General features: G+C 40.5%; 54 protein-coding genes, 1 tRNA gene and 2 pseudogenes (1 of these 57 running past the window's edge). 38 read left to right on the top strand and 19 right to left on the bottom strand.

Annotated elements, in window-relative coordinates; all coding sequences use genetic code 11:
- The 4 genes from XEN7305_RS19080 to XEN7305_RS19065 form a co-directional block, all read left to right on the top strand.
- A protein-coding gene (locus XEN7305_RS19080) for an efflux RND transporter permease subunit (protein WP_006511137.1) crosses the window boundary here: on the top strand, positions 1-3,092 show its 3' portion. The gene continues 112 nt to the left of window position 1, outside the view; the window shows 3,092 of its 3,204 coding nt (coding positions 113-3,204); the start codon falls outside the window, past its left edge; its stop codon occupies positions 3,090-3,092.
- A gap of 50 nt (positions 3,093-3,142) precedes the next feature.
- Entirely contained in the window at positions 3,143-3,478 is a 336-nt protein-coding gene (locus tag XEN7305_RS27840; RefSeq protein ID WP_006511136.1) for a DUF2281 domain-containing protein, read from the top strand.
- Positions 3,479-3,481: 3 nt separating this feature from the next.
- Entirely contained in the window at positions 3,482-3,868 is a 387-nt protein-coding gene (locus XEN7305_RS19070) for a type II toxin-antitoxin system VapC family toxin (protein WP_006511135.1), read from the top strand.
- 202 nt (positions 3,869-4,070) lie between these two features.
- The gene (locus XEN7305_RS19065) at positions 4,071-4,313 is read left to right on the top strand and encodes a DUF433 domain-containing protein (RefSeq protein ID WP_006511134.1); all 243 of its coding nucleotides are present in this window, start codon (positions 4,071-4,073) and stop codon (positions 4,311-4,313) included.
- Positions 4,314-4,409: 96 nt separating this feature from the next.
- On the opposite strand, the gene XEN7305_RS19060 is transcribed toward XEN7305_RS19065, so the two are convergent.
- The 4 genes from XEN7305_RS19060 to XEN7305_RS19050 form a co-directional block, all read right to left on the bottom strand.
- The gene (locus XEN7305_RS19060) at positions 4,410-6,419 is read right to left on the bottom strand and encodes a ribonuclease catalytic domain-containing protein (RefSeq protein WP_006511133.1); all 2,010 of its coding nucleotides are present in this window, start codon (positions 6,417-6,419) and stop codon (positions 4,410-4,412) included.
- A 110-nt stretch (positions 6,420-6,529) separates the two neighbouring features.
- Positions 6,530-6,745, bottom strand: a complete 216-nt coding sequence (gene rpsR, locus XEN7305_RS19055; RefSeq protein ID WP_006511132.1) for a 30S ribosomal protein S18 — start codon at positions 6,743-6,745, stop codon at positions 6,530-6,532.
- Between the two features lie 78 nt (positions 6,746-6,823).
- Complete coding sequence (gene rpmG, locus XEN7305_RS27835; protein WP_006511131.1) at positions 6,824-7,018, bottom strand: 50S ribosomal protein L33; 195 nt, start codon at positions 7,016-7,018, stop codon at positions 6,824-6,826.
- Positions 7,019-7,072: 54 nt separating this feature from the next.
- The gene (locus tag XEN7305_RS19050) at positions 7,073-7,609 is read right to left on the bottom strand and encodes an RDD family protein (protein WP_006511130.1); all 537 of its coding nucleotides are present in this window, start codon (positions 7,607-7,609) and stop codon (positions 7,073-7,075) included.
- Positions 7,610-7,800: 191 nt separating this feature from the next.
- Between XEN7305_RS19050 and XEN7305_RS19045 the strand changes: the two genes are divergently transcribed.
- The gene (locus XEN7305_RS19045; protein WP_006511129.1) at positions 7,801-8,844 is read left to right on the top strand and encodes an AAA family ATPase; all 1,044 of its coding nucleotides are present in this window, start codon (positions 7,801-7,803) and stop codon (positions 8,842-8,844) included.
- A gap of 41 nt (positions 8,845-8,885) precedes the next feature.
- Here the strand turns inward: XEN7305_RS19045 and XEN7305_RS19040 are convergent, their stop codons facing one another.
- The 6 genes from XEN7305_RS19040 to XEN7305_RS26910 all read right to left on the bottom strand — a co-directional run bounded on the left by XEN7305_RS19040 (position 8,886) and on the right by XEN7305_RS26910 (position 15,385).
- Positions 8,886-9,560, bottom strand: coding sequence for a HEAT repeat domain-containing protein (locus XEN7305_RS19040; protein WP_006511128.1), 675 nt, complete (start codon positions 9,558-9,560; stop codon positions 8,886-8,888).
- A gap of 45 nt (positions 9,561-9,605) precedes the next feature.
- Positions 9,606-10,541, bottom strand: coding sequence for a HEAT repeat domain-containing protein (locus XEN7305_RS26915; RefSeq protein ID WP_006511127.1), 936 nt, complete (start codon positions 10,539-10,541; stop codon positions 9,606-9,608).
- 264 nt (positions 10,542-10,805) lie between these two features.
- Entirely contained in the window at positions 10,806-12,311 is a 1,506-nt protein-coding gene (locus tag XEN7305_RS19030; RefSeq protein ID WP_006511126.1) for a serine/threonine-protein kinase, read from the bottom strand.
- Between the two features lie 65 nt (positions 12,312-12,376).
- Positions 12,377-13,615 carry a GNAT family N-acetyltransferase gene (locus XEN7305_RS19025; protein ID WP_040898663.1) on the bottom strand — a complete coding sequence of 413 codons (1,239 nt, stop codon included), beginning with the start codon at positions 13,613-13,615 and terminating at the stop codon, positions 12,377-12,379.
- Between the two features lie 28 nt (positions 13,616-13,643).
- On the bottom strand, positions 13,644-13,928 hold the full coding sequence (locus XEN7305_RS19020; protein WP_006511124.1) for a hypothetical protein: 285 nt from the start codon (positions 13,926-13,928) through the stop codon (positions 13,644-13,646).
- A 125-nt stretch (positions 13,929-14,053) separates the two neighbouring features.
- Entirely contained in the window at positions 14,054-15,385 is a 1,332-nt protein-coding gene (locus XEN7305_RS26910; protein ID WP_006511123.1) for a tetratricopeptide repeat protein, read from the bottom strand.
- A gap of 249 nt (positions 15,386-15,634) precedes the next feature.
- Between XEN7305_RS26910 and XEN7305_RS19010 the strand changes: the two genes are divergently transcribed.
- Both XEN7305_RS19010 and XEN7305_RS19005 read left to right on the top strand, forming a co-directional pair.
- Positions 15,635-16,549 carry a ParA family protein gene (locus tag XEN7305_RS19010; protein ID WP_006511122.1) on the top strand — a complete coding sequence of 305 codons (915 nt, stop codon included), beginning with the start codon at positions 15,635-15,637 and terminating at the stop codon, positions 16,547-16,549.
- A 91-nt stretch (positions 16,550-16,640) separates the two neighbouring features.
- A complete protein-coding gene (locus tag XEN7305_RS19005; protein WP_006511121.1) occupies positions 16,641-18,950 on the top strand; it encodes a putative PEP-binding protein in 2,310 nt (769 codons plus the stop codon).
- Positions 18,951-18,980: 30 nt separating this feature from the next.
- On the opposite strand, the gene XEN7305_RS19000 is transcribed toward XEN7305_RS19005, so the two are convergent.
- Positions 18,981-20,270 carry a dihydrolipoamide acetyltransferase family protein gene (locus tag XEN7305_RS19000; RefSeq protein ID WP_006511120.1) on the bottom strand — a complete coding sequence of 430 codons (1,290 nt, stop codon included), beginning with the start codon at positions 20,268-20,270 and terminating at the stop codon, positions 18,981-18,983.
- A 298-nt stretch (positions 20,271-20,568) separates the two neighbouring features.
- Between XEN7305_RS19000 and XEN7305_RS18995 the strand changes: the two genes are divergently transcribed.
- The 4 genes from XEN7305_RS18995 (at position 20,569) to XEN7305_RS18980 (ending at position 26,294) form a co-directional block, all read left to right on the top strand.
- Entirely contained in the window at positions 20,569-21,717 is a 1,149-nt protein-coding gene (locus XEN7305_RS18995) for a hypothetical protein (protein ID WP_144053322.1), read from the top strand.
- Between the two features lie 70 nt (positions 21,718-21,787).
- Positions 21,788-22,267, top strand: a complete 480-nt coding sequence (gene ispF, locus XEN7305_RS18990; RefSeq protein WP_006511118.1) for a 2-C-methyl-D-erythritol 2,4-cyclodiphosphate synthase — start codon at positions 21,788-21,790, stop codon at positions 22,265-22,267.
- Between the two features lie 239 nt (positions 22,268-22,506).
- Entirely contained in the window at positions 22,507-23,262 is a 756-nt protein-coding gene (locus XEN7305_RS18985) for a peptidylprolyl isomerase (RefSeq protein ID WP_006511117.1), read from the top strand.
- Positions 23,263-23,276: 14 nt separating this feature from the next.
- Positions 23,277-26,294: a peptidase domain-containing ABC transporter gene (locus XEN7305_RS18980; protein WP_006511116.1), complete on the top strand. Its 3,018-nt coding sequence runs from the start codon at positions 23,277-23,279 to the stop codon at positions 26,292-26,294.
- A gap of 162 nt (positions 26,295-26,456) precedes the next feature.
- On the opposite strand, the gene XEN7305_RS18975 is transcribed toward XEN7305_RS18980, so the two are convergent.
- Positions 26,457-28,076 carry a patatin-like phospholipase family protein gene (locus XEN7305_RS18975; protein ID WP_006511115.1) on the bottom strand — a complete coding sequence of 540 codons (1,620 nt, stop codon included), beginning with the start codon at positions 28,074-28,076 and terminating at the stop codon, positions 26,457-26,459.
- Positions 28,077-28,132: 56 nt separating this feature from the next.
- A complete protein-coding gene (dapF, locus tag XEN7305_RS18970; protein WP_006511114.1) occupies positions 28,133-28,975 on the bottom strand; it encodes a diaminopimelate epimerase in 843 nt (280 codons plus the stop codon).
- 39 nt (positions 28,976-29,014) lie between these two features.
- Here dapF and XEN7305_RS18965 point away from each other — a divergent pair, with 39 nt between their 5' ends.
- From XEN7305_RS18965 to XEN7305_RS18955, 3 genes are all read left to right on the top strand, one after another.
- The gene (locus XEN7305_RS18965; RefSeq protein WP_006511113.1) at positions 29,015-29,227 is read left to right on the top strand and encodes a hypothetical protein; all 213 of its coding nucleotides are present in this window, start codon (positions 29,015-29,017) and stop codon (positions 29,225-29,227) included.
- A 99-nt stretch (positions 29,228-29,326) separates the two neighbouring features.
- A tRNA-Cys gene (locus tag XEN7305_RS18960) sits at positions 29,327-29,398 on the top strand.
- 243 nt (positions 29,399-29,641) lie between these two features.
- The gene (locus XEN7305_RS18955; protein WP_006511112.1) at positions 29,642-30,751 is read left to right on the top strand and encodes a metallophosphoesterase; all 1,110 of its coding nucleotides are present in this window, start codon (positions 29,642-29,644) and stop codon (positions 30,749-30,751) included.
- On the opposite strand, the gene XEN7305_RS18950 is transcribed toward XEN7305_RS18955, so the two are convergent.
- The gene (locus tag XEN7305_RS18950) at positions 30,748-31,089 is read right to left on the bottom strand and encodes a helix-turn-helix domain-containing protein (protein WP_006511111.1); all 342 of its coding nucleotides are present in this window, start codon (positions 31,087-31,089) and stop codon (positions 30,748-30,750) included. The genes XEN7305_RS18955 and XEN7305_RS18950 overlap by 4 nt on opposite strands.
- 122 nt (positions 31,090-31,211) lie before the next feature.
- On the opposite strand from XEN7305_RS18950, the pseudogene XEN7305_RS18945 reads away from it, so the two are divergent.
- From XEN7305_RS18945 to XEN7305_RS18935, 3 genes and pseudogenes are all read left to right on the top strand, one after another.
- Positions 31,212-32,056, top strand: a pseudogene (locus tag XEN7305_RS18945) (enoyl-CoA hydratase/isomerase family protein).
- 15 nt (positions 32,057-32,071) lie between these two features.
- On the top strand, positions 32,072-33,037 hold the full coding sequence (locus XEN7305_RS18940; RefSeq protein ID WP_006511109.1) for an LLM class oxidoreductase: 966 nt from the start codon (positions 32,072-32,074) through the stop codon (positions 33,035-33,037).
- A gap of 17 nt (positions 33,038-33,054) precedes the next feature.
- On the top strand, positions 33,055-33,843 hold the full coding sequence (locus XEN7305_RS18935; protein WP_006511108.1) for an SDR family NAD(P)-dependent oxidoreductase: 789 nt from the start codon (positions 33,055-33,057) through the stop codon (positions 33,841-33,843).
- 8 nt (positions 33,844-33,851) lie between these two features.
- Here the strand turns inward: XEN7305_RS18935 and XEN7305_RS18930 are convergent, their stop codons facing one another.
- Together XEN7305_RS18930 and XEN7305_RS18925 are read right to left on the bottom strand one after the other, a co-directional pair.
- The gene (locus tag XEN7305_RS18930) at positions 33,852-34,190 is read right to left on the bottom strand and encodes a type II toxin-antitoxin system PemK/MazF family toxin (protein WP_006511107.1); all 339 of its coding nucleotides are present in this window, start codon (positions 34,188-34,190) and stop codon (positions 33,852-33,854) included.
- Entirely contained in the window at positions 34,187-34,444 is a 258-nt protein-coding gene (locus tag XEN7305_RS18925) for an AbrB/MazE/SpoVT family DNA-binding domain-containing protein (protein WP_006511106.1), read from the bottom strand. The genes XEN7305_RS18930 and XEN7305_RS18925 overlap by 4 nt, the downstream gene beginning before the upstream one ends.
- 112 nt (positions 34,445-34,556) lie before the next feature.
- Here XEN7305_RS18925 and XEN7305_RS18920 point away from each other — a divergent pair, with 112 nt between their 5' ends.
- From XEN7305_RS18920 to XEN7305_RS18900, 5 genes are all read left to right on the top strand, one after another.
- Positions 34,557-35,576 (top strand): zinc-binding alcohol dehydrogenase family protein, encoded by a 1,020-nt coding sequence (locus XEN7305_RS18920; protein WP_006511105.1) that lies wholly within the window; start codon positions 34,557-34,559, stop codon positions 35,574-35,576.
- A 29-nt stretch (positions 35,577-35,605) separates the two neighbouring features.
- On the top strand, positions 35,606-35,896 hold the full coding sequence (locus XEN7305_RS18915; protein ID WP_006511104.1) for a putative quinol monooxygenase: 291 nt from the start codon (positions 35,606-35,608) through the stop codon (positions 35,894-35,896).
- A gap of 128 nt (positions 35,897-36,024) precedes the next feature.
- Positions 36,025-37,077, top strand: a complete 1,053-nt coding sequence (locus XEN7305_RS29590; RefSeq protein WP_202951302.1) for a hypothetical protein — start codon at positions 36,025-36,027, stop codon at positions 37,075-37,077.
- Between the two features lie 37 nt (positions 37,078-37,114).
- Positions 37,115-38,380, top strand: a complete 1,266-nt coding sequence (locus XEN7305_RS18905) for an AGE family epimerase/isomerase (RefSeq protein ID WP_006511102.1) — start codon at positions 37,115-37,117, stop codon at positions 38,378-38,380.
- Between the two features lie 84 nt (positions 38,381-38,464).
- Complete coding sequence (locus XEN7305_RS18900) at positions 38,465-39,418, top strand: bifunctional riboflavin kinase/FAD synthetase (protein ID WP_006511101.1); 954 nt, start codon at positions 38,465-38,467, stop codon at positions 39,416-39,418.
- 138 nt (positions 39,419-39,556) lie between these two features.
- Here XEN7305_RS18900 and XEN7305_RS18895 read toward each other — a convergent pair whose 3' ends face one another.
- A complete protein-coding gene (locus tag XEN7305_RS18895) occupies positions 39,557-39,778 on the bottom strand; it encodes a hypothetical protein (protein WP_006511099.1) in 222 nt (73 codons plus the stop codon).
- Between the two features lie 653 nt (positions 39,779-40,431).
- Between XEN7305_RS18895 and XEN7305_RS29140 the strand changes: the two genes are divergently transcribed.
- From XEN7305_RS29140 to XEN7305_RS18860, 8 genes are all read left to right on the top strand, one after another.
- Positions 40,432-40,605, top strand: coding sequence for a hypothetical protein (locus XEN7305_RS29140; RefSeq protein ID WP_006511098.1), 174 nt, complete (start codon positions 40,432-40,434; stop codon positions 40,603-40,605).
- Positions 40,606-40,643: 38 nt separating this feature from the next.
- Complete coding sequence (locus XEN7305_RS18890) at positions 40,644-40,895, top strand: hypothetical protein (RefSeq protein ID WP_006511097.1); 252 nt, start codon at positions 40,644-40,646, stop codon at positions 40,893-40,895.
- Positions 40,896-40,994: 99 nt separating this feature from the next.
- On the top strand, positions 40,995-41,741 hold the full coding sequence (locus XEN7305_RS18885) for a winged helix-turn-helix domain-containing protein (protein WP_006511096.1): 747 nt from the start codon (positions 40,995-40,997) through the stop codon (positions 41,739-41,741).
- Positions 41,742-41,958: 217 nt separating this feature from the next.
- The gene (locus XEN7305_RS18880) at positions 41,959-42,918 is read left to right on the top strand and encodes a PstS family phosphate ABC transporter substrate-binding protein (protein ID WP_006511095.1); all 960 of its coding nucleotides are present in this window, start codon (positions 41,959-41,961) and stop codon (positions 42,916-42,918) included.
- Positions 42,919-43,056: 138 nt separating this feature from the next.
- Positions 43,057-43,986: a phosphate ABC transporter permease subunit PstC gene (pstC, locus tag XEN7305_RS18875; protein ID WP_006511094.1), complete on the top strand. Its 930-nt coding sequence runs from the start codon at positions 43,057-43,059 to the stop codon at positions 43,984-43,986.
- Between the two features lie 17 nt (positions 43,987-44,003).
- Positions 44,004-44,927 (top strand): phosphate ABC transporter permease PstA, encoded by a 924-nt coding sequence (pstA, locus tag XEN7305_RS18870; RefSeq protein ID WP_040898637.1) that lies wholly within the window; start codon positions 44,004-44,006, stop codon positions 44,925-44,927.
- A gap of 10 nt (positions 44,928-44,937) precedes the next feature.
- On the top strand, positions 44,938-45,726 hold the full coding sequence (gene pstB / locus XEN7305_RS18865) for a phosphate ABC transporter ATP-binding protein PstB (RefSeq protein ID WP_006511092.1): 789 nt from the start codon (positions 44,938-44,940) through the stop codon (positions 45,724-45,726).
- A gap of 64 nt (positions 45,727-45,790) precedes the next feature.
- Positions 45,791-47,623 carry a cyclic nucleotide-binding domain-containing protein gene (locus XEN7305_RS18860; RefSeq protein WP_006511091.1) on the top strand — a complete coding sequence of 611 codons (1,833 nt, stop codon included), beginning with the start codon at positions 45,791-45,793 and terminating at the stop codon, positions 47,621-47,623.
- 51 nt (positions 47,624-47,674) lie between these two features.
- Here the strand turns inward: XEN7305_RS18860 and XEN7305_RS18855 are convergent, their stop codons facing one another.
- Positions 47,675-48,004 (bottom strand): hypothetical protein, encoded by a 330-nt coding sequence (locus XEN7305_RS18855; protein WP_006511090.1) that lies wholly within the window; start codon positions 48,002-48,004, stop codon positions 47,675-47,677.
- Between the two features lie 345 nt (positions 48,005-48,349).
- On the opposite strand from XEN7305_RS18855, the gene XEN7305_RS18850 reads away from it, so the two are divergent.
- The 3 genes from XEN7305_RS18850 (at position 48,350) to XEN7305_RS18840 (ending at position 51,729) form a co-directional block, all read left to right on the top strand.
- Positions 48,350-49,936, top strand: coding sequence for an iron uptake porin (locus XEN7305_RS18850; protein ID WP_006511089.1), 1,587 nt, complete (start codon positions 48,350-48,352; stop codon positions 49,934-49,936).
- Positions 49,937-50,107: 171 nt separating this feature from the next.
- The gene (locus tag XEN7305_RS18845; protein WP_006511088.1) at positions 50,108-51,034 is read left to right on the top strand and encodes an amino acid ABC transporter substrate-binding protein; all 927 of its coding nucleotides are present in this window, start codon (positions 50,108-50,110) and stop codon (positions 51,032-51,034) included.
- Positions 51,035-51,153: 119 nt separating this feature from the next.
- Positions 51,154-51,729, top strand: coding sequence for a DUF4126 domain-containing protein (locus XEN7305_RS18840; protein WP_006511087.1), 576 nt, complete (start codon positions 51,154-51,156; stop codon positions 51,727-51,729).
- A 169-nt stretch (positions 51,730-51,898) separates the two neighbouring features.
- On the opposite strand, the gene XEN7305_RS18835 is transcribed toward XEN7305_RS18840, so the two are convergent.
- On the bottom strand, positions 51,899-53,602 hold the full coding sequence (locus XEN7305_RS18835; protein WP_006511086.1) for an NFACT family protein: 1,704 nt from the start codon (positions 53,600-53,602) through the stop codon (positions 51,899-51,901).
- Between the two features lie 192 nt (positions 53,603-53,794).
- On the opposite strand from XEN7305_RS18835, the gene remA reads away from it, so the two are divergent.
- The 5 genes and pseudogenes from remA to ruvB form a co-directional block, all read left to right on the top strand.
- Complete coding sequence (gene remA, locus XEN7305_RS18830) at positions 53,795-54,052, top strand: extracellular matrix/biofilm regulator RemA (RefSeq protein WP_006511085.1); 258 nt, start codon at positions 53,795-53,797, stop codon at positions 54,050-54,052.
- 16 nt (positions 54,053-54,068) lie between these two features.
- The gene (gene gmk, locus XEN7305_RS18825) at positions 54,069-54,623 is read left to right on the top strand and encodes a guanylate kinase (RefSeq protein WP_006511084.1); all 555 of its coding nucleotides are present in this window, start codon (positions 54,069-54,071) and stop codon (positions 54,621-54,623) included.
- A gap of 106 nt (positions 54,624-54,729) precedes the next feature.
- Complete coding sequence (locus XEN7305_RS18820) at positions 54,730-55,587, top strand: branched-chain amino acid ABC transporter permease (RefSeq protein WP_006511083.1); 858 nt, start codon at positions 54,730-54,732, stop codon at positions 55,585-55,587.
- Between the two features lie 78 nt (positions 55,588-55,665).
- Positions 55,666-56,280, top strand: a complete 615-nt coding sequence (locus XEN7305_RS18815; RefSeq protein WP_006511082.1) for a Uma2 family endonuclease — start codon at positions 55,666-55,668, stop codon at positions 56,278-56,280.
- 240 nt (positions 56,281-56,520) lie between these two features.
- Positions 56,521-57,513 (top strand): annotated as a pseudogene (gene ruvB / locus XEN7305_RS18810) (Holliday junction branch migration DNA helicase RuvB); the annotation flags it as partial.
- Positions 57,514-57,671: the final 158 nt, after the last annotated feature.

Below are 57,671 nucleotides of genomic sequence, written 5' to 3'. Positions count from 1 at the left end.
TGTTATCCTTGCTGCTGATTGTTGGCGGATTAATGGGTGCTTCGACAATGGTCAAAGAAGGAGACCCCGATATTAATGTGGCGATCGCGACAATCCAAACTGATTGGGGTGGTGCGGATCCTGAAACCATTGAAAATCAGATCACAGATAAGATTGAAAAAGAACTAAAATCTCTCAAGGGATTAAAAGATCTCGATAGTGCTTCTTTTGATGGTTCATCTTTAATTCAGGTGGAGTTTGTTGCTGAAGCAGCGATCGCCGAATCCATTGCTTTAGTCAGAGCAGAAGTAGACGAAGCGAAACCAGAGATTGCTGAGGATGCAGAAGAACCCAAAGTAGAACAAATTTCTACCCAGGATACTCCCATATTGACAGTGGGATTGTATGGAGATATCGACTTAGCAGTTTTGAGTCGAGCAGCTGAGGAGATTGAGGATCTGCTAGAGACTGTTCCCAATGTGCGCAAAGTAGATTTAAGCGGAAATCGGGAAGAAGTGATTCATGTGCAAATGATTCCTTCTCGAATGATGACTATGGGGATCTCTTCAACTCAAGTAGCAGAAGCCATTGGCCAGGGAAACCGAGATTTACCTTGGGATCAGATTGAAAGTGACGAAATTGGCACCCAGCTCAGATATTATGGCAGATTTCGTAGCTTAGAAGATTTACGAAACTTACCCGTCGCTCGCTTAGGAGAAGAGGCAGGAGGACGAGTTGTCACCTTACAGGAAGTAGCTGAAGTTAGAAGAGATTTGGAAAGAGAGAAGAATCGAGCTTTTTTAAGTTTTGATGGTGGCGAGTTTCAAAGCTTTATTAATATCGATGTCGTCAAAGTGGCTGGATCAGACACGATTAAGGTAATTGAAGATTCTTTAGCCGAATTAGAAAAAGCCCAAAAAAATCCCAGTATTTGGCCCTATGGCATGGAATATCGTGTCATTAGTACCGATGCTGATCAGATCAATAAAGATTTACTTAATGTATTTAATAATGCTTGGCAAGGAGTTGTCGGGGTTTTTCTGATCCTCTTGTTCGCTCTGACTTGGAGAGAAGCTATTATTGCAGGCTTGTCGATTCCTCTAACTTTTTTAGGTACTTTAGCAGTCTTGTTTTTATTGGGTTTCACCCTGAATAAAATGGTACAAATCGGGATGATTTTGGCCTTAGGATTACTGGTAGATGTCTTTATCCTGATGATGGAAGGCATGCATGATGGAATCTTTGTTGAAGGTTTAAGTTTTAATCAAGCTGCTCTAAAAACAGTTAAAACCTATGCCGTTCCCGCCTTTTCCGGTCAGCTAACTACTATTCTTGCTTTAGCTCCCTTGATGGCGATTAGTGGCACGATGGGTAAATTTGTGCGTCTCATTCCCATTAGTGCGATTATTTGTTTGGTGCTTAGTTATATCATTGCTTTGTTAGTGGATATTCCTCTTTCTCGTTATTTGTTGGGCAATATTAAAGTCGAAGGGCAGAAAAGTCGCATAGATAGATTTACTGAATCTGCTTCTACAAAATTTCGCAATTGGAGTTTGTCCACTACCATTCGTAATAAATTTACAGCTCAAATATTTGCTTGCGGTGCGATCGCATTATTTGTGGTTTCCACCATTTTAGTGGGCACCGTCCCTTCAAGTCTTTTTGCTGAGGGAGATGGCAGAAAACTCAGTGTCAATATAGAGTTACCGCCAACCACAACTCTCAATAGTTCGCAAAAAGTAGCGGATGAAATAGGTGAATTATTGCAAGGTCAGGATTATTTAGAAAGTGTCATTAAATTAGTAGGGCAAAGAAGTGGTTTAGTCCAAGAAAGTGGTCTTAAACCCAATAATGGTAATTATTTAGTCGGATTTTCCGCGATTTTTACGCCTCAAGAGGATAGAGAAAAATTATCTTTTGAATATATCGATGATTTGCGATCGCAGCTAAACCAGGCTTTACGTCAATATCCAGGAGCTTCTTTAGTTGTTAATGCCCAATCGACGGGGGAAGGTGGTGATCCTATTGAAATTGAATTGAAAGGTTCTGATATGGATGAGTTGCGTCGGATCTCTGGAGAAGTTCAACTTGCTCTCAGAAAAATTCCTGGTGCGATCGATGTGCGAGATGATCTAGGTGCCTTGCGAGCTGATATTAAACTCCGTCCTCGCCGTGAAGCGCTTAGCTTTTACGGTTTGTCCGATGATGATTTAGCAACTCAGGGACGTTATCTGATGACCGATAATGATATTGGTGATTTTCCCATTGGTGGTGGACAAGAAGATTTAGAAATTCGTCTTAGTACCATGTGGGCTTCCCGAAATGGGGGGATTGGTGGCCCAACACGTCGTGATGAATTATTGAGCTTGCCTATTTTTAATGATCAAGGATTATTTATTACTGCCAGTCAGTTATTAGAAGCTGAGTTTGGTAATGCACCACTGTCGATTACTCACAAAGATGCCCAAAGAACTGTTACTGTTTTAGCGAAAAATAAGGATCGTACTGTGGGAGAAATTATTGCAGATCTCGAACCAAAATTAGTTGCAATGAAGGGTAATTGGGGTCAAGGTTATGATTATAAATTTGCTGGAGAATTAGAAACCCAAGGAGAAACTTTTGCTTCAGCAGGACAAATGGCAATCATTTCTTTATTTTTAGTCTTTGCTGTATTAGTTATTCAGTTTAGTTCTTTTACCCAACCTTTTATTATTATGTTGGCAATTCCTTTCGCTTTTATTGGGACATTTCTGGGCTTCTTTTTCTTACAAATTCCAATTTCTTTTCCTGCGGTAATCGGGATTATTGCTTTAACAGGAATTGTAGTTAATGATGCGATCGTTATGATTGAAACTATGAATTCTTATCGAGCAAAGGGAATGAAAATCCGAGATGCTGCGGCAAAAGGAGTTGCTGACAGATTACGTCCGATTTTAACTACTAGTATTACGACAATTGTCGGTGTGATTCCTTTAGCATTAAGTGATCCGACTTGGTTTCCCCTAGCTAGTGCGATCGGTTTTGGTTTAGTTGCTTCGACTTTGATTGCTTTGTTAGTAATTCCTTGTTTGTATTTATTATTAACTCCTAATAGGCTAGTATCTAATACTTGATAAACGTAAGTTCGACATAGAGATAAGATAAGAAGAAAATATGAATTCACATGGATATTGAAAAAAATGTTATCGAAAAATTACGTCAACTCCCGCTGGAAAAACAGCGGGAACTATTAGATTTTGCTGAGTTTCTATCCCAACAAAATGTGAATAAACCCAACTCACAAAGTATTAAAGATTTAAGTAATGAGTTAAAAGTAGATACCACTAAAGCAGACATAGATCAAATAAGATTAGATTTTATGGATTCTTTAGCTAATAAGTATCAAGCTTCTAACTCCGGGACTACTAAAAGTCCTCGTATTATGGGTTTGTTTTCAGGTAAGGGTTGGATTAGTGAAGATTTTAATGATCCTTTACCAGATGATTTTTGGGACAGTTAAGTTGTGAATTTATTACTTGATACTCATGTTTTTATTTGGTGGACAATTAGTCCTAATCGTTTATCTAAAAAGGCTAGTGACTTGATTGTTGATCCTAACAATAACTTGTTTCTGAGTTTGGCTAGTGTCTGGGAAATGCAGATTAAAACTCAGTTGGGTAAGCTTCATTTTGATTTGTCACTTGCAGAGTTGATTAAGAAACAACAGGAAGTTAATAATCTTTATCTTTTGCCAATTGAGATAACTCATATTTATAATTTGTCCAATTTACCGAACCATCATAGAGATCCTTTTGATAGACTCTTGATGGCGCAAGGATTAGTAGAGAAAATAAGTGTGATAAGCGTAGACAAGGTTTTTGATAAATATTCTATTGATCGCATTTGGTGATATGGACTTGATCAATTGACAGATTTGCGATCACGCAGTGCCAGGCTTCGCCTGATCACTCTATTCATTCTCTGGTGCAAGCGATCGCGGCATTATCAGGCTTTAGGCGATCGCATTTAGTCAAAACTAAACAGATTAAAATAATTTGTTTCACAGTTAGATGTTAGCAAAATAAACTTGAAACTATGGAGAAAATTAGACAATGAAACTAGACCGCATTAATAGTCATCCTAGAAGAATGAACGGACAACCTTGCATTCGTGACTTCCGCCTAACGGTTCGCAGAGTAATTGATTTAATAGCAACATATCCCAATCGAGAAGAATTGGATCAAGAGTTTCCCGAGCTTGAAGAAGAAGACATTCAGCAAGCATTAATTTTTGCTGCGTCTTATTTAGATGATCGTATTATTGAACTTTCTAATAGTTATGAAATTGTTGCTTGATCAAGGACTACCCCGTTCAGCATCAAATTTATTATTAGGATTATAATTGGTGCTTGCTAATTGAGATATTACCCAGCATCCTGCGGAGGAAGTAGATTAATGCTCAATTCCAACTTCAACTGCTTCTTGAAAACGAATTTCATCTCGGTGAGGATCAGAAACTAACACTTTAAAGCCTAAGCGATCGCCAAGATTCACATGATTGTCAAAGCGATGGGTTAATTCTAGACCTAAATCCTCAATTAAAATAGCGCCTAGACCCTCATCTTCTCTGAGCCAACGCAACACCAATACTTGCCAAATCTGATCGGAATTACGACGTAAATATTCTAGCCCCCAATAACGATTGGTTTGTCGTTCTACTAAAGTTGCTTCATAGGAAGAACTGCCGACACTGTAGATAATTTCTTGCAACTCGTCTTTCGCAAAAGGTAAATCAACGCCTTTTAAATGAGCCTTGAGCTGGAAATGAGTTAAGAGATCAGTATAGCGACGAATCGGCGAAGTAACTTGGACATAAGTATCTAAACCCAAGCTAGCATGACGTAAGGGGTTAATACTCATCTCACTGCGAGGCATACAACGACGCAAGGCACAATAGCGCACTGGCCCTGCGGGGAGCAACATTAATTCTTCTTCTGGGGGTAATTCTGGTTGAGGTTGACCACGGAATGGCAATGGCAAACCATGTTCTTTGCCGTATCTTCCTGTGATTTCTCCGGCTAAAATCATCATCTCAGCGACTAAATGACGAGAGGCGGATTCTTCTAATAGATCAATGGTAATTTCTTCGTTTTCTTTGACTTTAATCGAAGCTTCGGGCATTTTGATTTGGATCGAGCCTTGGGACTTGCGCCATGCTTGTCTTGCTTTGGCTGCGGCTGCCAATTCTGCTAATTCCGCCTCATTAGTTAAACCCAATTGCAACATTTCATCTACATCTTCGTAGGTCAAACGATAGGTTGGTTTAATCTTAGTCGGATGAATTGTATATTCTGCGATCGCACCAGTTTCATCAAGAGTCACACCAAAGCTGAGGGCACAACAATCCTGACCTTGCACAAGACTCATGGGGCCAGTTGCCAATTCCGAAGGAAACATCGGCACCATGCCAGTAGGAAGATATAAACTAGTACTACGACGACGGGCTTCTAAATCCAGCTCATCCCCAGGAGTCAATAATCTAGTGGGATCGGCGATATGAATCCATAATCGGGGAGTTTTGGCTTCTCCTATATATTCAACACTTAAACCATCATCAATTTCGGTCGTGCTCTCATCATCAATCGTATATACCTTGAGATGAGTTAGATCTAGGCGATCGCTGTCTGGAGAGTCGGAGGGAGCTTGAAGCCGAGATTGAGCCACATTGGATACCTTGGAAGAAAAGTTAACAGAATGAGAACTGCGAAGTAAAAATAAGTTTTCATGTTCGCTCCACCATCCTATCTGCACTAAAAGGCGAAAAACCGACTGATAGTCACTATTTTTGCCCAGGGATTTTAAAATGTCTTGGGCATTGTGATGGTTCTGTTCTGGTTGCAATACTATCTTAGAGATTGCTTCGAGGCGAGTGCGATCGCTATCTGACCAGTTGATGGTTTCTCCGTTTAATGCCTCTTGTAGATGGGCGACAAATTCCTCTTTTTGGCGAGCTTTGTCTGCCTGCACTTGCAGTTGATGGCGGATATCTTCTACTTGAGAACTAGAGCGAGGCTCGTAGTTGTCAGCTTTCTTTTTAAAATAAATTTTGTCTTCACTTAAAAGACTATGGGCTGCATAGCAAGGCGCAGGTTCTTGTTCTGAGAATAGCAGTTCTGCAAGCTCTTGCGGATTTACGGATTTTCCTTCTTCTACGAGAATTTCCCAAGCCACTTCTAAACTTTCCGGGTCAAAATAGCCTTGACAGGTCTCGACAAAGCTGGGGATATCGGAAGACTGATAGGGACCACCACCAACAGTATATTCGACCCTTTGGGGCCGTATCTTATGAGATTGTCCCTGACTATCTACTACGATCCAGTCTTTCTTTCCTTCTGGGCGCTCTGCAACGGCAAGACGACGCTCTCCCTGTAGTCTGAATTCAATCAGCGTTCCTTTTTCCACCAGCTTTTTGCTTTAACATCGAGCTATAACTTTTCCTTAGTCTACCTAATGGTTCTTTAACCTACCCAAAAATAAGACAAAAAATACATACTTTAGGCTTAGTTGCAGAATTAACCTTCTGCATTAATGAAAGGTAACAGAGCTACTACTCGGGCTCTTTTGACGGCTTCAGTCAAATCTCTCTGCTGCTGCGCGGTTAAACCAGTAATTCGACGGGGCAAAAGCTTACCTCGTTCGGTGATAAATTTACGAAGTAACTCGACATCTTTGTAATCGATAGGGTCACTGGGTTTAATAGGGGAAAGACGTTTGCGATAATAGGCCATAGTGAATAAATTAAGAGTTGTTTTTCTGGATAAGGTTTTTTGTAGAAGTTGGGTAATAACTATTCAAAGATAATGTTATTACTTGATTTCTTTATGAACAGTGTGGGAATTACAATGAGTGCAGAATTTTTTTAGTTCCATTCTGCCTGTCGTGTTGCGACGGTTTTTCATTGTGGTATAACGAGATACTCCTGGCGATCGCTTATTATTATTACTGCGACATTCGGTGCACTCTAAGGTGATGATTATGCGGACGCCCTTTTTACTGGCCATGATTTTTCTGTGAGAACTATTTTATTTATTAATTGTGAGTGAACACGCAAATTCCTATTTTTGCATATTTCGCCGTAGAGTAACAAGTAATTTTTTTAATCTAATATCTAGGGAGTAGCCGCGAGGGGTTTGAATAATTATGGTTTCTGCTAGGCGATCATGAAAGGCTCGATCTAAATCCTCATCGAAAACCGCAGGAATACAGTCCACCAAGATGGGAGTTGCCAGCAAAAGCATAGCAATACCGTTATTGAAATTGATGGTCAAACCATAACTGGCCAGCATAGCGAAGAAGCCAGCCATGCCTTCTCTTTTAGCCAAGGTTATCAAGTCAGGAACCCGATTAAAACGATATTGGATAACTTTCATATCTAGGGCATAGCGACCCAAACTTTGTCCTTGGTTATTAGCTACGAACAAAACTCGCATGACAAGCCAACAAACAATAAAGACAAACCATCCAGCTTTACCAAAAAATATACTAATAAACCAAATAGTTACAAAATCGATAGCAAAGGCGCCAATTCTTCTTTCTATTGGCACTTTTGGGAAACGCCGATTAATTTTTTCTTCTTGGTAATCTTCATACATGATTATTTAGCTGCTAGTCACTGGTTAATATTATGCTTTTTCTTCACTAGCATAGACTGTAATCAAAATTATAGTGGTCTTGAGTTCAACTTCGCGTTGCTCAGACTATTTCAGCGGAACGAAAGATTATTCGGTAACTTTAGGATTTATAATTATAAGCCTATGATTCTTTAAAAGTTCAGACATTAATAATGCTTTCACGCATTGAAGTTCAAAACTATCGCTCACTTTTAGATGTAAAAGTCAATCTTTCTCCTTTTACCTTGGTGATTGGGGCTAATGGTTCAGGCAAGTCGAATTTTCTGCAATTATTTTACATCCTGACAAATTTCAAGATTGATGAGCATGATTTAGGCAAGCCTTCATTATTACGCAAAAAATGGCTTAATTTTGGTATAACAGAGCAAAAACATTTCAATAATAAGAATAAACCGCAATTTATTCGTATATGTACTATTGCTGGTGATGACATTAGTGTAAAAGACAATGATGTCGACAAGCTTAAGGATATTTATTCTATGCCTGATGCTAAAGTTCATGGTCTTGAAGATTTAATTAAAGCCATTAAGAGGGTTGCGTCAATTTTTAATGAGTCTAATATCTTTTTTGAGCGTTGTGCAGAAAGAATTAGTGGAAAAAGTTTTTATCGAGTTGAGCCAAGACGCATTCGCAAAAATGGAGGGATTGGCGAAGTCAGAAAGAAATTGCCAACCTTCTTAAATGACATCAGAAAATCAGCAGGAATGGATGCGTATTTTATTATCGCCTTGGATAACGATCGCGCTCCCGAGCATCTTGTCAGTGACGATCAAACTCTTACTCATAATAAAATCCCAGGATTATCAAAGCAGGAACAGACTAAACAATGCCGATTTTGTGAAATAGAGGGAAGGATCAAAGAACTTTGGGGAAATGATTCTAATAATTGGTTTGCTAAAGGCGCGATCGCAGTTCCAGTGCAAATGCTAGAATCCTGGATTTTAATCGCTCTAGATCCCGCTTCTGCCGAAAAATTACCAATTTTTGCCGAGAAAACTCAATCATTGGCCAAAAAGTTTCATAATGGCGCACCATTAGATCAACTCAAAGATCTCTGTGATCAAATTCGCTACGAAAAAGGAGGATTAGAAAAAGGTAGTTTTTTCTTGGATGTTGCCGATAAAATGAACATTGAAGAAGTCACAGAAGTCTCATCTAGTTTTGCTCAATTTAAAAACCAAATTATTTCTTGGTAGTTATTTTATTTTCTTAGTTGGGTTCAACTGTTGATTGATGTTTATTTTGAGAGACTTTCATCTGATAACTGTTTCAATGCAACCCTGGCCGCATCCCTAACTTGAGGATGGGCATCTTTGGCCAGAAAATTCAGCGCGGAAATACTTTTTTCTGAATTTAAATTTCCCAAGGCTTCAGCCAATCTTTGCCTAGTTAACCAGTCTTCTGAATCGGCAAAATCTAAAATTTGATCGATCGCCTCAATAGCTTTGATTTCCCCCAAGCCCGCGATCGCAGCCTGATGCAAGATAGGGTCATTTCTCCCTAAAGCTTCCAATAACAATTCTTTTGCCCGATCATCTTGTAAATTGCCTAAAGAAACCACTGCACTGAAACGAACTAACCAACTCTCATCTTCATAAAATGCTCTAACAAGGGCTTCAAAGGCTCGATTATCTCCCAAGTAGCCTAATGCCCCAGCTGCGTCGGCTCTGATGCCATAATCTTCATCGGTTTGTAAGAGTTCTACCAACAGGGGATAGGATTCTGTTGTCGATTTAACGCCCAGAGCATGAATTGCCATCGAGCGGACGGGCAGGATTTCGTCGTATAAAACTTTTTTGATTAGAGGAAGAGCTGCCTCAGCAGAGACCTCTCTCAAAGAGACCAAGGCTAACAGGCGATCGCGTGAATTAGCACTCTCTAATTGAGTGGCTATCTCATCTAGATTCAACATAGACAATTTAGATATTTGTCTGAAATATTACTACAATATTTCCAATTAAGATACTAAACCTGAAGTCGTCGGCATCTTTTGCAGTTGTTTCAGCGCCCATTCTGCAGTCTCTTGAACCTTTTCATCAGGAGCATTAACAGTTTGAGATAGTCTTTCAGTTACTTGAATCATCAACTCATATACCCTGTTTAAATCCTTAATTTTATGTTGCTTCACTTGGGAGTCCTCATCACCAAGAGAGAGCAGCAAGACCTGATTCATAGTTTTAAGAGTATTGTTGGAGATAGCTGTCATTGCCTCTAGAATCAGATGTCTTTCTTGAGAATCTGCATCCCCCATCAACTCGACCAAAGGTATCATCGCTTTGGCATCGCCTTCTTGAGCCAATTGCGAAATCGCTTTCTGGCGAAGTTGTCGGTTTCGTAACTGCAATTCAAGACTTAATTCGGGAACAATATCTAATTGTGCCTCATTGATATTCGGAGGAACTAACAATGTATCTTGATGTTCTTCTTGCTCAGATGAGTGAGCATCATTTTGAGTCTCACTGCCGTGAGAGCGTTCGCCCATCTGCAAAAGGGTATGATCCGCGTTCTCTAAAACATCTTCTTTTTCTTCTAGTTCTTTTTGTGTTTCTGGAGTACTGACTTCTCCACTATTCAGTTGTTCTTCATCAAGGTTAATTTCTACTTTTTTGAATAGAAAAAATAGTAAAATTAGAGTAAAAATGCTGGTTACAGCGATCGCACTTAACAGAAAACCAGGATGAATCTTGCCAGTTCCTTCCTCAATTAATGATTCTAGACCTTCATTCTCTGGTGGATTAGTTGCAGCGGTATCAGAATTTTCTGAAGTAACCTGAGCGACGAGTTGAAATTCACCATAGTTTTGCGGTTTTTTTAATTCACCAGATGAATTTCCCGCCGAAGGGTTAACTATAGCCAGGCCAATGGCAAAAACAAGAGAAAAATAATAATTCATATAAAATAGACAAAAACAATTAATGGGAAAAGATACAATCCTCTTAAGTCTTAAAGTTAACAGACAAAGGTTAAAAACTAATCAAAAGACAGCCAACTCATCGCAACTTTTTATATATAGCAATTATCACAAGTTATAGGCAATCGATAAAAACTAAAGCCAAACCCATTATAAACCTAGGGATAAACACCTAAAATATTATAAGATTAATAAATGTACTGCATTTGACTAAGAATCACTACAAAATCCTAGCATTAATTGGGTTCACATGTCAGGTTTGTTAGCATCCGTCTCATTTTGTGAGTCATTAATCTTATCTGGTATTTGTTCTTGATCTTCATTGTTATTGAGCCAGTTACGAAGTTCTTGAACTAACCAGAGGAGTTCGGGTTCACTTAAATTATGGCCTAATATATAAGTGTTATTCGCATGTAACTTTGAAGTTGATTCGGTATTAATAATGAGAGAATCTATTTTTAAACTATCTTGTTTTTTGTTTTGAGGAACATATTTAATCGAAACATCGTTGATTGCAGAAGTTATTCCCCGATAGGTTTTTGTAAAGCCAAAAAAACTATTAACAATAGAAAACTGTTGGCGATCGCATTTTATTTTGGTTGCTATAAATAGGTTTCGAAAGTTAGAATTAACTAGCCACAATATTATCAAAACCAGAAAAACTGTTGGAGAAAGCAATATTTTTAAAAGTAAGATTATGATGCCCCGAGAAAAGATAATCATAATCCCTCCAACTACAAATAGCGGAATCAAGTTATTAATATTATCAACCAAGCTACTAACAAAATTATCGATTTTAGTAAACCCTTGATCAGGAATTATCACCTCTATAAAATTAGAATTTTTTTTGATTTTGATATTGCTAATAGCTGGCTTGTTTCTTTGATCGGATTGGTTGAAATTATCTAATTTATAGTTGACATTATTTGAGCTAACAGTCTTTAATTCTTGGGAAGTATCAGGCAAATATCTTAAGGCGGCGATAGCTGTTTGGAAACGTCTTTCTACTGCAGGAACAATCATTTTATCTAGCCAATTAGCTAATTGAGGGCTAACGGTAACGCGATCGCGAAATTGGATTCTTAAGTCCTTATTTGGCAGATTACTAGGAGCAGTTCGAGTCAATAAATGAATAATTGTAATCCCCAAGGCATATAAATCGGACGCAGGAACTGTTTTACCTCCAAATTGCTCTAAAGGTGCATAGCCATAGGTGCCCACGACAGTAAAGGTTGTACCTTCAGAGGCAAAACTATCTTGAACTGCCCCAAAGTCGACCAAATAAACTTTATTATCATCTCCCAAGAGTAAATTACTGGGCTTAATATCTCGATGTAGAATAGGGGGATTAAAACTATGTAAATAAATTAAAGTCTGTAAAACATCTTGGGCAATCTTAATAACTTCGGCTTCGCCAAATCTCGTTCCGGTTTCTAATAGTTGCTTGAGAGAATTACCCGCAATATATTCCTCGACTAAACCAAACCAAAGGGTCTGCTCATCGACAGAAAAATAGTCTTTATACTTCGGGATTTGTCCGTGATTTAATTGTTGAAGAATTTGGGCTTCCCTTTCAAAGAGCCTCACATCATCCCATTGAATATTGCCCCCAAAAGTGAGCAGCTTAATTATCACGAGCTCGGAGGTTTCTGATGCTAAGTCTTGAGCGAGCCAAGTTTGTCTGCCGATACTATTTCCAAACTTTTCTTTTAACTTATAGCGATCGCTAATAACCTGTCCAGCTTCCCACATAATCTCAATGAATTTCAGATTCTTTTATCTAATCTAACGTTTTCATTTTCAGATCACGACGAGTTTTAGGTTTTGGGTTTTAGGTTTGAGGAACCTGTAGAATTATCTTCGTTATTCGAGGAATCTCGATCTTGAGATTGGGACTTGAGAATAGAAATACGAGAGGGAATAGGAGTTCGTGCCGGCTTAAGTCCTTGCAGCACTTCTGATAATTGCAAACCTTCGAGACGTTTAGTTTCCCTTATTTTATGCCATACGGAACGAGACATTAGTAGGGTGTGCTCGATGGGGGAAGCTCCGATTTCAGTGAGAAACTCTTCTCTTTCTGGTTGGTAATCAGCAGATACCAGCTCTAGAGAAGGCAAAGAACAAGTTAAATCCTCAAGATTAGAAGACTTGGCAGCGGACTCATAGGCGATTTGGGCCATTTGGACAATCAATTCTGGATAGAGCCAAGTATAGGCAGCATTAACAGTTAGCTTGGCTTGGTAGGCATTCGCAGCTTCAGGATAGGATCTCAATCTAAAATAGCCGATCGCAGCTTTTCTTTGGGGCTCAAAAATGTAACCTTTAAACTCTTCGCTCTTGCCCAACCATTGCAAAATCTTACCGATAATCGCTTCGACAAAACCCGTTTTAAAATCATGAACATCACGATCAAAAATTTGGCGCAACAGTGGAGGCATAGAAACACAATCCAACTGATATAGCAAAGGCGCATCGGCATTACTAATCGGCAATAAATTAGGTAAGCTAGAATTTTGCTGTGCCAACTTGGCAATTAAGGGCGATGGCAACCGCCAGTAGGTCATCTGAGCTAGGGGTTGAAACCCATTTTCTCGGTAAAGAGCTAACTTATGTTTATCATTGACATTTACTTCCAACATCCAGGTTCGTGCCTCCCAGATATTTTCTAAGCAATAACGCAATAATTGGGAACCGACTTCCTTTTGACTAGCGAGGGTTTCTAATTCGGGGAGGCTTTCACTTACCAGAACCCGTTCCACTCGCCAGGTAGTTTCCGTGCGATTAAAAGGAGATACTTGAATTAGACCGAGAATTTTCTGTTCCCTTTCAGCAACATAAATCCTGCGGTCTTTTTGATAAGAGTAAGGCAAAATACTCAAAAACTGCCTTAGTCCATACCAAGAACGAACTTGTTTGAGATCTCTATCTACAGAAACTAGACGCTGAGAAAGCTCTTGTCCTTGTCCCTGGGAGATTAGATCTTCCATGGCCTCCAAATCTCTATATTGAAGAGGACGGACGATAAGTTGGTTTTTTTCCGGTATGGATAAAGTCATTTTTGGGTTTTTTGCGTTCATATTCATTTTATTCAACCGCTTCTATGTTTTCCAATTGCCATAGAATTTGATTGCCTTCTCTTCTTACTCTAGAAACAACCCAGTTCCGCCAAGACCAATGATCTCCACGACTGGTAACTGCACTAGCATTAATGTCCATGAGATCTGCCAATTCAGAACTGCTAATTAGATAACCTTTTTGTGCTATTTCATCGGCAATTCTGAGGGTATCGATTAGATTCCTCAATTGAGCAACTCTCTGTTCTCTTGGTAATACTACTTCTTCTTTGGTGTTATTGGATAATTCCGTCATGAGAATTTATGGTCTAAAAATTTGCGATAAAGTTATTGAGATTTATAAGATCTTAATTGGAAGATCTTTGTACGTAGAAGTTTATCCGATAAAATAGGTTACCGCCATAGAGGCAGATTTATATATTACAACTCTGTTATTAAGTTAACGTATTTAGAGCGTGCGGGTTGAAAATCTGGGCTAATTTCTAAGGCTTTTGTGTAACTAGCAATCGCCTCATCAAGACGTTGGAACTGTTCCAAGGCGCAACCATGATAATACCAAAACTGGTGATTCGTGGGGTTGATGGCGATCGCCTTACCCCAACTGGCGATCGCTTCTTCCCATTCTGCTATCTGAAAGAATGCATGAGCGCGATCATTCCAAGCTTGTTCACTTTGAGGATCGATTGCCAACGCATGATCAAAAGAGTCTATAGCTTCGGGATAATATTCCAGACGACCCAAAGCGCTACCAAGATTGTGCCAAATTTCCGCCAGATTAGGATTAAGTTGCAAAGCTTGATGCCAACTTTCAATGGCTCCAGGCAAATCTCCTGCATTTGCCTGCTTCAAGCCCAGATTAAACCAACTTTCTACCAGTTCTATCACCGAAGTTTGGTCATTCTGTTCGGTCGCATCAAGGTCTATCTCTTGCTTTTCTCGCGACTCAGTCTCAGTGGGTAAATCTTCAAGTGCTTCTTCCGGAGCCTCTAATAGGTTAGATTCAGGCATTGAGTTTGACTCATTTTCAGTAGGCAAGTCTTCAACAGCCTCTTCAGATAACTCTAGTGAATTAGATTCAGGCATTGAGATTACTGGTTCTGCTGAAGGCAAAGATTCGGGATTTTCTGTCTCAGGAATTGCTACAGGAGTAGACTCGTCAATTACAGTTGCTGGCTCTTCTAGTAAAACATCGCCTTCGGTCTCCAGCTCAAGACTTTCAGTTGCGATCGCTTCAGGCGCGATATTTTCCTCTATATTATTGAGATCGGCAGAATTCTCTTCTGTAGTAGTATTTATTGTTGAATTAGAAGGAGAAACAATATCCACACCATCGTACTCCCAAATTAAGTTAGCAGTCTTACCCAAAAATAACTTCTTGCCAATTTGAGAAGAAACTACACTAAGCTGGCCTAATTCAGTAGCTGATTGGGTAACCTCTGCCAAACGGAGCATAATTGCTCCTAATCTTCGCTGAGAATCATTTGTGGCATCAGGAATTTTTGTGGATAATCGCTCCAACCAGGCAACCCATTGGTCTTGGTTGCCTCTAATCCCCAAATTTTGAAAGAATTTAATAATTTTGAATTGATTCCAACCATGAGCAACGCCTTCTAGCAGTTGGTTAAATAAAAAATCATAATCGGCATCGGTCAACTCCGATGAGGGAGAGACTTCTGGAACAGCTTCCTTCTCTTGGCCTTGATTTTGAACGACAGATTCAGAAGTTTTCCTTTTACTAAACCATTTCAGCATAAATGATTATTCCCCATTCCCTATAAATAATAAGCTGATTAAATTTTAGAATCCTTGAGATATCTACTCTAGCTTTTGCATGAAAGAAACAACAGAGTTTGATAGAAGATGAAAGCCTACGGGCTAATCGCTAAAGAACTGTAAAGCTGTATTAATATACCGTAAAAAAATATAGAAAATCTCTACGTTCATTTGAAGAATCTTCTGCCAAACTGGGCGATAGCTATAACTATTAGGGGGCTTGGATTTATGGGCGTAATTATTAGCACCGTTAATATGAAGGGGGGAGTAGGAAAAACCACTTTAACGGTCAATTTAGCAACCTGTTTAGCAAAACATTATGACAAAAGAGTCTTGGTGCTAGATTTGGACTCGCAGATTAGTGCCACTTTAAGCATGATATCACCTCATGATTTTGCCAAAGTAAGAAAAAAAAGAAGAACATTGAGTTATCTACTCGATAATGTGATCACTCCCAACCCTTGGAGTAAGCTTGATATTCACGATCTGATCTATCCTAATGTTTGTAATCTTGAAGGATTGGAGTTATTGCCTGGAGACATCGAACTTTATGATGAGTATCTAGTATCAGAAATGCTTCATGGCAAAGCTCTCCAGGAACAGGGCAAAGAGTTCCAAAAAGTTTGGGATGATTTTGAGCTAGTGATGATTAAGCAACTTATAGAGCCAGTCATTGACGACTATGATTTTATTATTATGGACTGTGCTCCTGGATATAATCTGATGACTCGCAGTGGAATTGCTGCTAGTAATTTTTATCTGCTTCCTGCTCGTCCTGAACCTTTATCTTTGGTCGGAATTCAGCTGCTCGAAAGACGTATTGCGAAATTGAAAAAAAATCATCAAGATACCCAGACTCTTAATATCAACCTTTTGGGGATTGTCTTTATTCTTTCAGCCGGTGGTTTAATGGGAAGATATTACAAACAGGTAATGAAACGAGTCCGAGATGATTTTTATCCCCACCAACTTTTTGAACAATCAATTCCTATGGATGTGAACGTTGCCAAAGCGGTGGATCTTTTCACTCCTGCTGTGGTTGCTATGCCAAATTCTACTGGCTCAAAAGCTTTTATTAAATTGACGGAAGAGTTTTTAGAAAAAATCAAAGTATCGCAAAAGCAACTGGTAACAGCAGGTTAATATCTTCGGCACTTAGTCCTTGAAAGCAGAGGTCAGAAGGCAGTCCCTATTTCGCGGAATAATTAATCTATTGTCCATTCATGCGTTACTTATGACTTGGCTATATTGGCTTTCTCAAATTGCTCCTGCGGAAGAATCTTTAGTTGGCGAGGAAATTGCGGTTCTTAGCCAACTACTGGAACAAGGACATTCCATTGTTCCTGGTTTTACTTTGGAAAGCTCTTTGTTGACTGATTTTTTTGCTAATTTGCCAGGGGATCAATTCTCAATTGATGATTTTTCCCAATCTTTGTCCCAAATTGATATTGATAATTATCAGGCTCTTCAGTCTCTTGCTCAGCAAAGTCGCCAAGCAATTATGGCAGGAGCATTTCCTCAACCATGGCAAAAGATCATCTTAGAGGCGATCGCGCAGCTCAACTGTTCTACTGTTATTGTTCGACCTTCTTTAGTTATCTCCTATGCAGGAGAAAAAAATAATCGAGGTTTATTGCGATCGCAAATTACGGGAATAAATCCTGATGCTATATTTTGGGGTATCAAAAAAGCTTGGGCAGAATTATTTACGGCCAAAAGTATTTTTTACTGGCATAAACGAAAAATTGAGCTTTCTCAGATAAAACTTACCTTGTTGATTCAGCCATGCCAAAATGTCCAGACTTCTGGCTCAATTGAGTTGGACAAAGATTACATTTCTATTCGCTCTATTTGGGGTTTAAAACAAGCACTAGATCAAGGAGCAGTGCAACCCGATATCTATACTCTCAATCGTCGCAACTCAAATTCAATTGAACAACAATTGGGCACCCAAACTATCTACTATGCTCTCAAAGATCCCCCAGAGAATTTGGCAATAGGAGAAGAATATTTAGCAACTAATGTTGTAGAAGATTCTTTGCAAGAACAGGCAGTTTTAAATGAGCAGCAGATTAGATTACTAGTGCGATCAGCAGAAAAAATAACCAGTAAGAACCCCAAAGTAAATTATCTTGAATGGTCGATTCCTCAATTAACAACTGAAGCTGTTATGGATAGGCCATTTTATTTTCACCAGTTGGACTTTAGAAAAACTTATCAAATTAATCAAACAAACCCATCATCGGAGTCAACACCAGCACAACTTTTGCTAACAGGAATGGCAGCTGCTCCTGGCAAGGTTGTAGGGGAAATATTTGTTTATCATTCGGGGCATAGTGAACCAGCTCAAATAAATCCAGGATCGATTCTGGTGACGAATAACATTGCACCTTCAGATATCTCGCTGCTCAAAAATCTGGGAGGGATTATTACAGAAACAGGAAGTTTAACCAGTCATGGGGCAATTATCGCCAGGGAATTGGGGATTCCTGCAATTGTAAACAGCGAGAATGCCACCAAGATTTTGCGATCGGGAGCATTGGTTGTCTTGGATGGTGATCAAGGAAAGGTTTATGCGGTTGGGGCTGAGGGCGACCCAGAGATTTCGACTCAGGTTGCGCCTCAAGATAATGTTCTGAGCACGGGTATTTTTGATTATCCCATTGGCACCAAGTTGATGGTAAATATAAGTCAGGATAATCTGCTGGATGAGGTTGCTGGTTTGCCGATTGATGGTATTGGTTTGTTGCGATCGGATTTGATGTTGCTAGACTTACTAAAATATCAGACTTTAGAGCAATGGTTACAAAATACACCCCAGTCCCGCATCGTTGATTATTTGGTAAATTCCCTGAGAAGATTTGCTAGTAAATTTGCGCCTCGCCCGATTTTCTATCGTTCCCAGGACATCCCATTGTCCCAATTATCTTCTTCTACATCTAAAGATTCTAATCTGGATAATCGAGGAACGGCGGCCTATATTCAAGATCCCAGTTTTTTTGATTTAGAATTGTTGGCTTTGTCCCGATTAATTGCTGAAGGGTTCGCTAATGTTAATTTAATTTTGCCTTTTGTGAGGAATCTAGAGGAATTTCTTTTTTGTCGCGATCGCTTGATTGCTCAAGGTTTAGGTCACGGTGGCACTTGCCAATTATGGATTATGGCAGAGGTTCCTTCAGTGCTCTTTTTATTACCTGAATATATCAAAGCAGGAGTTCAAGGATTTGCGATCGGCACAGGGGATTTGACTCGGTTACTTTTCGGGTTAGATCGCGAGCAAATAGATTTAAATCAATATTATAATAATCCTGCTTTTAAAAACGCGATCGCACAAATAATCTCTCTTGCAAAAGAGAAGCAAATTCCCTGTTCTATTTGTCTTCACGGCACGAAGATTAATCCTGAGTTAATTAATAATTTAATTAATTGGGGAATCACAACTATAACGGTCGAACCCCAGGCAATTAGAGAAGCTTATCGAGTCATTTCCCGTGCCGAAAGACGTTTGTTATTAGCCGAAACTACCCAAGAACATCACAGGTAAGGTAGGCAATGCCTACCTCAGAGATTGAGATTACAAAGTCAAAGATTGAGGATCGGTTTCGATTAATTTCGCTAAATCCTGAAGGAAAGCAGCAGCTTGTGCACCATAAATAATTCGATGATCGCTAGTGATATTGACCTTCATTTGACGACGGACTCCCATCATTCCGGCATCATTAGCCACAACTTGAGGCGCAGCTGAGCCGATCGCCAGAATCGAACCTTGTCCTGGAGGCAAGATCGCATCGAAATTATCCACTCCAAACATTCCCAAATTAGAAAGGGTGAAAGTTCCTGTACTATATTCTTCGGGCTTTAGCTGCTTAGCACGAGAGCGGTTGACCAAATCTTTCCAACTGCGGGATAGAGAATAGATATCCATCTGATCAGCGTTGCGCAACACAGGAGTGATTAAACCTCCATCGGGCATAGCCACAGCTACTGCGATATTAATCTCCGAATTATATTTGGTGGCATCGGGGACATAACTTGCATTAACCACAGGATGTTTCCGTAAGGTAACAGCTACAGCTTTAGCCAAAATAGCGGTCATCGTGACGCCTTTGGGCTTGATTTGCTTATAAAGCTTATCGAGAGCATCGGTGCCAATGGTATAGCTAACATGGAAAACAGGCACAGTAAGGCTTGTCATCATATTTTGCACCACTGCTTTTTGTAGGGTATTGAGTGGTACGGTTTCCCCAGGAGTAATATTCACTGGTGCGGTCGCGGCGATCGCAGTGGGGGCAGCTGCCACAACAGGAGTTGTCAGAGGGGTTGCTACTGTCTTAGTAGAAGGTTGACCGGCAGCTTGTTCCACATCGAGTGCCACAATGCGGCCATAGGGGCCTGTTCCCTGCAAGTTCTTGAGATCAACGCTAAATTGCTTGGCAAGTTTTTTGGCTCTGGGGGAAGCGATAATCCGGCCATTTCCATTACCAGAGCCATTACTGGTTGCTGCCGTAGCTGTTTCGGTAACGATAGCCGCCGCAGTTTCGGGTTTCGGAGCAGCAGCAGGCGTTGGTGCCGGGGCGCTTGCCTGTCCAGATGCTGCACGTTTTTTCGCTTCGGCAATTTCTGCTTCGGTTTCTGCCACATAGGCGATCGCATTGCCCACGGGAGCTTCCTGTCCTGCTTCAACTAAAATAACTGCCAAGTAGCCAGCATTAAAGGATTCAACATCCATATCCGCCTTATCGGATTCGACTACTACTACAGTTTCTCCTTTCTCTACTTTATCTCCTGGAGATTTTACCCATTCCACAATTTTGCCTTCAGTCATAGTGGAGCTAAGGGCGGGCATAAATATATCGTGAATCATAATAGAGGTTTCTCTCTTTAAAATCAGCTAAAACAATAGATTTTCGGTCATAACCTTTATGAGTTAAGACAGCGTTACTGCGTTTTTGAATATACAGCACAATCCTAGATTATATGGGATTTCCTCCTGTCAAATCGAATTTATTTTTTGCCCAACATAACTACTAGATTTTTCGACAATTATTTTATGCTGGACAAATTTTGTTTGTTCACGAAAATTAATACTTTATTTTTGAGATTAATTTTAGAATTTCTAAAAGTCAATGAACCTGTAAATCAAAGAGAAAGTTCTAAGGAAAATGATGCGGAAATTTGCGAAATACTTTATCAGTACATTTCTCTTGATTATTGTAGTGACATTGCCTTGTCTCCTAGTCAACGCCTCTGAATCTGGGGAAATAATCCCATTTGACTCTGATAGATGGGAAATCACTGCCAGCCAAAGCAAGGTCGAAGAATATTTAGGACAACCAAGCCTTTTGCTCAAAGGGGGTCTAGCGGTTGTCAAAGATTCGGAGTTTACAGATGGCATCATCGAATACGATGTTGCTTTGGAGAAAACACGGGGTTTTATGGGAGCTGTCTGGCGCGTTCAGGATTTGGGAAATTACGAAAAATTCTATATGCGATCGCACCAATCGGGGAATCCCGATGCCAATCAATACACTCCAATTTTTAATGACGTCGCGGGTTGGCAACTATATAACGGGGAAGGCTATAGCGCGCAGGTAGAATATGATTTTGATCAGTGGATACCTGTCAAGATAGTTGTTTCGGGGAAAAATGCCGAAATATATATCCAAGATATGGAGCAACCAGTTTTGTTTGTCAATGAGCTAAAGCGAGATATAAAGTCTGGTCAGGTAGGTTTATTTGTTGAAGATTATGCTCCAGGACATTTTGCTAATTTTCGTTTCACCGCAACCAACAACCCACCATTGAAACTTACTCCAACGCTTTTAGAAGAGGCACCAGAGGGAACGATTAGGTCATGGTCTGTTTCCAACTCTTTTGATGAGAAAACTTTAGATAGTAAATTCATTCTCAGTCAAGATGATAAGCAAAATTTAACTTGGAACAAACTTGTTACTGAAAATTCAGGATTGGCAAATTTAGCTAGAGTGCAAGGAGTTGAACCAGATAAAAACACAGCCTTTGCTCGCATCACTATTAATTCAGAACAGGAGCAAGTCAAAAAACTTTCCTTTGGCTTTAGTGACCGCATCAAAGTGTATTTGAATGACAAATTGCTTTATGGGGGACAGGATTCTTTCCGCTCTAGAGATTATCGGTTCTTGGGAACTATCGGTTACTATGATGAGCTTTATTTGCCTCTTCAAAAAGGGAAAAATGAACTTTGGATGGCAGTTTCCGAAAATGAAAAAATTCGTGGGGGATGGGGACTACAAGCTAGGCTTGAGAACACCGAAGGAATATCAATGGATTAGAAGTAATAAGTAATGAGTAATAAGTAATAATTTTGATCACAAATAATCAAAGATAAACAATTTAAATTTAATGGAAATTCGCATTGGTAACGGCTACGATATCCATCGCTTAACCGCAGATCGACCATTGATTTTAGGTGGCATTACCGTTCCTCACAGTTTGGGACTATTGGGTCATAGTGATGCTGACGTTCTGACTCATGCCATCATGGATGCTATGTTGGGAGCCTTGAGCCTAGGCGATATTGGGCATTATTTTCCCCCCAGCGACCCTCAATGGAAAGGGGCGGATAGTTTAGTTTTACTAGAACAAGTCCATAAATTGATCACAGAGCAAGGCTGGTCAATCGGTAACCTCGACTCCACAATAGTTGCCGAGCAGCCTAAACTAAAACCCCATCTCAAGGCAATGCGCGATCGCCTGGGAGGAATCTTGAAGCTAAGCAGCGATCGCATTAGCATCAAAGCAACTACCAATGAGAAACTAGGCCCTGTTGGCCGAGAAGAGGGGATCTGTGCCTATGTGGTGGTCTTACTAACAAAAAGTTAATTTTTAAAACAGAGCAATCCAGATTATCAAATCTTAATATTTACCAATTTTTTCTAGGATGTCATTTACCCAATCGGTAAGTTAAGTTTGAGTAGCAAAATTTTAATAACTTATCAACAAGCAAAAATTATGTATTTCTCAGTCGAGCAAAACAACAAAGGAAATTTAATATTTTGAAATATTCTGAATAAATTTTACTCTTGATTCGTATGGTTATTTATCAACTTCAATAATATAGTATGGGTGTAGTTTTAAGAATAGGGAACCGAGTCTTTAATAGTGACGAACTTTCTCCTCTGTTGGCCCAGTATCAGATGCTGCCCAAGCTAGCACAGGAAATTCTCGTGGATCACGAGGTCGCTAATATTGATTATACAGAGCAAGAATATGAGCAAGCTTACCAGCAATTTTGTCAGCAATTTCAACTTGATACTGAGGAAAAAATTCAGCTTTGGTTAGATAAACAGGGCATGGATCGCGACAATTTAAAAGCATTAGTTACCAGAAAAGTCAAAATTGAAAAATACAAAATCGAAAATTGGGATAATAAAGTAGAGTCTTTTTTCCTGAAGCGGAAAGCCCAATTAGATCGAGTTGTCTATTCCCTAATTAGAGTTGAAAAAGCAGAACTTGCTCAGGAATTATATTTTCGGATTCAAGAAAATGAAGATAGTTTTCGCGAGCTAGCCATGGAATTCTCCCAGGGTTCTGAATCTCAAACAGGAGGACTAATTGGCCCCGTAGAAATTAATGCTCCTCACCCCAAAATTGCCCAAATTCTCAATACTTGTCAGCCAGGAGACCTCGTTCCCCCAACCCGTGTCGGAGAATGGATTGTCATCATTCGGTTAGAAAATTTCATTCCTGCCAAACTTGATGAGCCGATGCGACAAAGAATGCTAGATGAGATGTTTCGTAAATGGCTCAATCAACAAACCGCCGAAGAAGTCTCATTTTTCCCTGAACCAGTGATTTCTACCCCAGTGACCAGTTAAACTTACTTTAAGATATGAGCAATACAAGTACACATCAACTTGTCGAACAGTTTCTATCTATTGTTCCGCAATTCAATCGCCTTCCTGCCGAAGAAATTGCCCAGCTAGCCGATAAGCTCAAACCCTTAAGGTTTAGTGTGGGGAAAGTTATGGTCATGCGAGACAAAATGCAGGGACAAGTGGCAATTGTTTCTGAAGGAGAAGTTCGGGTTCTCGGTTATGACCCCCGAACAAAAATGCCGACCACATTAGAGAAACTTAAACCAGGCCAAATTATTGGCTGGGTGAACTTAGCTCGGGGGATTGCTTGCGAAACAGCAATGGCAAGTACCGAGGTTGTTTGTTTGGCACTTGATAATGAAGAGTTTCTTCGTCTAATTGAGCAATATCCCGAACTCCGCCAGGAGTTTAGGGAAAAACCGGCAAATGTTGAAATTTTTGATCTCTTTGGCATTCAACTAGAAAAAGAAGCTCAAGGAGATTGGAAACTCAAAGATCTTGTCCTAGACGCAGCAGCCGAAGCGGAAATCCATTATCTTCCCCCAGGTGAACATCCACTCAATAGCGAATTAGCAGCGCCCCTAAACGATCCGCAAAAAGTTTGGCTAGTCAGTGGTGGCGGTGAAATAGAAGATTTTGCCGTAGGTGCTCGCATTGGCTTCACGAAAACTCGTCAGACTATTAATGTCATTGGGGAAACCCCTGCTCGTTTGCTGTCAATTCCGCGAGATAAATGGTTTGCTAGCGATGACGATGAAGTTTTTGCTCCAGCCCAAACCCAATCTAGCAATCTTCCAGTTCATATACCCTGGGACAAAGAAGAAATTGCCACCGATGAACCTCTGCCGGTAATTCCCGATGTGGAAGAAGAAGTCACTATTGGCAATAAAGATTATCCCTTTGTTTCTGGGCGAACTACTCTAGAAGTTGGCACAGCTTGCTTCCAAATGATCAGCAAGTACTTTAATATGCCCTTCCGCAAGGAGGTAATTAACAGGGTTTTAAAAGAGCAATTAGCGAGGACGAGCTCTTTGTCATTACCCTTATGTGGGGCAGTTTCCGAATTAATGGGGCTGAACCCCCAACTAATAAATATTCCAGCAAAAGCTTTTACTCGTCTCGAAGGGCCTTGTTTTGTGCGTTGGCAGGACAGTCTCGCCGTTGTTTACGAGATTAGCGAAAAGGAATTGGTAATTGCTGTCCCTGAGCTGGGGCTCCGTCGCTATGAGCCGGAAGAGTTTTTAGAAAGCTGGGGTGATGTTGGTGAGGTTTTATTACTGCAAAAAACCAAAGAAACCCCTCAAGAACGTTTTGGCTTAAGTTGGTTTTGGCCTTCAATCCAAAAGCATAAGCGGATTTTGATTGAAGTTTTTATTGCTTCGTTCTTTGTGCAGTTATTTGCCTTGGCTAATCCCTTGATGATTCAGGTGATTATCGATAAGGTAATTAGTCAAAATAGTACTTCTACTCTGGGTTATTTAGTCACGTTTCTGATTGTCCTTAATGTTTTTGAAGCATTATTGACCACCTTGCGAACTTATCTGTTCGTGGATACGACCAATCGAATTGACTTAACTTTAGCCTCAGAAATTATCGACCATCTGTTACGTTTGCCTCTGCGTTATTTTGAAAAACGACCAGTAGGGGAAATTTCAACTCGGGTTAACGAGCTAGAAAAGATTCGCCAGTTTCTAACAGGAACGGCTCTGACTGTGGTTTTGGACGCGGTTTTTTCCGTGGTCTATATTGGGGTCATGATTTTGTACAGTCCTTTATTAACGGCTGTAACTCTGGGAATCATTCCGATATTTGTGGTTCTGACCTTGATTTTCTCGCCGACAATTCGCCGACAATTGCGAGTTAAAGCAGAGCGCAATGCCGAAACTCAATCCTACTTAGTAGAGGTTTTGACGGGTATTCAAACTGTTAAAGCGCAAAATATTGAATTACGTTCTCGTTGGCAATGGCAAGAAAGATATGCTCGTTATGTTTCCACGGGTTTTAAAACTGTAATTACCTCTACTTTGGCAAGTTCGACTAGCGGCTTCTTGAACAAATTATCTCGGGTGTTAATTATCGGGATGGGTGCCTATTTAGTACTCGATGGTAAGCTTACTTTGGGTCAGTTAATTGCGTTCCGGATTATTTCTGGATATGTGACTTCGCCGATTATGCGCTTGGCTCAACTATGGCAGAATTTCCAAGAAACAGCTTTGTCTCTTGAGCGCTTGGCAGATATTGTTGACCATCCTGATGAGGGAGAAGAAGATCGCAACAATATTCCGATGCCAGCAATTACAGGCAGAGTTCAATATGAAAATGTTTCTTTCCGCTTTAAAAACTCAGGCCCTTTGCAACTAAACAATGTTTCGGTAGAAGTTCCTGCGGGCACCTTTACGGCAGTTGTAGGGGAAAGTGGTGCGGGTAAGAGTACCTTAACTAAATTGCTATCTCGTCTCTATGCTCCAGAGGGTGGCAGAATCTTGGTTGATAGCTATGATATTAACCGCGTTGAACTTTATTCACTCCGTCGTCAGGTGGGAGTTGTGCCCCAAGAAACTCTCTTGTTTGAAGGAACTGTCATGGAGAATATTGCTCTGACTAATCCTGATGCAACCACCGAGGAGATTATTGCTGCTGCTCAAATCGCTGCTGCCCATGAGTTTATTATGACTTTGCCTAATGGTTATAATACTCGGGTAGGAGAACGGGGTTCAGCGCTATCTGGGGGACAAAGACAACGGATTGCGATCGCCCGTACGATCTTGCAACAACCAGCCATGTTGGTGATGGATGAAGCGACTAGTGCTTTGGACTACAGTACTGAACGGGAAGTATCGCGAAATCTGAAAGAGGCCCTCAAAGGTCGTACAGTCTTCTTTATCACTCACCGTTTAGGAACCATTAAGAATGCGGATATGATCTTGATGATGGATTCGGGTTCAATTGTTGAGCAGGGAACTCATGAAGAATTGATGGAAATGAAAGGACGCTATTTCTATCTCTACCAACAACAGGAATCTACTGTTTAATGGGTAATGGGTAATGGGTAATGGGTAATGAGTAATTGCTCAGCTCTACATCCTAGATTCCTTAGGATTTTCGAAAAAAGATCGTGGTTAATTATTAGCTGCGATCTTTTTTCTTGTTCATAAAGTCATTATTATTAATTCATTATTGGTGCCTGTGGTGGATTAAAGAAAAGCATGGGGATCTTGACCAAGACTATTCCAGTCTTGAACTAAAACATCCCAAAGACTATTCATCTCACTGGTATGAAAATTTGGATCTTTGTCTTTACGTCTAGCAATATATCGCATGAGGTTATAGCAAATGCTAGCTTGACCGCAGATAATTAAGTTAGGAAGTTCTTTTTGATCGTTAAACCAAAGAGTAGTCGGAACCTCAGAGCTATCGTCAATTATTTGCTGGAGTTCTGGTGATGGTTTACTAAGTTCGGGAAACTTAGCAAGAAACTGTTCCGCATCACGATTACCTTGTTTGAGATCATAGATATAGTTAGCGATTATTCTTTCTGCTTCTTCTCCTTCATAGATAGCGTTGTAACCCATGCGCCGAATTTGCTTCATGAACACAAAGCTAGTCATGGCAACTAGAGAAGAAAGACGTAAATTAAGTCCATTCAATAATTGATTAATCGTGATTTTTTTGAGATCATTCCAGGCTAATTTACCGACTTGAGGAACTTCCGGTAAGACTTTTGCTTCAATAAACTGACGAGCCTTTAATAGCTTAATGTTGAGCAAAGAAATGGCTATTAACAATAAAACTGGAAACAGATATACTAATCCATCAATCCAGCCAAAATTTTTTGTGACAATTTCTTCCGTGATTTTAAAGCCCATTGCCAACCAACTTAAGACTAAAAATCCGGTCAAATAATTTAGAGATTTTGCGACGAAGTTTAGAGTAAGTTTGCCAAATATATTTTGCCGAATCTTCTCAGGAAACTCAAATAAACTATCAAGTTTTTGGTCTACATCAGAGATGATAAACATATCAAGCTTGGAATCATCTTTTCCTGGCGATTTTCGTTTCTCGGCTAGTAAGATACTGCCAATTCCTTGGTTATCAAAAACTCCGCCATCCATAAGTGCGATCGCGCCTTGTCCAGTTTTAGCTACTCTCTCTGTGATCTCCGTGGGAATTTTATTCTCTATCCAATGAAAATCATCGGGAAAAGCTAACGGTTCAAACCCACCAGGAAAACAAGAAGAAGCCGCTACAATATCGGCAATTCTGATTTTTGAAGCAGCTGCTTTGGGGATAGATATCTTGCCATTACCAATACGACCACTAGCACTACTTTGAAAGCGGAAAGCAATTCCACTGCGGAACTCTGTGGCATTGAATGTTACTTCTTCTACTAGAATCTCAGCCTCAAGGATTTCTCCGAATAAATAGGCTTCTCCATTCTCTTTTTTGAAGAAGGTTTCGGCATAAACATCCGCGACAGATGTGATCAAATCTTGTCTTTTCGATGTGTCTCCATTAGTTTGCTTACTGAGTTTTTCTAAACCTAGTTTGATTAAATTTGTAGTCTTAAGTAATCGGGAATACTCACCATAAAATTCTGAAAAATTTTGTTTTTCTGCCAAGGATAAAATATATTTTGCACCAGTGAAAGTGCCACCAGAAACTGTAGAGAGCATCTTGAGTTGAGACAATAGGCCAACGCGATCTAGATATGATAAAACTCCTAAATGAAATCCCGCAGCCCGATAGCCCCCACCTGACAATGCCAAACCAATAGTTAAAGGGTTTTGATTATTTGCATCAGTGGTTTGAGTCATTCAATTTTCCTTGATTTTATTCCTCATCATAATTTGTGATTCAGAACTCAAAGACATCAATCAAAACTACCGATAAATGACAATTCTGCTGGCCCTGTCATATAAACTCGATTATCTTCACTCGACCAGTTAATTTCTAGAAAACCCCCAGGCAACTCTACTGTACAAAGGCGATCGCATTGATTATTTAACACTCCTGCGACCACTGAGGCGCAAGCTCCCGTACCACAAGCAAGAGTAATCCCAGCACCTCTTTCCCAAACCCGCATCTTAATATAATCTGGCTTGATCACTTGGATAAACTCAGTATTAATCCGTTGGGGAAATGCTGAGTAATGTTCAAACAAAGGCCCAATTTGCTCTAAAGCAATAGCATCGCTATCTTCAACAAAAGTTATACAGTGAGGGTTGCCCATACTGACGCAGGTAACAGCCCAAGCTTGCTCTGCCACAGTGATAGTGTGATTGACCACCTTCTCATCAGCTGCCACTAAAGTTGTGGGGATTTCTCCCGCCAGCAAAAAAGGCTGACCCATATCTACTTTGACTAACCCATTTTCCAGTAATTGAGGGGAGATAACTCCAGCTAAAGTATGAATCCTATAGGTTTTATTAACTTTACCTATTCCTTCGAGATTGGCGATAAACTTAGCGAGGCAGCGGATACCATTCCCGCACATTTCTGGTTCAGAACCGTCAGAATTATAAATTCTCATGGTGTAATCTGTGCCTTCTTGGCCAGGGAGCACAAAAATGACCCCATCTGCACCGATGCCGAAATGGCGATCGCAAATTCGGATCGCCTGTTCTGGAGTCACTATCGTCTCCGAACTATGGCGATTATCAATTAGGATAAAATCATTTCCTAATCCTTGATATTTGCTAAACTTGTAACTCATTTTAACTCTTGTTCCATTCCAACCAATAATCGTTCTATTATGACTGAATTCGATACTGGTTTGCCTAGCGTCAAAAAAATTCAAAGTTATATCAAAGACAAACAAGAAATAGAAATCAAACTTGTCACCGATGATCTGATTGTCGGCAAGATTCTCTGGCAAGACTCGCTCTGTATTTGTTTAGAAGATCATTACAGTCAAGCCACCCTTATCTGGAAACAGAGTTTAGTTTACCTTAAACCCAAGGGCTGATAAGTATTTAATCTGGTTCACAATCCCCGTCTAAAATTAAATTGCTACCTAGAGTTTCCAAAATTTCAGCTTTTGAGGTAGGATAGAATCTTGCGAGATGGTGGCATAGCCAAGTGGTAAGGCCGTGGATTGCAAATCCATTATCCCCCAGTTCGAATCTGGGTGCCACCTTACAAAATTGACAAATAATTCTTTAATGTGCAGCATTAGTTTGCGCTTAATTTGCTATCCTTCTATTTCTCAATTTTCTGAATTTTGTTTGTACAATGGCAGGCGTCCTCTTCTTTGGAAGCATGATTATCCATGAGACTTTGGCGATCGCAAGTACGAATTTTCCTAAATATCCTGTTGGGCTTTTCTCTGGGAATGATGCTTCATGCCTGTCAATTGCATCGGGTTTCATCCCAATTCATCATGCCTTCCAAAGTTGAATCGACTCAGGTTAGTTCCTCAAGAACTGAAGTACCGACTCTAACCTCTACAACAGAAACCACTATTGTCAATGTAGAAGGGGCTGAATTTTACAACCCGCCCAGAGGTGATGTGCGTTTAGTGGCAATTAGTGACTTAAACGGAGTATATGGCTCGACGGAATATGATCCTGAGGTGGATAAAGCGATCTCTCTCTTGTCCTTCTGGCAACCAGATATGGTAGTTTGTGGCGGTGATATGGTGGCTGGACAAAATCCTACCCTCTCAGAAGAGCAGTTAAAAGCTATGTGGACTGCCTTTGATCAGCATGTGGCAGCTCCTTTGCGTCAAGCAAATATTCCCTATGGTTTTACCATTGGTAATCATGATGCTTCTGGAGCCCAGAATTTATCTGGGGTTTTTTTGTTTGAGCGAGAACGAACTATCGCGGCCAATTATTGGAATAAACCAACTCATGATCCAGGAATTGAATTTGTGGATCGCTATGATTTTCCCTTCTACTACAGCTTCAAATTTAATGATATTTTCTTTCTTGTCTGGGACGGTTCATCGGCCAAAATTCCTCAGGATAAACTAGATTGGGTTGAGCAAGCATTAGAAAGCCCCGAAGCTCAGTCTGCAAAGCTCAAGATTGTATTGGGCCATTTACCTCTCTATGCTATTGCAGCAGGTCGTAACCAGTCAGGGGAAGTTATGGCTAATGCCGATCAGTTGCGAGAAATGCTGGAGAGACATCAGGTACATACTTACATTAGTGGTCACCATCACGCCTATTACCCAGCCCATAAAGGAGAACTACAGCTTTTGCATCTGGGAGTTCTTGGTTCTGGGCCACGCCTTTTTATTGATAGTAAATTGCCAGCGCAAAAAGCTTTGACTGTAATAGATATCAATTTTGCTTCTCCTGAGCCAACGACTTATACCACCTACGACATGAAAACAATGGAACTAATTGAATTGGAAAAACTTCCTCGATTCATTCCTGGACATAATGGGATGGTATTAAGGCGCGATCTTGAAATGAAAGACTTGACATCTTCAGAGCAAGCTCTATGTGAACATAGTTTAAGTGTTGATTTATGCCGTGCTTAATCGCATTTTACATTCATATGCTGAGCTCCCCAATCCCTCATCGCAATCATAATTGGCTCTAAAGTCCGACCATAATCTGTAAGAGAATATTCTACGCGTGGCGGGACTTCGGCATAGACTTTTCGCGCGACAATCTGATCCTTTTCCAATTCTCGTAGTTGATTAGTAAGCATACGTTGGGTAATGCCTGGGATTTTTTTCTTCAATTGACCGAATCGCAAAAGATCATTTTGCAAAAGATTAAAAATAATCACGGGTTTCCACCGTCCACCAATCACAGACAAAGTAGCTTCGACAGAGCATCCATAGGGGCCATCAAAATTGTTTTTCTGAGTCATAATTTATTAAAAATTCCAATAGTTACTTTTTTGTAACTACATATCAAAATTGTGCGTACTTGTTATTATTTGCATTTTCATTATATTTTTAGGCATGGAAATCATGAAATAACGAGATAAATATGGCTTACGAAAACTACACCACATTTAAGACGACAACGGATGGTGCAGTCCTTGCCGTTACTTTTGATTACCCCCCTGTTAATATTCAGGGTATTCCGATGCTGGACGATCTAAATCAATTAGCGGAAACTCTCGAAGGCGATCGCAGCATCAAGGTTATTGTTTTCCAGTCTGCACACCCGGAGATTTTTGTGGCCCATGCTGACACAAATTTCCTCAAAGACATGTCCACCACAGCAGTTTCCCAGGATGAGGTCGAACTGCTTTATCTCCAGACTACCCTAGAGCGTATCAGCAAACTGCCCCAAGCAACTATTGCCAAAATCGAAGGTTTTGCCCGGGGTGGCGGTCATGAATTTGCCCTGGCTTGCGATATGCGTTTTGCTGCTCGGGGAAAAGCAAAGTTCATGCAAATGGAAGTAGGTATGGGCATCTTGCCTTGTGGCGGTGGCGCATCACGGATGGCTCGTCAGGTAGGCTTAGGTAAAGCTTTAGAAATTATTTTGAGTGCCCGAGATTTTGATGCCGACGAAGCAGCAGCCTATGGCACAATTAATAAAGCTCTCGATGCTGACAAGATTGGTATTTATGTCGATGAGTTAGCTCAACGAATTGCTCTTTTCCCAGCTGAGTCGATCAATGCTTGTAAACAGACTGTCTATGCTTCCATTGATAAACCCATAGATGAAGCTCTAAAAGAAGAAGCTTACTGGCTCTATCAAGCGACAAGTAAAACACCAGCAATTAAGCGTTTCCAAGTTGCAGATGAAAAGGCAATGCAAAACGATATGTCAAATCAACGTAATTGGAAACATTGGTAGTTAATGTTCAGGAAATTCAGTGACAAATACCGATCAGAATGATTGAGCAAACAAAAAAATTAGGATTCCAATCCCTTAATCAAGGCTACAATTCAGTATTTCGTTTAGGACGGTTAAGCTTGGGATTAGTAGTCCCGATTGAGTCTTATGCTTTAGGGGCAGTACCCACAATGACGAGCCATGTAGAACGGGTTCAATTGGCAGAAAAACTGGGATTTGCGGCTGTTTGGTTACGCGATGTGCCATTCAACGTGCCCTCCTTTGGTGATGCTGGGCAAACTTATGATCCTTTTGTTTATTTAGGTTTACTGGCTGGTCAAACTAAACGAATTGCCCTGGGGGTTGCCAGTGTTATTTTACCGTTGCGGCATCCAGCCCATGTTGCCAAGGCTGCTGCCAGTGCCGATGTCTTGTCCGGTGGCAGAGTTATTCTTGGTGTTGCCTCAGGCGATCGCCCAGAAGAATATCCCGCACTTAACCTATCCTATAGCGATCGCGGCCAACGGTTTCGAGAGAGTTTCGAGTATATAAAACGAATGAGCGAGGTTACTCCAGTTTTTGAAAATATCTATGGTAAACCGCACGGTGGGATGGATATGCTCCCCAAGCCAGTATCGGGAAAATTACCACTGTTGATTACAGGCAGTAGCCAACAAGACCCCCAATGGATTGCCCAAAACGGAGATGGTTGGATGATTTATCCTCGAAATATGGGGATGCAAACTCAGATTGTTCACAATTGGCGATCGCAGATTGAAGCAGCAGGCAGACCTAACCAACCAGTGATGGAACCACTCTATGTCGATTTAGTTGAAGATCCCGATACACCGCCATTACCAATTCATTTAGGGTTGCGGTTAGGAATTAAGTATCTTAAAACCTATCTAAAATCGCGACAAGAGATCGGAATCAATCATGTTGCACTGAATCTGCGCTTTAACAAAGCCAATATAGAAACTACATTAAAACGATTGGCAGATGATGTCTTGCCAGACTTCACTTGAAAAATAGAGAGAAAGCCATGGAAAAAACGATCTTAATTACTGGCGCTACCGATGGTATTGGACTAGAAACAGCCAAAATGCTTATTTCACTGAAGCATCATGTTTTGCTCCATGGGCGCAATCTAGCAAAGCTAGAAGCATTGAAAAACCAGCTATCAAGCGATCTCGATATTGAAATATACGTTGCCGATCTTTCTCTCATGAGTAATGTTGAGGCCCTAGCAAAGGCTGTAGCAGCAAAGCATACTCAACTTGATGTCTTGATTAATAATGCAGGTGTTTATAATGCAGCTGATCCTATTACCCAGGATGGACTTGATATTCGCTTTGCCGTTAATGCGATCGCGCCCTATCTACTTACACAGAGGCTCTTCCCCCTACTCGGAAATTCAGGAAGGGTAATTAATCTTTCTTCTGCCGCTCAATCAACCGTCAACCTAGAAGCTATAACTGGAAAGGTTAAGCTAAGCGACGGAGCAGCTTATGCCCAGAGCAAACTAGCGCTTACAATTTGGTCCCGTAGCCTGGGGCTTGCCCTTAAGGAGCGCGGCCCAACAATTATGGCGATTAACCCTGGATCGCTGCTGGGGAGCAAAATGGTCAAACAAGCTTATGGTGTACAGGGCAGTGATCTTAGCATCGGCGCAGAAATCCTTACTCGCGCAGCACTAACAGATGAATTCAAAACTGCTTCCGGCAAGTATTTTGATAATGATGTGGGTCGGTTTGCCCCTCCCCATGCCGATGCTCTTGATAAAGATAAATCTCAAGAGGTGATAAGTGCTATTAAAGAGATTTTGGCTTGAAATACATGTTAACAACTGAGCAAAGTCGTCAGCATTCCTACCATATAATCAGTCAAATCTTGATCGAGAACAACACCAGTAGTTTTCCACCAGCGATCGCTTAGATCTAAATTTCTTACCTGTTCGGTATCAACTGAGCCGGTAATAGATAAATTATCTGGCAATGGCACTAAGGTTTTAATTTTAGGTTTGATAGTGTTGGTTATGGGTAAAACAATAACCATCTTGCGTCGATGATTGAACTTACTGTTGCTAATCACTAAGCAAGGTCTAGCTTTTCCTTGTTGTTCTCTGCCAGAAGTTGGATTGAGATTTATTCTGATAATTTCTCCTCTTTGAACGTTCAAATCAACTCTCTCCCTTGGGGTTCAGATTGAAGAAAGTCCTGCAAATCTTCAGGATGTCTGTAATCTTCTGGAATACTATCTAAAATCTCATCTAGAGTTGGCAATGTTTTATCTGGTTCTACAATCAGGCGATCGCCTTCTATACTCACGAGAATATTAGCGTTAGCTTCCAGTTTGAGATCTTTGACTATTGAACTAGGGACGATTAACCCCAAGCTATTTCCCCATTTTCTGATTTGACTTTTAATTTTCATAAGTTAGACATAGTATAATCTCAGACAAAGTATAACAAAATCGACAAAAAAGAATTCGTTTTCTTGATAGGTCATAGCTAAAAGATATTTACAATTTTTGGAGGTAAAATTCATGAAAGCAGTAGGTTTAACTCAATATTTACCCATTGATGATGAAAATAGTTTGTTGGATGTCGAAATCCCCAAACCCATACCCAAAGGCAAAGATTTATTAGTCCAGATAAAAGCTCTTTCTGTTAACCCTGTAGATACCAAAGTCCGCACGCCTCAAGATAAGGTTGAATCCGAACCCCGCATTCTTGGTTGGGACGCAGCAGGTATCGTAGTGGAAGTTGGCGCAGAAGTAACAGAATTTAAACCGGAAGATGAAGTTTACTATGCTGGAGATATCACTCGTCCTGGAAGCAACAGCGAATTTCAGTTGATAGATGAGCGGATTGTCGGTCGCAAACCTCAGAATTTAGATTTTGCCCAGGCCGCAGCTTTACCTCTTACTAGTATCACTGCCTGGGAAGCTCTGTTTGAAAGATTGAATATTGATAAAACAGGAGCAGATGCTGGCAAATCAATTTTAATTATCAACGGTGCTGGGGGAGTTGGTTCTGTTGCCATTCAACTGGCGAAAAAGCTTGCCAAACTAAATGTGATTGCTACGGCTTCTCGTCCCGAAACGATCGCCTGGTGTCAAAATCTTGGTGCTGATCAAGTGGTCAACCATCGCAATAATTTGGCAGACGAGATTGAAAAAATTGGTTATCAAAATGTCGATTATATTCTTTGCTTAAATGATACCGATGGTCATTGGCAAGCTATGACAAACGCGATCGCACCCCAAGGCAAAATCTGTTCTATTGTGGAAAATCAACAACCGTTGGACATGAATATTTTAAAAAGCAAGAGTGCTAGCTTTGTTTGGGAATTTATGTTCACTCGCTCAATGTATCAAACAGCAGATATGGCAGAACAAAGTAATTTACTTAATGAATTGAGTCAACTAATTGAAAATGGTGTAATCATTTCTACTTGTAATGATGTAATCAAACCGATCAATGCGAAAAACCTCCGAGATGTTCATCAACGTCTTGAAAAGGGTAGAACTATTGGCAAAATTGTTCTCGCCGAATGGAATTAATTTTTAAAAATCAAAATAAGGAGAAAATCATGTCAAGACTAACTATCGTTGCCCACATCAAAGCCAAATCAGACAAAATCGATCTTGTAAAAACAGAGCTTGAAAAACTGATCGATATTACTCGTGCTGAGAAAGGCTGCCTGCAATACGATTTGCATCAGGACAATGAAAATCCAGCACATTTTCTGTTCTACGAAAATTGGGAATCTCGTGAACTTTGGCAGACACATATGAACAACCAGCATCTAAAAGATTATATGATTGCGACCGAGGGAGCCGTTGAAGAGTTTACTTTAAATGAAATGAAGAGAATAGCTTAGTCTCGTGGCAATAAGACATTTGATTGTTTTATATATTTATAGCTGTTAATGAGAAACTGAAGCTGAAATCACTCACTTTATGCTTAAAATCAGAGGTTGAATTAAGTCAATCCTTCCTTTTTATGATTATGTTTCGTCCTCAACCAGTTCCCCCTGCAAAACCAGACTTTTGTATTCGATATATTTCTCCCCAATATCAGGCTCAAGTCAGTGGCAAATGTCGGCAAGGCAACTATATCAAAGTATTGACACCTCAAAATCTCTATTCAGATCAGCAGGGGTATAAAAAAGCTGTAATCTATCTACATGGTTTTGCACTGGGAGCCTCGGAAATCTATGAAAGTCATTTACAACATCTTGTGAAACAAGGATTCTATGTTTTTTATCCAGTTTATCAGTCTGGTTTTTGCCAAGTCCAATGGAAATTCTGGAGCAATATTGCAGAAATCTACCAAGCGATTCTTAATCCCTGCCCCATAAATGCCGAAGGGTGGATGACCAATGCGATCGCAAGTGTCAAAGATGCCTACACATGTAATGGCCTTTTAGACAAACAGGTTCATTCTTACCTATTTGGCCATTCCTTAGGAGGACTACAAGCTCTAAGTTGGGACTACTATACTGACAAGGTGTTAGACTCAACTCCAGCCCAGCTCAAACCTCAACAAGTACTGGCAGTAGATCCTATCCCATCGTCTGATTCAAATATTCCTCAACCGATTCGTTTTTTTGTCAATCGTTTTGGCCTGTTGAAAAATACAGTAAGAATCCAAAATACGGGTTGTCAGCTCAATGTTCCAGTCGCAATTTTACATGGTGATTCAGATTCAATCGTTAAACTCAAGGACTGGAAGCAAATGTTTCATTACATAAATTCTCAGCAAAAGCGATTATATACATCTTGTACTGATAAACATGGCTCCCCATATATGTCGGCAGATCACATGCAAGCAACTGTTTACACATATTTTTTACCAAATTGGATGGCAAAATCGATCTTCGGGGGTGTGGGGACGGAGGACAATCTCAATTGGCGTTATATTTGGTCGGCGCTGGATCAAGTTATTCGAGGTGAAAAAAGAGCAGATGACTTGTGCTTTTGCATGGGAACTTGGTCGGATGGCAAGAAAGTAAAATCTATTGTGAGTGTCCTGCCCGAAAATTCAGTGGAGGATAATTAAATTGCACTCGTTCAATATATATACTAAATATTTTCCAATGTTGAAACAGGGATTATCACTATTATTATCTTTTAGTTTTTATACTCTTAGCCAAGGTATCTGCTTAACCTCAGCCACAGCCCAAATCCCATCAGATGGCAGTAATAGTATTACAACCAAATATGATATTGATGAAAAATGGTTCCAACAAAGCCTAGTTGAAGATAATTTATCTCACTGGTTGAATTCAGCAATCACGAACAATGGTTTTTTTCGCGTAACCCTCAACCGCCAGTGGCAGCCTGCGGCAGAACAAACAGCCACACTAGTATCTCAATCTCGCCTGTTGTACGTCATGGCAGAAGGATACCAAATTACTCAAAATCAAAAATATTTAGATGCCGTTAAAAAAGGAGCCGATTTCCTCCTAGCAAATTTTCGAAAGGATGAAGGTGAATGGTATTGGAGTGTTTCGCCAGAAGGAGAGTTGATCGATGAGACGGAGAGCCCCTATGGCTACGCCTTTGCAATCTTTGGTCTTTCCCATGCCCATCGTGTAACTGGTTATGAGCCCTATCTTGATGCCGCTATGACTACAGCATTGCAACTTGATTTATGGGCTGACATTAAGACTTTCCCCAACAAAAGACCAGAGGATTCTTGGACGCAAAATCACATGATGCATACCTTTGAGGCGCTGCTAGTTCTCCACGATGTGACCAAAGATAATCAGATTTTAGAGAATGCCCGACTCTTAGCAGATTTTATTTTTGACCAGCTTTATCAGCAAGAAGATGGTTATTTGCCGGAAGCCTTCGATGCTAACTGGAAGCCGTTAAAGATAGAAGAAGGTGGATATGTAGATATTGGACATCAGGTTGAATGGGCTTTCTTTTTGAGTCGTGCCGTGGCGGAAAAAGGATTCCCCGAACATTATCTTGATATTGGAGGGCGTTTGCTAAACTTTGGGCTCCAAAATGGTTATGACCATGAGCAGGGTGGGATATTCAATCGTAGCTCTTATTCAGGACAAATATCTAACTCAGACAAGGTTTGGTGGGGACAAAGTGAATTCATTAGAGCTGTTATGCAATATGCAAGCTTCCACGATCGCCAAGATCTCTGGCCACAATATCAACAGACTCTTCAATTTGTCCAAAAATATTTTCTGGATTCAGAATATGGAGGCTGGTTTAGTGAGCCGATAGATCCTAGATTGCCCAACGATGAGCATCTCAAGGGACATATTTGGAAAGCTGGATACCATGTAATCGGCATGTATGTTCACGCTTTGCAGTTATATGAACAAGGACTGGTTGAGTGATCGCGCTTCTTTGAGTTAAGGAACCAGAAAAAAGATGGGGATGAACAATATACTAAATATGCGAATTATGTCAGAATGTAAAGCGTGTGGATTACAACTTCAACCGATACAGTAAAGAAACCAACTGCGATCGCCCTTGGTAATTTTGATGGCATACATCAAGGGCATAGAGTTGTATTGCAACCAATATTAGACCAATATAATTTCACAGATCAAGATAGTTCTGGCGATCGCGACGCCTATCCGACTCTGGTTAGTTTTTATCCCCATCCCAAAGAATTCTTTACCGGCAATAAGATTAAATTACTGACGCCAATTGAAGAAAAAGCGCAATATTTAGGAAGTCTGGGCTTCCAACAATTAGTCTTGCTGCCATTTGATCAAAAACTAGCAGGTCTTGCACCCCAACAATTTGTCGAAGAAATTCTAGTTAACCAATTACAAGCTAGACAAATAAGTATTGGAGAAGATTTTCGCTTTGGTTGTCAAAGAAAAGGAACCGCGATCGATTTACAAAATATTGCCGCCAAGTTTGACATTAAAGTCAATATAAATAACCTACGAAAGTTTCATGACCATAAGCAACAGCCAGTGCGTATTAGCAGTTCTTTGATCCGACAAGCACTTACCCATGGCGCAATCGAACAAGCTAACTTTATGTTGGGTCGTCCCTACAATCTAATTGGCAAAGTTGTCAAAGGACAGCAACTTGGCAGAACAATCGGATTTCCCACTGCTAATCTACAATTGCCCGTTGATAAATTCCTGCCTTGTTATGGTGTTTATGTTGTCAATGTTTCCTGGGAAAATTTTGCCCTTCGAGGCGTCATGAATATCGGCTGTCGTCCCACAGTTGATGGAAACAATGCCACAGTAGAAGTCCATCTCCTAAACTGGGCTGGTGACTTGTACGATAAAACTTTAACCGTTAGTCTGCAAAGATTCCTGCGGCCTGAACAAAAATTCTCCTCTTTAGAAGCTTTAAAGCAACAAATTAGTTCAGATTGTCAAGATGCTAGTGAACGCGGGCGTAAATAAGCTATCTATCAACGAAGAGCAAAAAGCCGATGTATCAAGACTTATTACTCATTACTTATTACTTATTACTTATTACTTCCGCGAAGCGGCACTAGGGAATTTTGATCAAGCTCACCTATTATCGATGTCTTCGCTGGACTACATGCAAGGTTGGCTGGAATTAGCCAAGTCCCGAATTAAAGGTATTCTGCCATGTAAATAAGTATCCAGAAGATTGCTTTCTTCCTGGCTTAGAGGTTGCTGGATTGACAACTGGGATAGTAGTTGTTTGATTAAGTCGCGATCGCTTAATTCTAAAAGAACAGACGTCTGGGTATTTTCGATAACAGTCCAGACCTTACGCAGTAGTGAAGGACTCATGATTATTCTTCCCCCCTAGATTCAGGAGTGATTTTTATAAGTCTAGTGTAGAGAATAGTTCGACAAATCTAAAGTCAATATTAAGAATTATTGGTCAAAGACATAAAAATTTAAGTCTCGACAATTATGTCATCTTTTCCCGCAATACTTTTATATTACTCAAAAACTATTTGCTTAACATAGCTTCTCATAATTCAGCAGTTGCTAGAAAATTTTTATCATAAATGCCAAGGTGAATTGTAGCGACATGGGCAATTGCAAAGCCTTTTGTCATAGAGAAATATTTTAAACAGCGGTTATTACCATTGTATATTTAATCTGATAATTTTATTGCGTTATGTAACAATTGCTGGTTTCTGTTAATAATTGTTGACAATACTTGACAGAATAACTAAGTTGTACAGGTGAAATTAATTGCTATTTTCATTTGAGGGAAGGGATATCGTGACTACATTAATTACTGTTTTGATTTTGGGATGGCTTCTAGCTTCTACTATTGGAACTTGTGCTTATTTTGCTAATGAACCAATGTCAATGAACTCGAAATTCTAAAGAAAAACATAGCTAGATAAAAGCCAGAGCTTTGCCTTTGAGGACAGTCCTAAAGAGCGAGGCCTGGTCAAAAAGTTTCTAATATACACCAGAAGGATAATATGTTCAAAAAAAACAATATTAAGGATCAATTAGCAGAAATCGATGATCTGATAGTGACTTATCAAACCAAGTCACAGCTGCTGCAAGTCGAAATTTTGAAACTAGAACTTAAAAAAGAAAAACTACAAGATAAAATAATTTACCAAAAATTAAAGGAAAAGCCTTTAGAGTAAGACTAAGTCAACAATGATTTAGTAAAGGATTATTTTCGATGCAACAATCTTCTTCCATGCAGTTTCTCTCAACCGAAGAATCAGGTGATATCGATGCAGCATTGCTAGACTCTTCAGAAAAGTTTCTCACTCGTCTAACTATTTCTTCCCTTAGACTATTGCAAATCATCTCGGGAGAGCTGAAAATTCCCATAGAAGAGTTAACTCATAAACAAATTATTGCTTGGTTTGAAAAAGACGGTAAAATTCGTCGCGAACAGGGAAAGGATGCCGCCACACTTAAATGGTAAGCAATTTGTCAAGGTGAGTTCGACGAAAATTTGAGAGCAAGAAAAATGTGGCAATTTTGTTGTATATGTAGGATATAGAGTGACTAAACAAATGAGCCTATGTTGTCTTTAGATGTTTCCCACAATTCCTTGAAATCGGAATTGACTCCCCAAAGCCGCATTCTGCTAGTGGAGGACGAAGAACTAATTAGAGAGATGGTTAAGATTGCTCTAGAAGAGGAGGGTTACGAAGTGCAAACAACCAGTAACGGAAGAGCTGCTTTAAACTTACTGCAAAATAGCAACTCTGAATTTGACCCTCATTTAATCGTTTTAGATCTAATGCTGCCAGAAGTTAATGGTCTGGATATTTGCCGTTTACTACGATATCAGGGGAATATCACCCCAATCTTAGTTATTAGTGCTAAAGGTAGTGAAACAGATCGGGTTTTGGGTTTAGAAGTTGGGGCGGATGATTACCTCAGCAAACCATTTAGCATGAGAGAGCTTGTGGCTCGCTGTCGCGCTTTATTGAGAAGACATCGATACAATGAACAATCATCTCAAAGCCCTGTTCAAAAATACCGAGATATCAGTTTATTTTCCCAAGAATGCCGAGTTGTAGTTCGAGGCCAGGAAGTTAATTTATCTCCCAAGGAGTTTCGCCTCCTAGAGCTATTTATGAGCTACCCTCGTCGAGTGTACTCAAGGGAACAGTTAATAGACCAGGTTTGGGGAGCTGATTTTCTGGGTGATACCAAAACAGTTGACGTTCATATTCGTTGGTTAAGAGAAAAGCTGGAATTAGATCCGAGCAATCCTGAATATATCATCACGGTTCGTGGTTTTGGCTATCGTTTTGAATAAGAAACTAGTGCCGCTACGGGGAAGTAATAAGTAATAAGTAATAAGTAAGAAATGCTTTTTGCTGGTATCTACTTACAAAAATTGTTACTTGACCTTTCAATTACTTCTTCTTAACCTAATATTTAACTGAAGCTAAAGATATTTCACTATTATTACTTAGACAGTAAAAATTTGATTTTATAGATCAAAGTAATTCGGTAAAATTTAGCTAAAATCGATGAATTATAAACAAAAGGGAATTCAAGCAGTAGGTCTATTTGCTGCTGTTGCCACGACCATGGCGTTAATTGTACCTACAGTAAATTCTCAAAGCAAAACTATTAAAATTGATGGCTCTAGTACTGTATATCCCATTACAGAAGCAGTAGCTGAAGAATATCAAATTACCAACAGAGGAGCTACCCAGGTTACTGTCGGGATCTCAGGAACAGGTGGCGGTTTCAAGAAGTTTTGTTCTACTGACGATTCTGTCCGCACAGACATCTCCAACGCCTCTCGACCGATCAAAGATAAAGAAAAAGAAACTTGTGCGGCGGCAGGAATTGAATATATCGAGATTCCAGTCGCCTATGATGCGATCGCAGTTGTGGTTAACAAAGATAACCCTGTTTCGACTATTACTACTGAGCAGTTGAATGCAATTTGGGCTCCCGAAGCCGACGGTACAGTCACAACCTGGGGTCAAGTCGATCCTAGTTGGGGTGATACGAAACTAGAACTTTATGGCCCTGGTGCTGACTCTGGGACTTTTGATTATTTCACCAAAAAAATTAACGGCGAATCGGGTGCTAGCCGTGCTGATTACACTCCTAGCGAAGACGATAATGTCTTGGTTCAAGGTGTAGCTGGTGGTCAAGGAGCTATGGGTTATTTTGGTCTGTCTTACTATTTTGAAAATCAAGATAAAATCAAAGCCCTAGGGATTGATAGTGGCGATGGAGCAGTATATCCTACTTCTGAAACTGTAATTGATGGCACTTATACTCCACTTTCTCGTCCTATCTTCATTTACGTCAATAAGGCTTCTTTAGACAAGCCTGAAGTTGCTGAATTTGTGCAGTTTTATTTAGAAAATGCTGAAGAGTTGGTTCCTGAGACTGGTTCAGTGCCTTTGGCTGCCAGTGGCAGTGGACTTTCTTACAATAGCTCGATGGAAGTTCTCAAAAGTTCTCTTTAGAAGTTGAGAGTAAACTCATTATTTCGGGGCAGTTGTTACGACTGCCCTCTTCGTCTTAATCAGAGTTGAAGATTGCAGAAGATTAGTCCTATTCTTTTATCTCTATTAGTAAATCCTTAATTAGTAAATTCTTAATTCATGGCGCAACAAGCAATAAAATCAACTCGCGCAACAACCTATAAGCTCAAGACAGCCAGAATAATTCGTGAAAAAATTATTGAAGTCATTTTATTCATTGCGGCACTTTCTTCTGTTGCCACTACAATAGGTATCCTTTATATTCTAATTAACGAATCGGTGGAGTTTTTTCAAGAAGTTCCCCTCATCAATTTTTTGACAGACAGACGATGGACACCCCTATTTTTAGATAAACATTACGGCATTATGTCTTTGCTGTCGGGAACTTTCGTTACCTCAGCGGTAGCCTTATGTATTGCTGTTCCCATGGGGACGATCGCCGCAATTTATCTCAGTGAATTTGCTTCCCCCAAGTTTCGTGAAATAGCTAAACCCGCTCTAGAATTATTGGCGGCAATTCCCACCGTAGTTTATGGCTTTTTTGCCTTACTCTACGTCACACCTTGGTTGCAAAAGATTTTTCCGAAATTACCTGGGTTTAATATGTTGAGTGCGGGACTGGTTATGGGTTTGATGATTATTCCCTATATCAGTTCTATTAGTGAGGATGCGATGCGAGCTGTGCCTTTGGCCTTAAAAGAAGGCTCCTATGCTATGGGCGCAACTAAATTACAAACATCATTAAAAGTTATTTTCCCCGCAGCAATTTCTGGTATTAGTTCTTCCTATATTTTAGGAATTTCTCGTGCCGTAGGTGAAACAATGATTGTGGCAGTGGCCGCAGGGCAAAAACCCAACTTAACCCTTAATCCCTTTGAACAAGCAGCAACCATCACAGCGTTTATTGCCCAAGCTAGTTTAGGTGATTTGCCCCATGGAACTTTGGAGTATAAAACTATCTTTGTTGCAGGCTTAACCTTGGTACTAATGACTTTAATCCTCAACATTGTCGGTCATTTTCTAGCAAAGAAATATCGAGAAATTTACTAGTGGGTATGGGCGTAAATATGACTCAAGTAAATCTTAAAAAGCTACGAGCTGATATCAATCGTCGTAAACTGCTAAACCATGGCTTTGCTCTGTTGGGCATTGTGATAATTATGATCGCAATCCTAGTTTTGCTAAGCTTAACCATTCAAATGGCAGTCGAGGGGGCAGAGAGAATTAGCCCTGATTTTTTCACTTCCTTTCCCAGTCGTAAACCCGAAAAGGCAGGTATCTATTCCGCCTGGATAGGGACGAGTTTAGTTATGTTCGTTACAGCAATGGCTGCGGTTCCCCTCGGAGTTGCTGCGGGAATTTATTTAGAAGAGTATGCGAAAAAAAACTGGTTAGCAGATCTCATTGAGATTAATGTGACTAATTTAGCTGGTGTTCCTTCGATTGTTTATGGTCTTTTGGCATTAGGATTATTCATTTATAGATTTCACCTGGGGCAAAGCATTCTTACTGCAGGATTAACCTTAGCATTACTAATTTTGCCAGTAGTGATTGTGACAACCAGAGAAGCAATTCGTGCCGTGCCGAACAGCCTTAGAGAAGCAGCCTATGCTTTAGGGGCTAGTAAATGGCAGACAGTTTGGGATCATATTTTACCCTATTCTTTTGGCAGCATCTTGACTGGTATCATTATTGGCTTGTCAAGAGCAGTTGGACAAACTGCCCCACTTATTACTATAGGAGCCTTAGCCTTTATTGCCTTTCTTCCTGAGCCACCGATTAGCGGTGATTTTCCCTTTATTTCCTTCGCTTGGATAAATTCCCCGTTTACCGTCATGCCAATTCAGATGTTTAACTGGGTTTCCCGCCCTCAAGCTGCTTTTGCCATTAACGCGGCAGCTGCTGGGACTGTTTTAGTAGTGATGACTTTGGGTATGAATGCGATCGCGATTTGGCTGCGCTATCAACTGAGAAAAAATATTAAATGGTAAAAAAATAATCATGGAAAACCAAACCTTTGACCCCACGACAGTGATTCCCAAAGCAGAAGCAGCCGATCTGAATTTTTATTACAGCTCTTTTCATGCACTAAAGCAAATTAATATGATCGTGCCAGAGAAAAAGGTTACGTCTCTGATTGGCCCTTCTGGCTGTGGTAAAACAACTTTGTTACGATGCTTTAATCGAATGCATGATTTGTATCCAGGCAATCGCTACGAAGGTTCTATTTGGATCGATTCAGATACAAATATTCTTAGTCGCAAAGTTGATCCCATCGAAGTACGAATGAGAATTAGTATGGTGTTTCAGAAACCAAATCCCTTTCCTAAGTCGATTTACGAAAACATCGCCTATGGCTTAAGAGTTAGAGGAGAAAAAAATCGTCGCCTTATTGATGAAAAGATAGAAAGCTCCTTAAAAGATGCTGCTCTCTGGAATGAAGTAAAAGACCGCCTTAATGAATCAGCCTATGATCTTTCCGGGGGTCAACAACAGCGTTTATGTATTGCCCGTGCGCTAGTTGCTGATCCGGAAATAGTTTTATTTGATGAGCCCACTTCGGCACTAGATCCGATCGCGACGGCCAGTATCGAAGAACTAATTGCCCGGCTCAAAGAAAAAGTTACAATTCTGATTGTGACCCATAGTATGCAACAAGCTGCCCGTTTTTCTGACTACACTGCTTTTATGTATTTAGGGGAATTAGTCGAATTTGGTAGGACTAAAGACATCTTTGAACAACCTATTCGCAAAGAGACGGAAGATTATATCAGTGGTAGAATCGGTTAGCGTCGCGGCAAAATAAGCTATAAGTTATAAGTTAATTACCATCTGCCCTCTGCCTTCGAAGAAAATGTTTCAATCTGTTTGGCTCAATGCTTTAATCGCAGGCATGGTTAGTGCTTGTTCTATGCCTCTAGGTTCCTTGACTACCCTGGTCTGGAATCCCAAAAATCGAGCATTAGCCTTTTTAATGGCTTTTGGTGGCGGAGCACTACTCGCAGCTTTAGTGATTGATCTAGTTGGTAGTGCTCTAGAAAAGGGACATATTATTGAATTGGTAATTGGCTCGATAATTGGTAGTTTATTTTTTACCTACATCAACCAGTTGGTTAATAATTCTGGGGGGTTTTTGCGTAAACCGTCAACAACCCTAGCTCATCTAACTCAACAGGAACGACGTCGTTTTACTCAAAGTTACAGTTGCTTAATCAGCATTGATTTGTTTTGTAATCTTTCTCAAGCTCTCAGAAAAGAAATTGCCCAATTTTTATTAGTTGCTAGTTACCCTAAGGGGAAAACCATCTATCGTCAGGGAGATCCTAGTCAAAGTCTCTATATAGTAAAAAAAGGTACTGTGGAATTATTAGATCCCCAGGCAGATCTAAAACCTTTTAATGTCGTAAGTGCTAATGAAATTTTTGGTCAATATTCGTTTTTGACCAATAGTCCCCATCAAACGATCGCGATCGCCAAAGAAGATTGTCAACTAGAAATTCTACCTCGGGCTGATTTTGAACAATTACTGGAAACCTCGCCAGAAATGCTTGAGCGAACCGAGCAGACCTTACAAAAAGAAGCCATTAAAGATTATCTTCATCAAAGACATGAGCTAAGGGTGGCGCAAATCAAAGACTGGGTAGATTTTGCTCTCACAACTCTTCGAGAATCCAGAAAAATCCCCCCAGCGGTCAAAGTAATCCAGAAACAGGCTGAGTTTTTGCAGTTAGCTCGCAAGATTCGTCGTTTTCCAGTTTTTAGTTATTTAACTGAAGAAGAATTAGAAGAAATTGCCGAGCGTTTAATTTACAGCTCTTATCCTGATGGTAAAGTATTTTTCCAGCCTGGAGACTTTAGCGATCGCCTTTATATTATTCACCAAGGAGAAGTGGAAATTATCTTTCCCCGCCATTTGCAAAGAGCACCTTTGGTCTTAAGCACCCAAGAGCCTTTTGGGGAAATGTCTTTGGTCACAGAAGCCAATCATACGGTAACTGCGATCGCAAAAACTGAGGTTAAGCTTTGGACCCTGAGAATCCAAGATTTTGAGGAAATGCTGCAAAGCTCTCCCCGTCTCGAAGCGAGCGTTAAAACCTTTGTCGAACAACCCAAACTCAAAGACTACCTCCAAACCAGACAGAATTTTGATGCTACCAAAGCAACCCATTGGATACAACAAGCTCTCAAAAGCATGGATGCAGGAGAATTGATTCCTTCCGCATCAAGAATTAACTCCATGATGGCAGAGCATAAGGAAGCACCCATGGCAATCTGGTTAGGTTTATTAATGGATGGCATCCCAGAGGCTCTCACCATTGGGGCCCATATTGTCACCAATCCCATTAGTCCCTCTTTAATGGCAGGATTATTGCTTTCCAACTATCCCGAGGCTCTCTCCAGTTCCCAAGGAATGAAACAACAGGGATTTTCAATTCCCCGCATTTTAATGATGTGGACATCACTGATGCTGATAACTGGAGTTTTATCCGCTTTCGGCAGCCTCCTATTTTCCGATGTTCCCGAATGGGTTATTTCCTTCCTTGAATCAATGGCCGCAGGAGCGATGTTAACTGTCATCTCCGAAACCATGCTACCCGAAGCCTATGCTAAAGGCGGTTCAATTGTTGGGTTATCAACCTTATTGGGTTTTCTATCGATTATCGTCATCAAAAGCGTTTTAATCTAAGTAAAATACACCACTTGACTGTAGTACCAAGAAGTAAAGATTGCAAGAGGTCTATTTTTGAATTCTCGTTATTTTTACATCTCGACCATGGGATCTGATTTCTAGCTTGGCTTTACCTCTTAATTTGCGTTTTTTGATTTGCTTGGGAGGTTTTTTTTCCGAGTTAAGCGCAGGTTGTTGTCGATCACTGAAAAATTTATTTCCCATTGCCAAGATAGGACTAATCAGATTTGGCTTCTTGCTTCTTCTTCGTCTTCTGCGTTTTCTTTTTTGCTTTGGGGCGATCGCAGGATCAAAAAGATTGCGGATCAATTTACTTATAAAGGCAAAAATGCGACGAACAGGATTTTTACGACCTCTTCTTCTGCGTTTTCTACTCATTGATCTTCAAAATTATGAACAATAAATTAAGAGTTTGCTTTGCACTTCAAAATGAATTTTTGACTCCCTTAACCAAAAGCTTACCCAAACTTTACTCTCATATTAGAAAAACACCCTAACATTGGGTAGTAAACTTTAATCAACGGCTTACATCCTTTTCGTTACATTAATTACAGACTTTAAGAAGAATCTGTGCATAGACAGTTGTAATTTTCCTGGTTTGTATTATACTGGAACAGGATAAATGAAAAACTTTATCAATAAACTATCTTGAAAAGCTTATTCTGTCAAGAATTTGGTTATTCCAGAAAAAATTAAACATTTGGTGTGAGAATCAATTAAATTATGTCCAAGCTATTTTGGGGCGCATTAAAAGCTGCGCCAGCTGTTCTCGTGAGTTCTGTGGTTGCAACTAATGCAGCTATGGCTCAAACTGTGGCGAGCAATGAATCTTCTGTCGATGCGACTTTAGAGCAAATCGATCACTACAACAAAGCGGAAAACCATGGCTTGTCTCAGGTAACTAATGTTAATCAATTAAGAGACGTTTCCCCCGCAGACTGGGCTTATGAAGCATTACGTAGTCTCGTAGACCGCTACGGCTGTATCGTCGGCTATCCCGATCAAACTTATAAAGGCAATCAAGCCTTAAGTCGTTACGAATTTGCCGCAGGTTTAAACGCTTGCCTAAACCAAATCGAACGACTCATTGCTTCTTCTGAAGCTGTGCTAAGAGAAGACATCGAGACTATCAATAGACTACTCCAAGAGTTCGAGGCCGAATTGGCGACTCTTGGCGGTCGAGTTGATAGCCTAGAAGGACGCGTAGCCTTTCTTGAAGATCACCAATTCTCAACCACAACTAAACTGAAAGGAGAAGTTATCTTCGCTCTTGGGCAGTCCTTTGGAGATGACATTAATTCTCAAGTAACCTTCAGCGATCGTGTTCGTTTAAACTTCGATAGCTCTTTTACCGGAAAAGATCGTTTACGGACCCGCCTTCAAGCAGGTAATATTTCTAGTTTCCGCTCTGATATTACAGGAACCGATTCAACTCGGGTTGGATTTGATGCCAATACTGGAAATAATCTTGAACTCGACGATTTGACCTATCGTTTTCCTGCGGGGGACAAAGTTAGGGTTTGGCTGGGTGCTAATTCCCTAGGCAATCACAACGTATTGGAGACGGGTAACCCCTATTTCGCAAGTAGTGGCACTGGAGCACTATCCCGCTTTGGTCGTCGTAACCCTCTGATTTTCCGTACCACTGCTGGTGTGGGTGCTGGAGCTAACATTAAGCTGACTGATTCCATTAAATTTAACGCCGCCTATTTGACTAACAATGGTGATGGTGCAGATCCATCCCAAGGTGAAGGTTTATTCAATGGTTCCTATGCCGCAAGTGCTCAGTTTGTAGTTTCCCCTTTTGAGAAACTTGATCTTAATGTTGCCTATGTTCGCTCTTTCCAAACTGGAGATGATGTTAACTTTGGTGGTAGTACAACAAGTGGTAATGCCAAGCGCCCTTTTGGTAGAGTAGATACCTCTTCTCACCATATTGGTTTAGGTGGTAATTATCAGCTGGGAGAACGAGTTGCCTTTGCCGCTTGGGGTGGTTATGCTAGTGCGACGAATAAAGAAGGTAACGGGACTGCTGGTATTTGGACTTGGAATGCTAACGTGGCTTTCCCCGATCTAGGTAAGGAAGGTGCGGTTGCTGGGATTGGAGTAGGTATGACTCCTCAACTAACTGCAGGAGACAATATTGTCGAAGATGAAGATACTTCTTTACTTATCGAGGCGTTGTATAAATTCCCCGTCAATAAGAATATTATTGTCACACCTGGTGCTTATGTTGTAACTAACCCTAATAGTGATAGCGATAATGATGCTGTGTGGGTTGGTCTAATCAGAACTACCTTCAAGTTCTAGACAACAAGCAAGATTACTCCAAATTTAAAAGACTAAAGTAGAGACGTTTATCCAAGCGTCTCTTTTTTTGACAAATAATCTTTAATTCATTTGGTTGATTTATCTCAAAATTAGAAGAACTAGTCTCATAATCGAAACTGATAAATTGAAGAAAGAGAAAGAAGTGCAATTATGCTAGGTTACAATCATCAGTACACCGGAGTTACTAAACTGTTAGTGTATGGTATTACTCTTCTGAGTGCAGTTGTCTCAACACAAATTGCTACAGCCGAGACAGTGATGGAGAAAGTGGCAAGAACAGGAGTTTTAACCGCAGGAACTAGTAAAGATGCACTTCCTTTTGCTTATGCTGATGACAAAGACGAGTTGGTGGGTTATTCCGTGGATATGCTTACTCTAATTCATCAACAATTAGAAAAAGAATTGGGTCGGGAAATTGAATTAAAATTGGTTGCTCTCCAACCGAAGGATAGAATCCCTCAATTAGTTGATCATAAAGTGGATATTGTTTGCGATGCTAGCAGTTTTACTTGGAAAAGAGATCAAAAAATTGATTTTTCTGTTAGCTATGGCATCACAGGAACCAGACTGTTAGTCAAACAGGATGATTATTTAAACCTTTCACAATCTCTAGCCGGTAAAAAAATTGGCGTTTTACAAGGAACCACCAATGAGCTAGCGATTAGGAAAGCAGAACCGGGCGCAGAAATAGTGACAGTTGGCGATCGCGCTTCCGGTTATCTAGCTCTGGAAAAAGGGGAAATCGATGCTTTTGCTGGGGATGGCATTCTCTTCGAAAGCTGGCTCCAAATTACCAATCATGCTGAAGAGTTTGCGATACTTGGCTACTATTCCAAAGAAGGAATTGCCTGTATGATTCCTGAAAACAATTCACAGTTTCTCAATAATGTTAATTACACTTTGATTCGTTTTATGCAAAGTTTCCTAGCAGATGACATCAACTCTTTGGTTTTGTTTGATCGCTGGTTTGGGTTTCAAGGCATAGTTCCCCTGACTGAAGATCTGCGAGAATTAATGATCGAAAATATGCAACTTATTGTTGATTTTAAAGAAGAAATACCTGTTGATGAATTATAGAAGTTAGGATTCTCATGCCAACTCCCATACAAAATCGCCGATTCTTTCAGACTAAAATTGCCGATAAATCGGCTTGACATCGACAGTAAAATAACGTGGAAACTAAATTTTAAGACAAAATGGAAATTCTTATTGCTCTTTGCTTAGGAATAACGCTCAGTGCCGCTTGTGGTTTTCGCGTTTTCATCCCACCTTTGGCTATGAGTTTGGCAGCTATATATGGGCATATCCCCCTATCATCGGGGTTTGAATGGTTAGGCACCACAGAAGCTGCCTTCGCACTGGGAATTGCCACCATTCTAGAAATTCTAGCTTATTATATTCCCCTAGTAGATAACCTATTAGATACAGTTCAAATACCGATAGCTGTAGGTATTGGCACAGTTATAACCGCTGCTACCTTAGGGCATACAGATCCAGTATTGCAATGGACTATTGCGGTGGTCGCTGGTGGCGGGACAGCCGGGATAATGGGTTCCTTGGCAAGTTTGACCAGATTAGCCTCTACAGGTCTTACGGGAGGAATCGGAAATTTTATGGTTGCTACTATCGAATCGATAGGGTCTATCTCCTTATCCATTTTAGGTTTGACTTTCCCTCTTTGGACAGCAACCCTAGTTGTTAGCCTTATAATATTAACTGTTATTAAACTTATATATAGTTCACCATCTTGGTTGAAGAGAAAAGATATTTGAGATTATTGATTGATTGAATACTGCCCCCAGCATTACCAAAAACAGCGACCTCATCCCTCATCCCTCATCCCTCATCCCTCATCCCTCATCCCTCATTCCTCATTCCTCATTCCTCATCCCTCATCCCTCATTCCTCATTCCTCATCCCTCATCCCTTATCCCTCATCCCTCATCTCGGTTTACCCCAGATGACAGTTTCATGTTTATAAATTGCCATGCCCGGTTTGGCTCCTTTTGGTTTATAAACATGTTTAGGTTTGGTATAAATTACGGGCACGACATCGCTCTCTCTAGCCTGGGAATAATAAGCTGCAATATTAGCAGCAAATTGGAGATCCGCTTCTTGGGCAACTTCTCCAGGTTCTAGGCGCAGTAAAACGTGACTTCCAGGAATTTCTTGGGTATGAAACCAAAGATCATAATCATTGGCCGTTCGAAAAGTTAGGCGATCATTTTGCCGATTGTTTCTGCCGACCCATAATTGATATCCCGAAGGAGTTTGATAACGATGGGGTTGGGAGTCATCTTGAACTTTAGTCAGAGGTCGATCGGTTTTTAAATAATTTTGTTCGATTAATTCCTCGCGAATTTCTACTAGGGCGTCTAGATCTTCTGGGTTGCTATAGTTGGCAATTTGGCTCAAAGAAGTTTTGATTTGCTGTAGATAATTAATTTCTGATTCGACTTCTTGTAATAGCGGAAGGACTGCATCCTGGGCTCGTTTAAGTTTTTGATGATTTTTATATAAATATTGGGCATTTTGCACCGCGTTTTTTTCCGGGTTGAGCTTGATTTTAATCGGTTCCCCTGTGGCAAAATCTTCTAAGGTTATCGATCGCATTCCTGGTTTCCAAAGATGCAGATGGGCCATTAACAAATCTGCTTGTTGGCGATAGTTTTCCGCCCCTGTCGATTCTTGTAAGCGATCGCGAAAAGTAGTGGCTTTGCGATCGCATTTTTTGACGATATTAGTAATTTTCTGGGTCAGTTGATGATGCAGTTGGCGAAACTCTTGTTGATTTAACTGATTCTGATAGTAGTTATCAATCAAAGCCTGTAAACTTTCTGCTGGCTGATTTTTGACAAACCCTAAAACTGTATAACCTGTGTCGGTTTTTCCTGGAGAAAATTCTCCCTTAGATTGCATTGCTAACCATTTTTGCCAAGAGATAAATAAATTTTGCCAATCAGATTCGCTTAAGCTATCTGTTGATTTTTCTGGAGCAAGTCCAGAATCGGTAACAATTTCGATCGCGATTCTGGGGCTAATCCCTCGATAAGCTTTGAGCAATTGGCGTTGTAGTTGGCCGGGAATTAAAGCTACACGTTCTTGCCAAAGCTCAAGAGATTCTTCTGGTTTAGGGACAGCTCCTGTCAAAGAAGGTGGCAGTTCGTAGGGTTTTCCTGTTTGAATCGGGCGGACACTAGATTGACTCGCATTAATTTGACGGGCAGGCGCAATAATCTGTTGGTTGGCATCAGTGAGAATCACATTGCTATATTTACCCATAATCTCAACATAGAGATGGCATAGGATCTGATCACCAGGACGTTTAGCAAACTGAAAATCTAATACTCGCTCCCAAGGTGCAATTGCCTTGATATCAGTCAGGGCTAAGCCTTTAAATTGATGTCGCAGTTGATCACTAAAGGTAAAAGTGTCGCGAACTTTTGGCGGAGCCTTACCGATACAAACTCTGGCCGCTTCAGGATGCCAAGAAATACTCAACCAACCACGTTTCTTAATAGTTCTTAATGATAAGTAGATGGTAAAGCGATCGCGCTGATGCACTTGTTCTACCCTTGCCGGCAGCCAATCCCTCATTAATTCGCCATGGACTGCTATTAAACTCGTGTAATCAAAAGGCTGCATAAAAATTATTAATTATCAATAAAACAACAAATAAGCTTAGAGAATTGTGAAAAAAACTGAAAAAAAGCTAAAATTTGCGAAAAAAATAGCTGCTTCATAACTTTTAAGGTTGTAATGCAGGATTATTATCTATAACATAAGGGTTATATTTGCGAACTCGCCTCGATCCTATACAATGGCATCCCAATACTTATGGATATTCAATTAATAAATATCGGATTCGGCAATATTGTGTCCGCTAATCGCATTATTGCTATAGTCAGCCCTGAATCAGCTCCTATCAAAAGAATTATCACCGAAGCTAGAGAAAAAGGACAGCTGGTAGATGCTACCTATGGCCGTCGTACTAGAGCTGTCATCATTACAGATTCGTCCCATGTAGTCTTATCAGCTATTCAACCAGAAACCGTTGCCCACCGCTTTGTGGTAAATAAGGAGGGTACTACCTAAATTCTCTCAAGTTTTCATGGCATCAGGAAAATTAATTGTTATCACAGGGCCTAGCGGTGTTGGCAAAGGAACTATAGTCAGGTCCCTCATTCAAACATATTCGCAACTTCATCTTTCTGTCTCTGCCACCACTAGGAAACCTCGCCCAGGGGAAATAGATGGCAGAGATTATTATTTTCTGAATCGGGATGAATTCCAGTTGGCGATCGTAGAGGGAGAATTCCTCGAATGGGCAGAATATGCGGGAAATTATTATGGGACGCCGCAAACCAATATTCAGGAATTAATTGATGGGGGAAAATGGGTGCTCTTGGAAATAGAATTAGTGGGAGCTAGAATCGTTTCGGAGATTTTTCCTGATGCCCTAAAAATTTTTCTGTTACCGCCATCAATGGCAGAGCTCGAAGCAAGACTTCGCCGACGAGGCAAAGATCCTGAATCGGCCATCGAGAAGCGTTTGCACCGGGCAAAAGAAGAAATCGCCGCCAGTGAAGAATTTGAAGTCAGAATTGTCAATCAAGATTTGAAAACTGCAATCGATGAAGTTGCTCAGGTTATCTTTGATAATTGAGAGATGAAATATCACTTTCCTCATCCCTCTCTTGGTGCGCGTTACCTTGCGCCTTTCGGCGGCGCGGGGTCGCACCGCTCATCCCTCATCCTTCATCCTTTTCTCTATGGATCTTCAATTACTTTTTAATGGCCTTACAATCGGTAGCATTCTGGCTCTGGCGGCGATCGGACTGACTTTGACCTATGGCGTTTTGCGCTTATCTAATTTTGCCCATGGCGATTTTATGACCCTAGGAGCCTATTTTACTTGGCTGGCGAATATTAATGGGGTCAATATCTGGCTCGCAATGATGCTAGGGGCCCTCGGCACGATCGCGATGATGCTGCTTTCAGAATTTTTAATCTGGAAACCCATGCGCGATCGCAGGGCTTCGGATACGAGTTTGATTATTATTTCTATTGGCTTGGCTCTTTTTTTGCGTAGTGGGATTCTCCTGATTTGGGGAAGTAGTAACCAATCCTATGATTTACCAGTAGTGAAAGCTCTAGAATTTGGTGATCTCAGAATTGCCTATTATCGCGTAATTGTCATTGTTCTGGCGATCGCAGCTATCTTGGCGCTACATTTTTTGTTGCAAAACAGCAAAATGGGGAAAGCAATGCGGGCAGTTGCTGACAATATTGATTTGGCCAGGGTATCAGGAATTAATGTCGAGCAGGTAGTACTTTGGACTTGGATTATTACTGGAGTGCTGACAGCAGTTTCTGGGGGAATGTATGGTTTGATTACAACTGTGCGGCCAAATATGGGATGGTTTCTAATTTTGCCCATGTTTGCTTCGGTTATTTTGGGAGGCATTGGGAATCCCTATGGTGCGATCGCAGGAGCTTTAACGATTGGAATTGCTCAAGAACTCAGTGTTCCTTTTCTTGGTTCGCAATATAAATTGGGGGTTGCCTTATTTATCATGGTGGTAATTCTTTTGATTCGTCCTCAAGGTTTATTCAAAGGAACATCTTGAACATTGACCATTAAGCATTGACCATTAAACATTGAGTTTGAACAGATATAATAATGATACTTTAGTTGAGGTGTTGTGATGACTCTAACTACCCATCAGCCCAAACAAAAACTGACCTTAGCGCAATTCTTTGAACAAATCCCCGACAAGGCAGGACGCTACGAATTGGTTAATGGGGAAATCATGAGAAAACTAGCGACTCGCAGACATGAAACAATCGCTGAATTTATCGCCGATAGTTTTAAATCGGAAGTTAAACGCCTTAAATTAGATTACTGGGTATCTGGCAGAATTGTAGTTGCGACCGAAACGAAAGATGGAGTTGAACAAGGACACCATCCAGATGTTAGTGTCGTAGAGCGTCAAATATGGGATTCTCATCCTACTGCTTATTCAGCATTATTTGAACCATTACAAATAGCAGTGGAAGTAGTCTCTACTAATTGGGAAGATGATTACATAGATAAACTGGATGAATATCAGCGTTTAGGTATCTCCGAATATTGGATTGTCGATTATTTAGCTATAGCTAGTAGAAGTTACTTAGGCAATCCCAAAGTTCCAACAGTTTTTGTCTATCTACTTGACGACAATGGGGTTTATCAGTTCAAAGCTTATCAAGAAGAAGAAATAATAACATCTAAAACTTTTCCCGAATTAAAGCTAACTACAAAGCAAATTTTAGACGCCTAAATTTTTTATTAAAAAGTAGCAAATACCCTGAAAACGTGAAAAGAACAAACTACTACCCTCTGCCCTCTGCCCTCTGCCCTCTGCCTTCAAAAGATTAACTCTATGGCAATTAAACGATCTTCTCCAAATCAAAAATCTGCTGATACTGTCAAAAAAAACCAAAAAACTCAGTCAAAGTCTCATCAAACAACACCAAAATCAGAAAAGCCCCTAAATCACAACAGTAGTGGTGAATCTCGTTTAGTTTCGGCAGCCAACAACCCAGAAGAAACAGAAAATCAAGAAGCGCGCATTCGCCCTCAGACCTTAACGGAATATATTGGGCAAAAAGAATTAAAGAAAATACTCAATATTGCGATCGCAGCAGCTAAAGATCGGCAAGAATCTTTGGATCATCTCCTCCTCTATGGCCCTCCAGGACTGGGGAAAACCACCATGTCACTAATTTTGGCTTCGGAGATGGGAGTTGATTGTAAAATCACAGCAGCTCCGGCATTGGAAAGACCAAGGGATATTACAGGTTTATTGATTGGCTTGAAGCCAGGAGATATTCTGTTTATCGACGAAATTCATCGGTTGAATCGGATGACGGAAGAATTACTCTATCCAGCAATGGAAGATTATCGTCTGGATATCACGATTGGCAAGGGTCAAGCTGCCAAAACTCGTAGTATTTCCCTACCGAAATTTACCCTTATTGGGGCAACGACCAAAGTTGGGTCCCTAACTTCCCCTCTACGCGATCGCTTTGGTCTAATTCAAAGACTACGTTTTTATGAAATCGACGAACTGACTATCATTGTCAAACGCACTGCGGATATCTTTAAAACCGTTGTGACCGAAGATGGAGCAACCGAGATTGCTCGCCGTTCCCGAGGTACGCCTCGTATTGCCAATCGTTTGTTTAGAAGAGTTCGCGATTATGCTCAGGTAGAAAAAGCTACCGCGATCAATTTGGAATTAGCAGCAACTGCTCTAGAAATCTTCGATGTTGATGAGCGTGGTTTGGATTGGACAGATAGATTAGTTCTGAGTACGATGATCGAACAATTTCAGGGTGGCCCTGTAGGCTTAGAGGCGATCGCCGCAGCGACGGGAGAAGATTCTAAAACCATTGAGGAAGTCTATGAACCTTACCTTCTCCAAATCGGTTATTTAAACCGCACTCATCGAGGCAGAATTGCCACAGAAGCAGCCTATAAACATTTGGGCTATCAAAAGACCCTTTTTTAACGGGGCTTCGCCCTTGAAGGCAGAGGGCAGCGATGAGACCCCGCGCCGCCGTCAGGCGCAAGGGAAGCGGTAGAAGCCCGCGCCGCCGAAAGGCGCAAGGGAATGTCTACCAAGAGACGCTCACCAAGAGAGAGGGCAGAAGGATAAAACTACTTCTA

Source organism: Xenococcus sp. PCC 7305, from assembly GCF_000332055.1.
In the GTDB taxonomy this organism is placed as follows: domain Bacteria; phylum Cyanobacteriota; class Cyanobacteriia; order Cyanobacteriales; family Xenococcaceae; genus Xenococcus.
The sequence above is the reverse complement of the archived record's forward strand: the minus strand, read 5'-3'. Positions and strand labels throughout refer to the sequence as shown.

Coding starts and splice junctions, on each gene's coding strand:
- XEN7305_RS18840 (WP_006511087.1), top strand. CDS start 51,154: ATGGAAATTCTTATTGCTCTTTGCTTAGGAATAACGCTCAGTGCCGCT.
- XEN7305_RS18965 (WP_006511113.1), top strand. CDS start 29,015: ATGACTGAATTCGATACTGGTTTGCCTAGCGTCAAAAAAATTCAAAGT.
- XEN7305_RS19025 (WP_040898663.1), bottom strand. CDS start 13,615: ATGACTTTATCCATACCGGAAAAAAACCAACTTATCGTCCGTCCTCTT.
- XEN7305_RS19000 (WP_006511120.1), bottom strand. CDS start 20,270: ATGATTCACGATATATTTATGCCCGCCCTTAGCTCCACTATGACTGAA.
- XEN7305_RS18985 (WP_006511117.1), top strand. CDS start 22,507: ATGGGTGTAGTTTTAAGAATAGGGAACCGAGTCTTTAATAGTGACGAA.
- XEN7305_RS19005 (WP_006511121.1), top strand. CDS start 16,641: ATGACTTGGCTATATTGGCTTTCTCAAATTGCTCCTGCGGAAGAATCT.
- gmk (WP_006511084.1), top strand. CDS start 54,069: ATGGCATCAGGAAAATTAATTGTTATCACAGGGCCTAGCGGTGTTGGC.
- dapF (WP_006511114.1), bottom strand. CDS start 28,975: ATGAGTTACAAGTTTAGCAAATATCAAGGATTAGGAAATGATTTTATC.
- XEN7305_RS18955 (WP_006511112.1), top strand. CDS start 29,642: ATGCCTTCCAAAGTTGAATCGACTCAGGTTAGTTCCTCAAGAACTGAA.
- XEN7305_RS18850 (WP_006511089.1), top strand. CDS start 48,350: ATGTCCAAGCTATTTTGGGGCGCATTAAAAGCTGCGCCAGCTGTTCTC.
- rpsR (WP_006511132.1), bottom strand. CDS start 6,745: ATGGCCTATTATCGCAAACGTCTTTCCCCTATTAAACCCAGTGACCCT.
- XEN7305_RS18940 (WP_006511109.1), top strand. CDS start 32,072: ATGATTGAGCAAACAAAAAAATTAGGATTCCAATCCCTTAATCAAGGC.
- ispF (WP_006511118.1), top strand. CDS start 21,788: ATGGAAATTCGCATTGGTAACGGCTACGATATCCATCGCTTAACCGCA.
- XEN7305_RS18820 (WP_006511083.1), top strand. CDS start 54,730: ATGGATCTTCAATTACTTTTTAATGGCCTTACAATCGGTAGCATTCTG.
- XEN7305_RS19045 (WP_006511129.1), top strand. CDS start 7,801: ATGCTTTCACGCATTGAAGTTCAAAACTATCGCTCACTTTTAGATGTA.
- XEN7305_RS26915 (WP_006511127.1), bottom strand. CDS start 10,541: ATGAATTATTATTTTTCTCTTGTTTTTGCCATTGGCCTGGCTATAGTT.
- XEN7305_RS27840 (WP_006511136.1), top strand. CDS start 3,143: ATGGATATTGAAAAAAATGTTATCGAAAAATTACGTCAACTCCCGCTG.
- XEN7305_RS26910 (WP_006511123.1), bottom strand. CDS start 15,385: ATGCTGAAATGGTTTAGTAAAAGGAAAACTTCTGAATCTGTCGTTCAA.
- XEN7305_RS18880 (WP_006511095.1), top strand. CDS start 41,959: ATGAATTATAAACAAAAGGGAATTCAAGCAGTAGGTCTATTTGCTGCT.
- XEN7305_RS18895 (WP_006511099.1), bottom strand. CDS start 39,778: ATGAGTCCTTCACTACTGCGTAAGGTCTGGACTGTTATCGAAAATACC.
- remA (WP_006511085.1), top strand. CDS start 53,795: ATGGATATTCAATTAATAAATATCGGATTCGGCAATATTGTGTCCGCT.
- XEN7305_RS19020 (WP_006511124.1), bottom strand. CDS start 13,928: ATGACGGAATTATCCAATAACACCAAAGAAGAAGTAGTATTACCAAGA.
- pstC (WP_006511094.1), top strand. CDS start 43,057: ATGGCGCAACAAGCAATAAAATCAACTCGCGCAACAACCTATAAGCTC.
- XEN7305_RS19065 (WP_006511134.1), top strand. CDS start 4,071: ATGAAACTAGACCGCATTAATAGTCATCCTAGAAGAATGAACGGACAA.
- XEN7305_RS18950 (WP_006511111.1), bottom strand. CDS start 31,089: ATGACTCAGAAAAACAATTTTGATGGCCCCTATGGATGCTCTGTCGAA.
- XEN7305_RS18920 (WP_006511105.1), top strand. CDS start 34,557: ATGAAAGCAGTAGGTTTAACTCAATATTTACCCATTGATGATGAAAAT.
- XEN7305_RS18915 (WP_006511104.1), top strand. CDS start 35,606: ATGTCAAGACTAACTATCGTTGCCCACATCAAAGCCAAATCAGACAAA.
- XEN7305_RS18890 (WP_006511097.1), top strand. CDS start 40,644: ATGCAACAATCTTCTTCCATGCAGTTTCTCTCAACCGAAGAATCAGGT.
- XEN7305_RS18835 (WP_006511086.1), bottom strand. CDS start 53,602: ATGCAGCCTTTTGATTACACGAGTTTAATAGCAGTCCATGGCGAATTA.
- XEN7305_RS18860 (WP_006511091.1), top strand. CDS start 45,791: ATGTTTCAATCTGTTTGGCTCAATGCTTTAATCGCAGGCATGGTTAGT.
- XEN7305_RS18925 (WP_006511106.1), bottom strand. CDS start 34,444: ATGAAAATTAAAAGTCAAATCAGAAAATGGGGAAATAGCTTGGGGTTA.
- XEN7305_RS19050 (WP_006511130.1), bottom strand. CDS start 7,609: ATGTATGAAGATTACCAAGAAGAAAAAATTAATCGGCGTTTCCCAAAA.
- pstA (WP_040898637.1), top strand. CDS start 44,004: ATGACTCAAGTAAATCTTAAAAAGCTACGAGCTGATATCAATCGTCGT.
- XEN7305_RS19010 (WP_006511122.1), top strand. CDS start 15,635: ATGGGCGTAATTATTAGCACCGTTAATATGAAGGGGGGAGTAGGAAAA.
- XEN7305_RS19040 (WP_006511128.1), bottom strand. CDS start 9,560: ATGTTGAATCTAGATGAGATAGCCACTCAATTAGAGAGTGCTAATTCA.
- XEN7305_RS29590 (WP_202951302.1), top strand. CDS start 36,025: ATGTTTCGTCCTCAACCAGTTCCCCCTGCAAAACCAGACTTTTGTATT.
- XEN7305_RS18845 (WP_006511088.1), top strand. CDS start 50,108: ATGCTAGGTTACAATCATCAGTACACCGGAGTTACTAAACTGTTAGTG.
- XEN7305_RS18935 (WP_006511108.1), top strand. CDS start 33,055: ATGGAAAAAACGATCTTAATTACTGGCGCTACCGATGGTATTGGACTA.
- XEN7305_RS18905 (WP_006511102.1), top strand. CDS start 37,115: ATGTTGAAACAGGGATTATCACTATTATTATCTTTTAGTTTTTATACT.
- XEN7305_RS18975 (WP_006511115.1), bottom strand. CDS start 28,076: ATGACTCAAACCACTGATGCAAATAATCAAAACCCTTTAACTATTGGT.
- XEN7305_RS18980 (WP_006511116.1), top strand. CDS start 23,277: ATGAGCAATACAAGTACACATCAACTTGTCGAACAGTTTCTATCTATT.
- XEN7305_RS18815 (WP_006511082.1), top strand. CDS start 55,666: ATGACTCTAACTACCCATCAGCCCAAACAAAAACTGACCTTAGCGCAA.
- XEN7305_RS18855 (WP_006511090.1), bottom strand. CDS start 48,004: ATGAGTAGAAAACGCAGAAGAAGAGGTCGTAAAAATCCTGTTCGTCGC.
- XEN7305_RS18885 (WP_006511096.1), top strand. CDS start 40,995: ATGTTGTCTTTAGATGTTTCCCACAATTCCTTGAAATCGGAATTGACT.
- rpmG (WP_006511131.1), bottom strand. CDS start 7,018: ATGGCCAGTAAAAAGGGCGTCCGCATAATCATCACCTTAGAGTGCACC.
- XEN7305_RS29140 (WP_006511098.1), top strand. CDS start 40,432: ATGTTCAAAAAAAACAATATTAAGGATCAATTAGCAGAAATCGATGAT.
- XEN7305_RS18995 (WP_144053322.1), top strand. CDS start 20,569: ATGATGCGGAAATTTGCGAAATACTTTATCAGTACATTTCTCTTGATT.
- pstB (WP_006511092.1), top strand. CDS start 44,938: ATGGAAAACCAAACCTTTGACCCCACGACAGTGATTCCCAAAGCAGAA.
- XEN7305_RS19030 (WP_006511126.1), bottom strand. CDS start 12,311: ATGTGGGAAGCTGGACAGGTTATTAGCGATCGCTATAAGTTAAAAGAA.